Annotated in this window: 52 protein-coding genes (1 of these 52 running past the window's edge); 28 read left to right on the forward strand and 24 right to left on the reverse strand. The window is 61.7% G+C overall.

Annotated features, from left to right (window positions below; genetic code table 11):
• Positions 1-275 precede the first annotated feature (275 nt).
• Genes hemG through pepQ form a run of 4 tightly spaced genes read right to left on the reverse strand, consistent with a single transcriptional unit; the run spans position 276 to position 4,241 of the window.
• The gene (gene hemG, locus AB5Y94_RS08505) at positions 276-800 is read right to left on the reverse strand and encodes a menaquinone-dependent protoporphyrinogen IX dehydrogenase (protein ID WP_005307448.1); all 525 of its coding nucleotides are present in this window, start codon (positions 798-800) and stop codon (positions 276-278) included.
• A gap of 7 nt (positions 801-807) precedes the next feature.
• Entirely contained in the window at positions 808-2,265 is a 1,458-nt protein-coding gene (locus tag AB5Y94_RS08510) for a TrkH family potassium uptake protein (RefSeq protein WP_010635534.1), read from the reverse strand.
• Between the two features lie 36 nt (positions 2,266-2,301).
• A complete protein-coding gene (locus AB5Y94_RS08515; RefSeq protein ID WP_368205340.1) occupies positions 2,302-2,919 on the reverse strand; it encodes an IMPACT family protein in 618 nt (205 codons plus the stop codon).
• Complete coding sequence (gene pepQ / locus AB5Y94_RS08520) at positions 2,919-4,241, reverse strand: Xaa-Pro dipeptidase (RefSeq protein ID WP_019840760.1); 1,323 nt, start codon at positions 4,239-4,241, stop codon at positions 2,919-2,921. Before pepQ ends, AB5Y94_RS08515 begins: the two co-directional genes overlap by 1 nt.
• A 190-nt stretch (positions 4,242-4,431) precedes the next feature.
• Between pepQ and AB5Y94_RS08525 the strand changes: the two genes are divergently transcribed.
• The 6 genes from AB5Y94_RS08525 to AB5Y94_RS08550 all read left to right on the forward strand — a co-directional run bounded on the left by AB5Y94_RS08525 (position 4,432) and on the right by AB5Y94_RS08550 (position 13,710).
• Entirely contained in the window at positions 4,432-6,369 is a 1,938-nt protein-coding gene (locus AB5Y94_RS08525; RefSeq protein ID WP_017783251.1) for an acetoacetate--CoA ligase, read from the forward strand.
• Between the two features lie 202 nt (positions 6,370-6,571).
• The gene (fadB, locus tag AB5Y94_RS08530) at positions 6,572-8,719 is read left to right on the forward strand and encodes a fatty acid oxidation complex subunit alpha FadB (RefSeq protein WP_323992996.1); all 2,148 of its coding nucleotides are present in this window, start codon (positions 6,572-6,574) and stop codon (positions 8,717-8,719) included.
• Entirely contained in the window at positions 8,720-9,904 is a 1,185-nt protein-coding gene (fadA, locus tag AB5Y94_RS08535) for an acetyl-CoA C-acyltransferase FadA (RefSeq protein WP_201877711.1), read from the forward strand. It begins immediately after the preceding gene.
• A 342-nt stretch (positions 9,905-10,246) separates the two neighbouring features.
• The gene (locus tag AB5Y94_RS08540; protein ID WP_010635539.1) at positions 10,247-10,969 is read left to right on the forward strand and encodes a response regulator; all 723 of its coding nucleotides are present in this window, start codon (positions 10,247-10,249) and stop codon (positions 10,967-10,969) included.
• Between the two features lie 52 nt (positions 10,970-11,021).
• Complete coding sequence (locus tag AB5Y94_RS08545; protein ID WP_005307426.1) at positions 11,022-12,467, forward strand: ATP-binding protein; 1,446 nt, start codon at positions 11,022-11,024, stop codon at positions 12,465-12,467.
• 4 nt (positions 12,468-12,471) lie between these two features.
• Entirely contained in the window at positions 12,472-13,710 is a 1,239-nt protein-coding gene (locus tag AB5Y94_RS08550) for an ABC transporter substrate-binding protein (RefSeq protein ID WP_368161842.1), read from the forward strand.
• Positions 13,711-13,782: 72 nt separating this feature from the next.
• Here AB5Y94_RS08550 and AB5Y94_RS08555 read toward each other — a convergent pair whose 3' ends face one another.
• Positions 13,783-13,974 carry a hypothetical protein gene (locus AB5Y94_RS08555; RefSeq protein ID WP_005307420.1) on the reverse strand — a complete coding sequence of 64 codons (192 nt, stop codon included), beginning with the start codon at positions 13,972-13,974 and terminating at the stop codon, positions 13,783-13,785.
• A 171-nt stretch (positions 13,975-14,145) separates the two neighbouring features.
• On the opposite strand from AB5Y94_RS08555, the gene tusA reads away from it, so the two are divergent.
• Complete coding sequence (tusA, locus tag AB5Y94_RS08560) at positions 14,146-14,391, forward strand: sulfurtransferase TusA (protein ID WP_005307416.1); 246 nt, start codon at positions 14,146-14,148, stop codon at positions 14,389-14,391.
• 21 nt (positions 14,392-14,412) lie between these two features.
• Positions 14,413-14,760, forward strand: coding sequence for a RidA family protein (locus tag AB5Y94_RS08565; RefSeq protein WP_005307413.1), 348 nt, complete (start codon positions 14,413-14,415; stop codon positions 14,758-14,760).
• Between the two features lie 144 nt (positions 14,761-14,904).
• Here AB5Y94_RS08565 and AB5Y94_RS08570 read toward each other — a convergent pair whose 3' ends face one another.
• Complete coding sequence (locus tag AB5Y94_RS08570; protein WP_336290193.1) at positions 14,905-15,561, reverse strand: OmpA family lipoprotein; 657 nt, start codon at positions 15,559-15,561, stop codon at positions 14,905-14,907.
• Positions 15,562-15,818: 257 nt separating this feature from the next.
• Between AB5Y94_RS08570 and AB5Y94_RS08575 the strand changes: the two genes are divergently transcribed.
• Entirely contained in the window at positions 15,819-16,379 is a 561-nt protein-coding gene (locus AB5Y94_RS08575; protein ID WP_268037803.1) for a cysteine hydrolase family protein, read from the forward strand.
• A 61-nt stretch (positions 16,380-16,440) separates the two neighbouring features.
• Here the strand turns inward: AB5Y94_RS08575 and AB5Y94_RS08580 are convergent, their stop codons facing one another.
• Positions 16,441-17,013 carry a DNA-3-methyladenine glycosylase I gene (locus AB5Y94_RS08580; RefSeq protein ID WP_368205341.1) on the reverse strand — a complete coding sequence of 191 codons (573 nt, stop codon included), beginning with the start codon at positions 17,011-17,013 and terminating at the stop codon, positions 16,441-16,443.
• 209 nt (positions 17,014-17,222) lie between these two features.
• Between AB5Y94_RS08580 and glyQ the strand changes: the two genes are divergently transcribed.
• The 3 genes from glyQ to AB5Y94_RS08595 all read left to right on the forward strand — a co-directional run bounded on the left by glyQ (position 17,223) and on the right by AB5Y94_RS08595 (position 21,254).
• Positions 17,223-18,146, forward strand: a complete 924-nt coding sequence (glyQ, locus tag AB5Y94_RS08585) for a glycine--tRNA ligase subunit alpha (RefSeq protein ID WP_005339464.1) — start codon at positions 17,223-17,225, stop codon at positions 18,144-18,146.
• A 9-nt stretch (positions 18,147-18,155) separates the two neighbouring features.
• The gene (glyS, locus tag AB5Y94_RS08590) at positions 18,156-20,225 is read left to right on the forward strand and encodes a glycine--tRNA ligase subunit beta (protein ID WP_368205342.1); all 2,070 of its coding nucleotides are present in this window, start codon (positions 18,156-18,158) and stop codon (positions 20,223-20,225) included.
• A 225-nt stretch (positions 20,226-20,450) separates the two neighbouring features.
• Positions 20,451-21,254, forward strand: a complete 804-nt coding sequence (locus AB5Y94_RS08595) for a hypothetical protein (RefSeq protein ID WP_126880866.1) — start codon at positions 20,451-20,453, stop codon at positions 21,252-21,254.
• Between the two features lie 437 nt (positions 21,255-21,691).
• Here AB5Y94_RS08595 and AB5Y94_RS08600 read toward each other — a convergent pair whose 3' ends face one another.
• Together AB5Y94_RS08600 and AB5Y94_RS08605 are read right to left on the reverse strand one after the other, a co-directional pair.
• Positions 21,692-22,111: a DUF5991 domain-containing protein gene (locus AB5Y94_RS08600; RefSeq protein WP_206221186.1), complete on the reverse strand. Its 420-nt coding sequence runs from the start codon at positions 22,109-22,111 to the stop codon at positions 21,692-21,694.
• A 238-nt stretch (positions 22,112-22,349) separates the two neighbouring features.
• Complete coding sequence (locus tag AB5Y94_RS08605) at positions 22,350-22,856, reverse strand: AAA family ATPase (RefSeq protein WP_368205343.1); 507 nt, start codon at positions 22,854-22,856, stop codon at positions 22,350-22,352.
• Between the two features lie 564 nt (positions 22,857-23,420).
• Between AB5Y94_RS08605 and AB5Y94_RS08610 the strand changes: the two genes are divergently transcribed.
• The 3 genes from AB5Y94_RS08610 (at position 23,421) to AB5Y94_RS08620 (ending at position 25,070) form a co-directional block, all read left to right on the forward strand.
• Complete coding sequence (locus AB5Y94_RS08610) at positions 23,421-23,801, forward strand: hypothetical protein (protein WP_368205344.1); 381 nt, start codon at positions 23,421-23,423, stop codon at positions 23,799-23,801.
• A gap of 272 nt (positions 23,802-24,073) precedes the next feature.
• Entirely contained in the window at positions 24,074-24,481 is a 408-nt protein-coding gene (locus AB5Y94_RS08615; RefSeq protein WP_005307387.1) for a hypothetical protein, read from the forward strand.
• Between the two features lie 112 nt (positions 24,482-24,593).
• Positions 24,594-25,070 (forward strand): DM13 domain-containing protein, encoded by a 477-nt coding sequence (locus AB5Y94_RS08620; RefSeq protein ID WP_368205345.1) that lies wholly within the window; start codon positions 24,594-24,596, stop codon positions 25,068-25,070.
• A 97-nt stretch (positions 25,071-25,167) separates the two neighbouring features.
• Here the strand turns inward: AB5Y94_RS08620 and AB5Y94_RS08625 are convergent, their stop codons facing one another.
• Complete coding sequence (locus tag AB5Y94_RS08625; protein ID WP_368205346.1) at positions 25,168-26,706, reverse strand: AexT-like T3SS ADP-ribosyltransferase toxin; 1,539 nt, start codon at positions 26,704-26,706, stop codon at positions 25,168-25,170.
• Positions 26,707-26,904: 198 nt separating this feature from the next.
• Between AB5Y94_RS08625 and AB5Y94_RS08630 the strand changes: the two genes are divergently transcribed.
• A complete protein-coding gene (locus AB5Y94_RS08630) occupies positions 26,905-27,261 on the forward strand; it encodes a CesT family type III secretion system chaperone (protein WP_005307376.1) in 357 nt (118 codons plus the stop codon).
• A gap of 121 nt (positions 27,262-27,382) precedes the next feature.
• Here the strand turns inward: AB5Y94_RS08630 and AB5Y94_RS08635 are convergent, their stop codons facing one another.
• The 6 genes from AB5Y94_RS08635 to norV form a co-directional block, all read right to left on the reverse strand.
• Positions 27,383-27,682 (reverse strand): hypothetical protein, encoded by a 300-nt coding sequence (locus AB5Y94_RS08635; protein WP_005307369.1) that lies wholly within the window; start codon positions 27,680-27,682, stop codon positions 27,383-27,385.
• Between the two features lie 176 nt (positions 27,683-27,858).
• Positions 27,859-29,079, reverse strand: coding sequence for an aromatic amino acid transporter (locus AB5Y94_RS08640; protein ID WP_279462802.1), 1,221 nt, complete (start codon positions 29,077-29,079; stop codon positions 27,859-27,861).
• A gap of 287 nt (positions 29,080-29,366) precedes the next feature.
• Positions 29,367-30,584: a 4Fe-4S binding protein gene (locus AB5Y94_RS08645; protein ID WP_368205347.1), complete on the reverse strand. Its 1,218-nt coding sequence runs from the start codon at positions 30,582-30,584 to the stop codon at positions 29,367-29,369.
• 120 nt (positions 30,585-30,704) lie between these two features.
• Positions 30,705-31,046: a DUF1971 domain-containing protein gene (locus AB5Y94_RS08650; protein WP_368205348.1), complete on the reverse strand. Its 342-nt coding sequence runs from the start codon at positions 31,044-31,046 to the stop codon at positions 30,705-30,707.
• 51 nt (positions 31,047-31,097) lie between these two features.
• Positions 31,098-32,249: an NADH:flavorubredoxin reductase NorW gene (gene norW / locus AB5Y94_RS08655; RefSeq protein ID WP_368205349.1), complete on the reverse strand. Its 1,152-nt coding sequence runs from the start codon at positions 32,247-32,249 to the stop codon at positions 31,098-31,100.
• Complete coding sequence (norV, locus tag AB5Y94_RS08660; RefSeq protein WP_368205350.1) at positions 32,246-33,730, reverse strand: anaerobic nitric oxide reductase flavorubredoxin; 1,485 nt, start codon at positions 33,728-33,730, stop codon at positions 32,246-32,248. Before norV ends, norW begins: the two co-directional genes overlap by 4 nt.
• 170 nt (positions 33,731-33,900) lie before the next feature.
• Between norV and norR the strand changes: the two genes are divergently transcribed.
• Positions 33,901-35,430 (forward strand): nitric oxide reductase transcriptional regulator NorR, encoded by a 1,530-nt coding sequence (norR, locus tag AB5Y94_RS08665; RefSeq protein WP_368205351.1) that lies wholly within the window; start codon positions 33,901-33,903, stop codon positions 35,428-35,430.
• A 78-nt stretch (positions 35,431-35,508) separates the two neighbouring features.
• Here the strand turns inward: norR and AB5Y94_RS08670 are convergent, their stop codons facing one another.
• The gene (locus AB5Y94_RS08670) at positions 35,509-36,216 is read right to left on the reverse strand and encodes a GntR family transcriptional regulator (protein WP_010635556.1); all 708 of its coding nucleotides are present in this window, start codon (positions 36,214-36,216) and stop codon (positions 35,509-35,511) included.
• 284 nt (positions 36,217-36,500) lie between these two features.
• On the opposite strand from AB5Y94_RS08670, the gene AB5Y94_RS08675 reads away from it, so the two are divergent.
• Both AB5Y94_RS08675 and AB5Y94_RS08680 read left to right on the forward strand, forming a co-directional pair.
• The gene (locus AB5Y94_RS08675; protein WP_368205352.1) at positions 36,501-38,087 is read left to right on the forward strand and encodes an alpha-glucoside-specific PTS transporter subunit IIBC; all 1,587 of its coding nucleotides are present in this window, start codon (positions 36,501-36,503) and stop codon (positions 38,085-38,087) included.
• A 2-nt stretch (positions 38,088-38,089) separates the two neighbouring features.
• Entirely contained in the window at positions 38,090-39,409 is a 1,320-nt protein-coding gene (locus AB5Y94_RS08680) for a 6-phospho-alpha-glucosidase (protein WP_368205353.1), read from the forward strand.
• Between the two features lie 69 nt (positions 39,410-39,478).
• On the opposite strand, the gene AB5Y94_RS08685 is transcribed toward AB5Y94_RS08680, so the two are convergent.
• Positions 39,479-40,483, reverse strand: a complete 1,005-nt coding sequence (locus AB5Y94_RS08685; RefSeq protein WP_024942236.1) for a substrate-binding domain-containing protein — start codon at positions 40,481-40,483, stop codon at positions 39,479-39,481.
• A gap of 435 nt (positions 40,484-40,918) precedes the next feature.
• Here AB5Y94_RS08685 and AB5Y94_RS08690 point away from each other — a divergent pair, with 435 nt between their 5' ends.
• The 6 genes from AB5Y94_RS08690 to AB5Y94_RS08715 all read left to right on the forward strand — a co-directional run bounded on the left by AB5Y94_RS08690 (position 40,919) and on the right by AB5Y94_RS08715 (position 46,722).
• A complete protein-coding gene (locus AB5Y94_RS08690; protein ID WP_005307334.1) occupies positions 40,919-42,040 on the forward strand; it encodes a branched-chain amino acid ABC transporter substrate-binding protein in 1,122 nt (373 codons plus the stop codon).
• Between the two features lie 64 nt (positions 42,041-42,104).
• Entirely contained in the window at positions 42,105-43,031 is a 927-nt protein-coding gene (gene livH / locus AB5Y94_RS08695) for a high-affinity branched-chain amino acid ABC transporter permease LivH (protein ID WP_005307331.1), read from the forward strand.
• Positions 43,031-44,299: a high-affinity branched-chain amino acid ABC transporter permease LivM gene (locus AB5Y94_RS08700; protein ID WP_019841062.1), complete on the forward strand. Its 1,269-nt coding sequence runs from the start codon at positions 43,031-43,033 to the stop codon at positions 44,297-44,299. The genes livH and AB5Y94_RS08700 overlap by 1 nt, the downstream gene beginning before the upstream one ends.
• A 100-nt stretch (positions 44,300-44,399) precedes the next feature.
• Positions 44,400-45,173, forward strand: a complete 774-nt coding sequence (livG, locus tag AB5Y94_RS08705; RefSeq protein ID WP_005307326.1) for a high-affinity branched-chain amino acid ABC transporter ATP-binding protein LivG — start codon at positions 44,400-44,402, stop codon at positions 45,171-45,173.
• A gap of 10 nt (positions 45,174-45,183) precedes the next feature.
• Entirely contained in the window at positions 45,184-45,885 is a 702-nt protein-coding gene (locus AB5Y94_RS08710) for an ABC transporter ATP-binding protein (protein WP_005307325.1), read from the forward strand.
• A gap of 3 nt (positions 45,886-45,888) precedes the next feature.
• On the forward strand, positions 45,889-46,722 hold the full coding sequence (locus AB5Y94_RS08715; RefSeq protein ID WP_368205354.1) for a helix-turn-helix domain-containing protein: 834 nt from the start codon (positions 45,889-45,891) through the stop codon (positions 46,720-46,722).
• Here AB5Y94_RS08715 and AB5Y94_RS08720 read toward each other — a convergent pair.
• A complete protein-coding gene (locus tag AB5Y94_RS08720; RefSeq protein WP_024942238.1) occupies positions 46,719-47,306 on the reverse strand; it encodes a LysE family translocator in 588 nt (195 codons plus the stop codon). The two genes, AB5Y94_RS08715 and AB5Y94_RS08720, sit on opposite strands and share 4 nt — an antisense overlap.
• A gap of 169 nt (positions 47,307-47,475) precedes the next feature.
• Here AB5Y94_RS08720 and glpE point away from each other — a divergent pair, with 169 nt between their 5' ends.
• Both glpE and glpG read left to right on the forward strand, forming a co-directional pair.
• A complete protein-coding gene (gene glpE, locus AB5Y94_RS08725; protein WP_005307320.1) occupies positions 47,476-47,799 on the forward strand; it encodes a thiosulfate sulfurtransferase GlpE in 324 nt (107 codons plus the stop codon).
• Positions 47,796-48,629, forward strand: a complete 834-nt coding sequence (gene glpG, locus AB5Y94_RS08730; RefSeq protein WP_005307318.1) for a rhomboid family intramembrane serine protease GlpG — start codon at positions 47,796-47,798, stop codon at positions 48,627-48,629. The genes glpE and glpG overlap by 4 nt, the downstream gene beginning before the upstream one ends.
• 117 nt (positions 48,630-48,746) lie before the next feature.
• Here glpG and AB5Y94_RS08735 read toward each other — a convergent pair whose 3' ends face one another.
• On the reverse strand, positions 48,747-51,164 hold the full coding sequence (locus tag AB5Y94_RS08735; protein WP_368205355.1) for a VolA/Pla-1 family phospholipase: 2,418 nt from the start codon (positions 51,162-51,164) through the stop codon (positions 48,747-48,749).
• Positions 51,165-51,465: 301 nt separating this feature from the next.
• Between AB5Y94_RS08735 and AB5Y94_RS08740 the strand changes: the two genes are divergently transcribed.
• Positions 51,466-51,723 carry an accessory factor UbiK family protein gene (locus tag AB5Y94_RS08740; RefSeq protein ID WP_005307315.1) on the forward strand — a complete coding sequence of 86 codons (258 nt, stop codon included), beginning with the start codon at positions 51,466-51,468 and terminating at the stop codon, positions 51,721-51,723.
• A 124-nt stretch (positions 51,724-51,847) separates the two neighbouring features.
• Here the strand turns inward: AB5Y94_RS08740 and fre are convergent, their stop codons facing one another.
• The 4 genes from fre to rho all read right to left on the reverse strand — a co-directional run.
• Positions 51,848-52,546: an NAD(P)H-flavin reductase gene (gene fre / locus AB5Y94_RS08745; RefSeq protein WP_005307313.1), complete on the reverse strand. Its 699-nt coding sequence runs from the start codon at positions 52,544-52,546 to the stop codon at positions 51,848-51,850.
• A 168-nt stretch (positions 52,547-52,714) separates the two neighbouring features.
• Positions 52,715-54,184: a 4-hydroxy-3-polyprenylbenzoate decarboxylase gene (gene ubiD / locus AB5Y94_RS08750; RefSeq protein ID WP_005307312.1), complete on the reverse strand. Its 1,470-nt coding sequence runs from the start codon at positions 54,182-54,184 to the stop codon at positions 52,715-52,717.
• Between the two features lie 30 nt (positions 54,185-54,214).
• The gene (locus AB5Y94_RS08755; protein WP_042005931.1) at positions 54,215-55,234 is read right to left on the reverse strand and encodes a hypothetical protein; all 1,020 of its coding nucleotides are present in this window, start codon (positions 55,232-55,234) and stop codon (positions 54,215-54,217) included.
• 107 nt (positions 55,235-55,341) lie between these two features.
• Positions 55,342-56,255, reverse strand: partial view of a transcription termination factor Rho gene (rho, locus tag AB5Y94_RS08760; protein WP_005307308.1) — the 3' portion only. It continues 352 nt past the right edge of the window; 914 of the gene's 1,266 nt are visible here — the last part of the coding sequence; its start codon lies off the right edge, out of view; it ends in the stop codon at positions 55,342-55,344.

The raw sequence follows: 56,255 nt of genomic DNA on the forward strand, positions 1-56,255 counted from the left end.
AGCGACGCAGCTTTTGGCTGCTGCGGGAGTGGCATTCTACTCAACCGCCTTCTCGAGTCAAGCCTTATTTTCAAAGGCTTTTCGAGGCTACCGACCCGGCTGTTTGCGTTGCCGCTTGCCGTGTCGATGGAGGCGCATTATAGGGAGCCGCACCGCGATGACAAGGGAAATTTTGCAAAAACTGGCATTTTTCGTGTTTTGGTCGGTCAAGCGTCTATTTATCAAACAAAAAGCCCTGCATCCGCAGGGCTCAAGCCGCGTTCACACTGCCACGGCTATTTTTTTGACCAGAAATCGCGGGCAAAACTGCGCACTTTGTCCCAGTCGGTAAACTCGAGGTCCTTGCTGGTATCCGTGCTACCGCCGGTGATCTTCATGATCAGCTGAATGATGCGGGTCTGCCACCAGTTATAGCGGGAGTACTGCAGCGCACCGGCAAACACCCCCAGGGTTTTTGGCTTCCAGGGGGAGAGACGCAAAAACTTCTTCATGTAAGCATTCGTCTGCGGGGTCTGCTTCTCGGGCTTGCGGGCCGTCAGGTTGACGCAGAAGAAGGCAGCGTTGGCCACTTCCAGCTGTTCGTGATGAGCATGAATGAAACTGAACAGGCTGGGGTGGAAGTTACCATAGCGAATGGAAGCGCCGATAAGCACCTTCTTGAACTTGCTGAGGTTGCACATGGGCAGGCTGTGCAGATCCTGCATCACCACCTCGCATCCCTCGATCTCAGCCAGCATGGCATCGACGATTTTTCGCGTTTGCCCGTCACGGGAAGAATAAAGCACCAGAATCTTGTCCATACCAACCTCAACTACGCCAGAATGCAGGGGTAAACAGTACCAGAAGCGTAAAGATTTCCAATCGACCAAACAACATGGCGACCACCAGTATCCATTGGGCCGTTGCCGAGATATTGCCAAAGTTGGCCGACACCTCCCCCAGCCCCGGCCCCACGTTGGTAAACGCGGCCGCCACGGCAGAGAAGGCGGTCACCTCATTCAAGCCGGTCATCAGCAACAACAGCATAAAGATGAAGAACAGAATGATATAGGTGGCAAAGTAGCCCCACACCGCTTCCACAATCCGCTCTGGTACGGCGCGACGGCCCAGCTTGAGGGTATAGATGGCGCGTGGATGCACCAGTCGCTTCAGCTCGCGCATCCCCTGCAGGAACAGGATCATGAAGCGCATCACCTTGATGCCGCCCCCGGTGCTGCCGGCGCAGCAGCCGATGAAGGCGGAAAACATCAGCAACATAGGTAGAAAAGAGGGCCAATCCGCATAACTGGTGGTGCTGTAACCGGTAGTCGTGCCCAGCGACACCGCCTGGAACAGGCCGTGGTTGAGCGCATCCTGCCAGGTATCGTAGTGGCCGTGGAACAACAGGGAGACGAAGCAGATCAGTACCAGTACACACTGGATGCTCAGGAACACCTTGAGTTCGGAGTCCCGCAGATAACTGCTCAGGCGCACCGGCTTGTGGGCGAACACCATGAAGTGCAGGGCAAAGTTGACGCTCGCCAGCAGCAGAAACAGCACTGTGATCAGGTTGATGGCCGGGCTGTTGAAGAAACCTATGCTGGCATCGTGAGTCGAGAAGCCCCCCACTGACATGGTGGAGAAGGAGTGACAGATGGCATCGAACAGGGTCATGCCCGCCATCCAGTACGCCAGGGCGCAGAGGGAGGTGAGCAGCAGATAGATGAACCAGAGCGCCTTGGCCGTCTCGGCGATACGCGGGGTGACCTTGTTGTCCTTGACCGGCCCCGGAATTTCGGCGCGATAGAGCTGCATGCCCCCGATGCCGAGCAGCGGCAGTATGGCTACCGCCAGCACTATGATCCCCATGCCCCCCAACCACTGCAGCAGCTGGCGATAGAACAGAAACGCCTTGGGCAGGTTGTCCAGCCCGGTGAGCACGGTCGCCCCCGTGGTGGTCAGGCCGGAAAACGACTCGAAGAAGGCCTCGGACACCGTCATGCCGGGCACCTCTCCCAGCAGGAACGGCAAGGCCCCGACGCTGCCCAGTACCACCCAGAACAGCACGACGATGAGGAAGCCCTCCTTGGACCTGAGGTCCTTCTTCTGATGACGGTTGGGAAACCAGAGTGCGGCGCCGAGCAGCAGAGCGATGAAGAAGGAGTTGACGAACTCGGCACCACCACCATCACGATAGCCAAATGCAACCATCGCAGGCAGCAGCATGGTCGAACTGAACAGTGCGACCAGCAGGCCAACGATACGAATGATGCTCAGAATCTGCATTCCGGCTCCCTCTTCAGACCAAAAGAGCGATGGATTCTAGCCATCTAAGGGACGAAGGGATACCCGACCCTGGGTTCGGTCGGTCAATTCCTGTGCGATTCGGGCCCAGAGCGCAGACTCCCACGCCACCTGCAGTGTTACGCTGGCGCCATAGTCGGCCGTCAACAACTGGCCCTGATGAGCCTGGATCAGGGCCTCTACGGCCCCCATGTCGGCATAGTCGCACTGGATGAGAGAGGCCGTCTGCTGGCGCTTGATGCGGGTCTCGAGCTGCTTGAGTGCCGCCCCCACGCCACCGCCGTAGGCCTTGACCAGGCCGCCGGTGCCCAGCAGCACACCACCGTAATAACGCACCACCACGGCGGCGATCTCGCCGAGACCCGACCCCATCAGCTGGGCCAGCATGGGCTTGCCGGCGGTGCCAGAGGGCTCACCATCATCGCTGAAGCCATAGACCTGGCTGTCCTGCGGGGCACCTGCGACAAAGGCCCAGCAGTGATGCCGGGCCCCGGGGTGTTGTTGTTTTATCTCGCCAATCCAGGCCTTGGCGGCCTCGACGGTCGGCGTGTGGGCAAGATAAGTGATGAAACGGCTCTTCTTGATCTCTTCACTCACCTCCAGCGGTGCGGCCGGTATGGAATAGTCCGCCGCCATCAGAGCCCTGCTTGTCTGGTCAGGTTCTCCACCCCGTTGGCATGCAGCACCACGTTGTCTTCGATGCGGATGCCGCCATAGGGGCGCAGCGCCTCGACCTTGTTCCAGTTGACCCGCTTGCCCTGCTCACCCTGGCGCAGCGGCTCCAGCAGGCTGTCGATGAAGTAGAGGCCCGGCTCTATGGTGAACACCTGGCCCACCTCCATCACCCGGGTGCAGCGCAGATAGGGGAACTGTTCGGGAGCCGACAGGTGGGTGCCGCGCTCATCCTGCATGAAGCCGCCGGCATCGTGTACCTGCAGGCCGAGGAAGTGGCCGAGGCCGTGGGGGAAGAAGACGTTGGTCACCCCGGTGTGGATCATCTCGTCCACCGACATGTCCACCAGCTCGGTGGCTTGCAGCAGGCGCGCCAGCCTGTGATGCATCTGCAGATGCAGCTCGCTGTAACGGCGGCCCGGCTTGATCTCCTCGATGATCTCCTGCTGCTGGGCATCCAGCGCCGCGATCAGATCGGCAAACTCGCCGCGCCGCCAGGCCCAGGTCCGGGTGATGTCGGAGGCATAGCCGTGCACGTCCACGCCGGCGTCGATGAGGAAGGAATAGCGCTCCGCATCGGGTACCCGCTGAGTGGAGAGGTGGGTGTAGTGCAGGATGGCCGCATTGCGGTTGATGGCGACGATATTGCCGTAGGGCGCCTCATTGGCCCCCTGCCCGACCGCCTTCATGTAGGCCAGGTTGATCTCGAACTCGCTCGCCCCCGCCATGAAGGAGTCCTTGGCCGCAATGTGGCCGCGTACCCCGATGCGGTTGGCATCGCGCAGACACTCCAGCTCATAGGGGGTCTTGTAGGCACGGTGGTAGTGCAGATAGTTGAGGACCGCCTCCGGGTTGGGCTGGCCCAGCCCCAGCAGCTCGGCCACCTCCAGATGGCCACCCAGATAGGCCCACTCCTGCCTGTTGGCCGGCAGATGATCGGCAACCTGTTCCGGGCGGGTCAGGAAGCGGATATCGAAGAAGTCGACCCAGAAGGCGTTGGGCAGGTCCGCTACCTTGTGCCAGAAATCCACCGGCCGGTAGAACAGCAGCACCGGCTTGTTCACCCCATCCACCAGCAACCAGCAGTGGGGATTGTCCAGCACCGGCAGCCAGGCCTTGAACTGGGGGTTCACCTTGAAGGGGTAATCCTGATCATCGAGGAAGATGCGGTGGGTCTGGCCGGAGTGGATGGCCAGACCGCCCAGTCCCTGCTGTTGCAGTATGTCGCGGGTGCGCTGCTGCAAGGTGTCGAGGTGCTGGGCAAAAAGTTGGCTGTAGCTGCTCATGGCGTCCTGCTCCGGGAGAAATGTGGTTTCAGCATAACATCAAGCGAATCAAGGCTCGAACCGTCAAGCTATCGCTTCGTGAGGTAACGCATACGTTACAAGGCTTTTGTTATGAAACAAAAACCAACCATTAACAAATAAAAAACAATTCAATACACTGCCGGTAGATACATGCAGTCAGGGACTACTCATGCACAACCTTTGCCTGTGGCAACCGGATCAGGAGCGGATGCAGCAATCCAACCTCCAGCACTTCATGGCCGAGGTCAACCGCTTCCACGGCCTGCAGCTGCACAGCTACGCCCAGCTCTACCAGTGGTCGGTGGAGAAGACAACCCGTTTCTGGCCGCTGGTGTGGCAGCACTGCGGCGTCAAGGGCGAGCTCGGCAACATAGTGGCGGAGAACCGCCAGGAGATGCAGCGCACCCGCTGGTTCCCCGACAGCCGGCTCAACTTCGCCGAAAACCTGCTGCGCCGTCAGGATGACACGCCGGCCATCATCTCCCGCATCGAAGGGAGCCCCAGCCAGACCTTGAGCTGGCGCGAACTGGCGGATCAGGTGGCCAGGCTGGCTCAGTGGTTGCGTGGCCAAGGAATCGGCCGGGGCGACGTAGTGGCAGCCTATCTGCCCAATATCCCGGAAACCGTGGTAGCCATGCTGGCGACCACCAGTCTGGGAGCAATCTGGACCTCCACCAGCCCGGATTTTGGCGAAGCCAGCGTGGTGGAGCGCTTCGGCCAGACCCGGCCGCGGGTGCTGTTTGCGGTGGATGGCTATCGCTACAACGGCAAGGCCATCGACATTCAGGACAAGGTGGCGGGGGTCGTCGGCCAGATCGACAGCATAGAGCAGACGGTCATGATCCCCCTGCTCGGCCACTCCCTGCAACTGGGCCACGACTGGCGTCAGATCCTGGCCAGCCAGCCGGATGCCAGCCTGCAGTTCGAGCCCATGGCCTTCAACGACCCGCTCTACATCCTCTATTCGTCCGGCACCACCGGCAAGCCCAAGTGCATCGTACACGGCATCGGCGGCACCCTGCTGCAACACCTGAAAGAACACCAGCTGCACTGCGACATCAAGCCGGGGGAGCGTATCTTCTACTTCACCACCTGCGGCTGGATGATGTGGAACTGGCTGGTGAGCGCGCTCGCCTCCGGCGCCACCCTGGTGCTCTACGACGGCTCCCCCTTCTACCCGGACGGCAACGTGCTGTGGGATCTCGCCCGCGACGAAGAAGTCGCCCTGTTCGGCACCTCGGCCAAATACCTGGATGCGCTGCACAAGCAGGGTTATGCCCCTATCAAGACCCACGACTTGCCACACCTGCGGCTCATCTGCAGCACCGGCTCCGTGCTCTCTCCCGAAGGGTTCGACTACGTCTATCAGCAGATCAAGCAGGATGTGCAGCTCAGCTCCATCTCCGGTGGCACCGACATCTGCTCCTGCTTCGTCATCGGCAACCCGCTCAGCCCCGTCTACCGCGGCGAGAGCCAGGGGCGCGGCCTCGGTCTCGCGGTGCAGGTATTCAACGAAGCGGGCCAACCGGTGCAGGGTGAAAAGGGCGAGCTGGTCTGCACCAAGCCGTTTCCGGCCCAGCCCATCGGCTTCTGGGGAGATGACGGCGGCGACAAGTACCACGCCGCCTATTTCGAGCGGTTCGACAACATCTGGTGCCACGGCGACTGGATAGAGCTGACCCCGACCGGCGGCATCCTGTTCTACGGCCGCTCCGACGCCACCCTCAACCCGGGCGGCGTGCGCATCGGCACCAGCGAGATCTACCGCTACGTCGAACAGCTGGAGGAAGTAGAAGAGAGCATCGTCATCGGCCAGCAGTGGCAGCAAGACGAGCGGGTGGTGCTGTTCGTCAAGCTCAAGCCTGGTCTCAAGCTGGACGAGCCGCTGCGCGAGCGTATCCGCCAGCAGGTGCGCCAGCACTGCACCGCCCGCCACGTGCCGGCCCGCATCCTGCAGGTAGACGCCATTCCGCGCACCAAGTCCGGCAAGATAGTGGAGCTGGCGGTGCGGGAAGTGGTGCACAACCGGCCCGTCAACAACACCCACGCTCTCGCCGATCCCGAGGTGCTGAGCCAGTATCGCGACCGGCCCGAGCTGGCCAGCTGAGGCCACACAAGGTTAATAAAGGCGTCATCAGACGCCTTTATTTTGATTGTTAATCTGAGGCGAGCTTTTACTCGAGATCTGTTAAACGAATGTTTTAAATAGGTGTTGAAATTGTCTTCTTTTGGATCAATAGTGAGCCTCACCCCCTGCTGGGGATAAAGGAGCACCACCCCCCACCATGTGGGAACAAGGAGACACTCTCATGATCTACCAAGGCGAAACCCTGACGGTCAGCTACCTCGAAGACGGCATTGCCGAGCTGAGGTTCGATGCTCCGGGTTCAGTCAACAAGCTGGATCGCGCTACCCTGCTCTCCCTGAGCGAAGCGATCGCCGCATTACAACAAGAACGTGAACTAAAAGGTCTGATCCTCACCTCCGGCAAAGACGCCTTCATCGTCGGCGCCGACATCACCGAATTCCTGGAACTGTTCGATCTGCCGCAGGAAGATCTGCTCGGCTGGCTGAAAAAGGCCAACGACATCTTCAACGCCATCGAAGATCTGCCGGTGCCGACCCTCTCCGCCATCAAGGGCCACGCCCTGGGCGGCGGCTGCGAGACAATTCTCTCCACCGACTTCCGGCTGGCTGATACCACGGCCAAGATTGGCCTGCCCGAGACCAAGCTCGGCATCATGCCCGGCTTTGGCGGCACCGTCCGCCTGCCGCGAGTGATCGGAGCCGACAACGCGCTGGAGTGGATCACCACCGGCAAGGATTACCGTGCCGATGACGCTCTCAAGGTGGGTGCCATCGATGCCGTGGTCTCCCCGGATGCGCTGCAGGGCGCCGCCGTGCAGATGATCAAGGACGCGATCAAGGGCAAGCTGGACTGGCAGAGCCGCCGCGCCGCCAAGAAGGCCCCGCTGCGCCTCTCCAAACTGGAAGCCATGATGAGCTTCACCACCGCCGCCGGCATGGTTGCCGCCGTGGCGGGCAAACACTATCCGGCACCCATGGCCGCCGTGAAGACGGTGGAAGCCGCCGCCGGCATGGGTCGGGACGAAGCGCTGGCCGCCGAAGCCGCCACCTTCATCAAGCTGGCGAAAACCGACGTGGCCAAGGCGCTGGTCGGCATCTTCCTCAACGATCAGCACATCAAGGCGCTGGCCAAGAAGGCCGCCAAGCAGGCAAACAAGGCCACCGGCCATGCCGCCGTGCTGGGTGCCGGCATCATGGGGGGCGGCATCGCCTACCAGTCCGCCAGCAAGGGTATCCCGGCGGTGATGAAGGACATCAACGAGAAGGCGCTGGCACTTGGCATGGGCGAAGCCACCAAGCTGCTCAACGGCCAGCTCGAGCGCGGTCGCATCGACGGCATCAAGATGGGCCAGGTGCTCTCCGCCATCACCCCGACCCTCAGCTATGACAACGTCAAGCATGTGGACGTGGTGGTCGAGGCCGTAGTCGAGAACCCGAAAGTGAAGGCGGCCGTGCTGAGTGAAGTAGAAGGCGTGATCGGCGACGACGCCGTGCTCGCCAGCAACACCTCCACCATCCCCATCTCCCTGCTGGCCAAGAGCCTGAAGCGCCCCGAGAACTTCTGCGGCATGCACTTCTTCAACCCGGTGCATCGCATGCCGCTGGTGGAGATCATCCGCGGCGAGCAAACCTCGGACGACACCATCAACCGCGTGGTGGCCTACGCCGCCGCCATGGGCAAGTCCCCGGTGGTGGTCAACGACTGCCCTGGCTTCTTCGTCAACCGCGTGCTGTTCCCCTACTTCTTCGGCTTCAACAAGCTGGTCGCCGATGGCGCCGACTTCGCCGCCGTCGACAAGGTGATGGAGAAGGAGTTCGGCTGGCCCATGGGCCCCGCCTACCTGCTGGACGTGGTCGGCATCGACACCGGCCACCATGCCGGTGACGTGATGGCGCAGGGCTTCCCGGCGCGCATGAGCAAGGAAGGCCGTACCGCCATCGACGTGATGTACGAGGCGAGCCGCTTCGGTCAGAAGAATGGCAAGGGCTTCTACGCCTACGAGGCCGACAAGAAGGGCAAGCCGAAGAAGGTGGCCGACGCCGCCAGCTACGAGCTGCTGGCCCCCATCGCCAAGCCGAAACAGGATTTCGACAAGGACGCCATCATCGCCCGCATGATGATCCCCATGATCAACGAGGTGGTGCTCTGTCTGGAAGAGGGCATAGTCGCCACCCCAGCCGAAGCCGACATCGCGCTGGTCTACGGTCTGGGTTTCCCTCCCTTCCGCGGCGGCGTGTTCCGCTATCTGGACACTATCGGTCTGGATCGCTATGTGGCCATGGCCGACCAGTATGCCGACCTTGGCCCGCTCTATCGCGTCAGCGACAAGCTGCGTGAGATGGCCGCCCAGGGCAAAACCTTCTACTGATTGCGGAAAGGAGATCCATTCATGAAAGACGTAGTCATTGTCGACTGTATCCGGACCCCGATGGGCCGGTCCAAGGGCGGCGCCTTCCGCAACGTGCGTGCAGAAGACTTGTCCGCGCACCTGATGAAATCCATCCTGCTGCGCAACCCCAACCTAGACCCGAACGAGATCGAGGACATCTACTGGGGCTGCGTGCAGCAGACCCTGGAGCAGGGCTTCAACATCGCCCGCAACGCCGCCCTGCTGGCCGGCATCCCGAAACAGGTGGGGGCGGTCACCGTCAACCGCCTGTGCGGATCCTCCATGCAGGCGCTGCACGATGCCTCCCGCGCCATCCAGGTGGGTGACGGCGACATCTTCATCATCGGCGGCGTCGAGCACATGGGCCACGTGCCCATGAGCCACGGGGTGGACTTCCACCCCGGCATGGCCAAGTCGGTGGCAAAAGCCTCCGGCATGATGGGGCTGACCGCCGAGATGCTCGGCAAGCTGCACGGCATCAGCCGTCAACAGCAGGACGAGTTTGCCGCTCGCTCCCATCGCCGCGCTCACGCCGCCACCGTGGAAGGCCGTTTCGCCAAGGAGATCGTCGGGCTGGAAGGGCACGACGCCAACGGCGCCCGCTTCTTCTACGACTATGACGAGGTGATCCGCCCCGAGACCACGGTCGACACCCTGAGCCAGCTGCGCCCGGTGTTCGACCCGGTCAACGGCACCGTCACCGCCGGCACCTCTTCGGCCCTGTCCGATGGCGCCGCCGCCATGCTGGTGATGAGTGCGGATCGCGCCAAGGCGCTCGGCCTCACCCCGCGCGCCAAGGTACGTGCCATGGCCATCGCCGGTTGCGACGCCGCCATCATGGGTTACGGCCCGGTGCCGGCCACCCAGAAGGCGCTCAAGCGGGCCGGTCTGACCGTCGGTGACATCGATCTGTTCGAGCTGAACGAGGCGTTTGCCGCCCAGTCCCTCCCCTGCGTGAAGGATCTGGGTCTGCAAGACCTGGTGGACGAGAAGGTGAACCTGAACGGCGGCGCCATCGCCCTGGGTCACCCGCTCGGCTGCTCCGGTGCCCGCATCTCCACCACCCTGATCAATCTGATGGAAGAGAAGGACGCGACCCTGGGCGTGGCCACCATGTGCATCGGCCTGGGTCAGGGCATCGCCACCGTGTTCGAGCGAGTGTAACTGTATCCCCCGGACCGGTCCGCCGGTCCGGGCAGTGCCCCGCCTGGGGCTGAATTTTACAATATGGGCCCGCTTCTGCTTTCCGGCGAGGCGGCCCGTATCGCAGGTTTTGGGGCCGGTCAGACTGCCCCGCCATCGAGTCTGTGGAGTGCGCCACACGGGGTGCACTTCTGTCGTCAGCATCTGCGTCTTGGCCGGCCCGTTTGGGTCGGCCTTTTTTATTTGCACGGCAGGATATGGGAGGATATTGCCCATAACCTCACATTAGATGGGGGGCTTGCTTGCTTTTTGCTCCCCCGACAGGTTCAATCTGCACAAAAAAATGGGTGGATGCACATACATATGTCAACGAGCAAACAACTGCTGATCGTCGACGACGACCAAGAGATCCGCGAGCTGCTCAATGAATACCTGACCAGGGCTGGCTTCGAGGTATTGACCGCAGCGGAGGGCAACGAGATGCGTCAGCAGCTCGCCCAGCACAGCCCGGACCTCATCATTCTCGATATCATGATGCCTGGCGACGACGGTTTTACCCTCTGCCAGCAGATCCGTCGCGACTCTCAGGTCCCTATCATCATGCTGACCGCCGCCTCCGACGAGGCTGACCGGGTGATCGGGCTGGAACTCGGTGCCGACGACTACATCGCCAAGCCGTTCAGCCCGCGCGAGCTGCAGGCCCGCATCAAGGCGCTGCTGCGCCGCGCCGAATTTCGCCAGCCGGAGAAAGAGAAGGAGCCGAGCCGCCGGCTGCGCTTCGCCGAGTGGACCCTGGATACCCTGAGCCACCAGCTGACTCACGAGGATGGCAGCCTGCTGGATCTCTCCGGCAGCGACGCCATGTTGCTCGGCATGTTCCTGCAGCAGCCCGGCGTGGTGCTGGACCGGGATACCATCTCAGACGCCACTCGCGGTCGTGAGAGCCTGCCGATGGAGCGCGGCATCGACGTACAGATCAGCCGACTGCGCCAGAAGCTGGGTGACAACGGCAAGAGCCCGCGCATCATCAAGACCATTCGCGGCAGTGGCTACATGCTGATTGCCGAGGTGCACGAGATCCCATGATGGCCCGGCAAGGTAGCGACGGCATGCTGATCGACACAAGGCGAGAGATCCCATGAATAGCAGGTGGTTCTGGCGGGTTCTGGTACCCCGCTCCCTGCTGTCGCGGATGCTGCTGCTGTTGCTGCTGGCGATCCTGCTCTCCCAGACCATCCTCACCGGCATCTGGATGCAGCAGATCCAGAAGCGGGAGCTGGAGGGCATGCTCAGCACCACCCGCAACCTGGCGCTGTCGGCCGCCTCCACCGTCAACTTCTTCAAATCCTTGCCGCTGCAGTATCGCCACATCGCGCTGGACCAGCTGCGCAACATGGGCGGCAGCCGCTTCTTCGTCTCCCTGAACGAGGAGGAGATCCACATCAGCGCCATCCCCGACAGCGAGCGCAAGACGCTGGTGCTCAAGGAGGTGCAGGGGGTGCTGACCCGCAAGCTCTCCGACGCCATGGCGATCAAGGTGGACTTCTCGCGGCCAGAGGATCTGCACGTCTTCAACAACGACACCCTGCTGGCGGATCTGCCCTCCTCCTGGGCCCGCTACACCCTGTCGCTGGAGCCGCTCAACCCGCCGGTACTGGTGACCCAGATCGAGATAGAGCCGGGGGAGTGGCTCTATCTGGCGGCCCTGTTGCCCGCCCCCTACATGACGCTGGATGATACCGTCATGCCCAGCAACCAGGTGCGCTTCATCGCCCTGATGACGGTGTTCCTCTGCTTCTTCACCTTCCTGCTGGTGCGCTGGCAGACCCGGCCGCTGCGCCGGCTGGCCAAGGCGGCAGTCAACCTCGGCAAGGACATCGACCAGCCCTCGCTCAAGGAGGAGGGGGCCTCCGAGATAGTGGCGGCCACCCGCGCCTTCAACATCATGCAGCACCGCATCCGCCGCTATATCGACGATAGAGAGCGGTTGTTCAGCTCCATTTCCCACGACCTCAAGACCCCCATCACCCGGCTGCGGCTGCGGGTCGAGCTGCTCGACGACGAGCAGCAGATCGCCAAGTTCAACAAGGATCTGGACGAGCTGGAGCTGATGGTGAAGGGGGCGCTGCAGACGGTGAAGGATACCGACATCCACGAGAACATCGAGCAGCTCGACATCGACGCCATGCTGGAACAGATGGCGGAGGCCATGAACCTGCACGACGAGCGGCTGACCATCGAAGGCCACTGCAAGCAGCCCTACCGCGGCAAACCGCTGGCCCTCAAGCGCTGCATCGGCAACCTGGTGGACAACGGCATCAAATACGGCCAGAAAGTGCGCATCATCATCATGGACGACGAAGAGATGCTGATCCTGTTCATCATGGACGAGGGCCCCGGCCTGCCGGAAGATCAGTTCGAACGCATCTTCGAGCCCTACTACCGGCTCAGCACGGATCTGGCCGGCACCGGCCTGGGTCTGGGCATTGCCCGCAACATAGCCCACGCCCACGGCGGCGACCTGGTGCTGGAAAATCGTCCGCAGGGCGGCCTGCAGGCCACCCTCTCCCTACCAAGGCAGTAACCTTATGAAGTGGTTGTCTTTTTCTGTCATCACCCTGCTCTCCCTGCCTGTAAGCGCCTCCCAGGTGGAGGTGCTGCACTGGTGGACGTCCGGCGGCGAGGCCAAGGCGGTGGAGGTGCTCAAGTCAGAATGGACCGAGCAGGGCAATCAGTGGAACGACTTCGCGGTGCAAGGGGGCGGCGGCAAGAGCGCCATGACGGTGCTGAAAAGCCGGGCGCTGGCGGCCAACCCGCCGGAGGCAGCCCACCTCAAGGGGTTCGAGTTGCGGGAGTGGGCCGGACTCGGCTTCCTGCGCGATCTCAGCCCCATGGCCGAACACCTCGGCTGGTACCCCCAGCTGCCGCCCATGGTGCGGGAGACCCTCAGCCAGAACGGCGCCCTGATGGCGGTACCCACCGGTATCCACAGGGTCAACTGGCTGTGGCTCAACCGCAAGATCTTCGAGCGCAACAAGCTGACCCCCCCCACCAGCTGGGCCCAGTTCGTGACCGTGGCCGACCGGCTCAAGGAGAAAGGGATCACCCCGCTCGCTATCGGCAACGAACCCTGGCAGCTGGCAGTGCTGTTCGAAACGGTGGCGCTCGGCGAGGGCGGCAAAGCGTTCTACCGCAAGGCGTTCGTGGAACAGGACAGCGCCACCCTGACCGGTCCCGACATGGTGCGGGTGCTGACCCGCTTCCAGCAGCTGCGCGGCTATGTGCCGGAGAAATACGCCGGCCTGAAGTGGCACCAGGCCACCAACCTGCTGGAGAGCGGCGGCGCAGCCATGCAGGTGATGGGGGACTGGGTGAAGGGCGAGCTGAGCGCCGGCAACTATCGGCCAGGCGAGGATATCGAGTGCCTGCCGAGCCCCGGCAGCCAGGGGCTGTTCAGCTACAACCTCGACTCCATCGCCATGTTCAAGCAGCGGGATCCCGCCCAGCTGCAGGCCCAGGGCGAACTGGCCCAGCTGCTGATGACGCCGCGCTTCCAGCAGGAGTTCAACCGGGTGAAGGGTTCTATCCCGGCGCTGGTCAAACCGGACATGAGCAAGTTCGACCGCTGCGCCGTGCGCTCCTACCAGGATTTCCTGCAGGCGGAGCGAGAGGGCAACCTGCTGCCCAGCATGGCGGAGGGGATGGCGACGCCGACCAACATGCGCCAGGCGATCATGGATGTGTTGAGCAACTTCTTCAACGACCCCAGAGCCAACCCGCAACAGACCGCCCTGCATCTGGAGCGGGCCATGCGCTCGACCCGCTGACGCTTTTCGCTGCGGCCAGAAACGACAAAGGCGGATGAGATATCCGCCTTTGTCATCGTGAGAGTCTTGGGGTCAGGATTGATCGTTTTCGTCCTCATCCTCGTCGTAGTAATCGCTGAGCTCGATCCAGAGCCCCAGTCCGATCATCACCATGGAACCGAACCAGGTGCCGGTATTACCGATCGGGCTGCCCATCACTATCATGGCGAAAGACAAGAACCCCATGCCTGCGTAGGCTTGTAATCTGCCGTAGGAGACCTGCATATTCACACCTCCTTGTTGAATATGGTTCAATTTTTATATTACTCATACGGCGGGGTGTGGGTAGGGCCGGATAACACTTTGGTTACATATGCTGTTGACAGCCCAGGTCGTTTGATTATTTTTTCGCCGTGAGTATCATTGGCAGCTGATTTGGTTGAAGGTTGATTATTGATGAGTGCTTTATTCTGCGACGCGACTCACGAGTTGGACGCAATCGGGCTTCGTTGTCCCGAACCTGTCATGATGGTGCGTAAAAAAGTGCGGCTGATGGCCGATGGGGAGACCCTGCTGGTCAGTGCCGACGATCCCTCAACCACCCGCGACATTCCCAGTTTCTGCCGCTTCATGGATCACACCCTGGTCGCCAGCGAGACAGAGCAGGCCCCTTACCGCTATCTGATCCGCAAGGGCCAATGAGCCACACTACCGGAGCAATCCATGCCAGCTATTACCCGAATCGGCACCACCCAGCGTTGGTCTGACGTGGTCATTCACAACGGTACCCTCTACGTGGTGGAAGTGCCCGCCACCGACACCGCCGATATTCACCAGCAGACCCGCGAAGTGTTGACCAGCCTGCAGCGCCTGCTGGAAGCCAATGGCTCCGGCGTCGACAAGATCCTGATGGCCAACATCTATCTCAAGGACATTGCAGACATCGCCGCCTTCAACGAGCAGTGGGATGCCTGGATTCCGGCGGGCACCGCACCGGTGAGAGCCTGCGTTCAGGCCCGTCTGGCCCACGAAGGCTACAAGGTAGAAGTGCAGCTGACTGCGGCAGTCTAAGAGGCAGTTATCCCCTCATCCCCGCCCCTTCTCCCGCAAGGGGAGAAGGGGGCAAAAAACAAGGCGCCATTGCTCGCAACGGCCCCAATAAAAAGGCCCCGCCATCGCTGGCGGGGCCTTTTTCATGGCTGCGAACCGGGCCGCTTAGGCGGTCGGGGTCAGGGTGATGGTCACCCGACGGTTCTGGGCCTTGCCTTCGGCTGTGCTGTTGGTGGCGACCGGCTGATCCGGGCCCACGCCGCTGGTGGAGATACGGCTGCCGGTCACACCCTGGCCGATCAGCTGGGCGGCGACGGCATCGGCGCGCTGGGCGGAGAGCTTCATGTTCAGCTCGCGGGAGCCGGTGCTGTCGGTGTGACCAACCACGTTCAGGCGGGTCTTGTCGAACTCGGCAACCACCATGGCCACGCCGGACAGGGTGTTGGCACCGGCGGCCTTCAACTGGGCGCTGGAGCTGTCGAAGGTGACATTGTTCGGCATGTTGAGGATCAGCTGATCACCGTTGCGGGTCACGCTGACGCCGGTGCCTTGCAGCTTCTCGCGCAGCTTGGCTTCCTGCACATCCATGTAGTAGCCGATACCGCCACCCAACGCGGCGCCGGCGGCCACGCCGGTCAGGATCCCCTTCTTGCGGTCACCCTTGCTGGAGGAGAGCGCACCCACGGCGGCACCCGCAGCGGCGCCCGCCAGTGCGCCCCAGGCGCCCTTGGAAGTTTGGGACTCGCCGGTATAGGGGTTGGTGGTACAGCCGCTCAGGGCGACGGCCAGAGCAACGGCGGGAACGATTGTCTTGAAATGCATGAAAAACCTCTAAAAAAACCGACTCAAATCCAAAGAGGGCGCATTCTACCCCAGAGGAGTGCCAAGGTGTGACGCTGTCGATGCAGATCCCCCATCTGCCACGCATGGCTGCCGCTCGGGCAGAGGAATGCGCCCCGAACCTCGCTGACGTTTCACGCTCAGCGCGAACAACACATAGGCCCACGCCCCCCAGATGCGGGTTGCCGACCCGGTGACATTACCGCCAGAGTGGGGCTCCCCCACAACGGAGCCAGCCCATGTCTTCACTCGCCCATTCCGCCCTGCTCATCATCGACATGCAGGTCGGCCTGCTGCATGGCCCGGAGGCGCCCCATGCCGGCCCACAGCTACTGGCCAACATCAACCAGCTTGCCGATGCCGCCCATAGTGCCGGCATCCCAGTACTGGCGGTACGTCACACAGGCCCGGCCGGTAGCCCCATCGCTGCAGGCAGCCCCCTCTGGCAACTGGTGCCCGAGCTGGCCGTGACCGCAGCCGACCTCGTGTTCGACAAACAGCGACCAAGTGCCTTTCACGGCACCGCCCTCGATAGTTGGCTGCAGCAGCGCGGGGTACAAACCCTGCTCGTCACCGGCATGAAGACCCAGTACTGCATCGATACCACCTGCCGGGCGGCGGCGGATCTCGGCTACGCCGTGGTGCTGGTGAGCGATGCCCACACCTGCATGGATACCCCGCAGCTGGCCGCCCCCCAGATCATCGCCCATCACAACGCCACCCTGGCCGGCCCCTTCGTGCGGCTGATGAGCAGCGACGAGGTGTGCGAGGCACTGAGCCACACCCGTCAGCCTGGTTGAGGCGACCCCACAACGAAGAAGGGAGGCCCAGGCCTCCCTTCTTCGTTGACGTGCGCCAGATCTACCCCGGCTGCTGGCACTCGGCGTGGCAGGGGCAGGTCACCAGATGATCGTTCACCATCCCCACCGCCTGCATGAAGGCGTAGCAGATGGTGCTGCCGACGAAGGTGAAGCCACGTTTCTTGAGCGCCTTGGACATGGCATCCGACTCCGCTGAGGTCGCCGGAATGTCGCCGTTGCCCTGGCGCTGGTTGACGATGGGGGCGCCGCCCACGAAGCCCCACAGATAATCGACAAAGTCGACGCCTTCAGCCTCCAGCGCCAGATAGGCGCGAGCATTTTTGATGATCGACTGCACCTTGAGCCGGTTGCGGATGATGCCGCTGTCTTGCATCAGCCGCTCCACATCCTGCTCGTCGAACTGCGCGATGCGCACCGGATCGAAGTCGGCATAGGCGCGATGGTAGCTCTCGGTACGCTTCAGGATGGTGATCCACGACAGCCCCGCCTGCTGGCCGTCGAGGCAAAGCTTGGCAAACAGCTCGCGCGAGTCATGGACCGGCCTCCCCCACTGTTTGTCATGGTATTCGATGTATTCCGGGTCTTTGGTCACCCAGGCGCAACGCAACTCCATTCCCTCTCTCCTGTCATTTCATCCAATCCCCGGGGTCGATGCCAACCCGGGCATGGGAGTGCCGACAACCCCTCCCGCCCAGGCCCGGCGCAGCGCCATCACATTAATCCGCTGTAATTTCGCCTATTATCCGACCATGCCAGACGGTATACTCCTTCGGTTCACATTCAGCAAATCTTGCTCTGATTTCATTTCGCGCGAAAAAAATTATGCAAAAATTCGATGTCAAAACCTTTCAGGGCCTGATCCTGCAGCTGCAGGACTATTGGTCCCGCCAGGGCTGTACCATCATTCAGCCGCTGGATATGGAAGTGGGTGCCGGTACTTCTCACCCCATGACCTGCCTGCGCGCCCTGGGCCCCGAGCCCATCGCCTGCGCCTACGTGCAACCGTCCCGCCGTCCGACTGACGGCCGCTACGGTGAAAACCCGAACCGCCTGCAGCACTACTACCAGTTCCAGGTGATCATCAAGCCTTCCCCCGACAACATTCAGGAACTCTATCTGGGCTCCCTGAAGGAGCTGGGCATGGATCCCGAGATCCACGACATCCGCTTCGTGGAAGACAACTGGGAAAACCCGACGCTGGGTGCCTGGGGCCTGGGTTGGGAAGTGTGGCTGAACGGCATGGAAGTGACCCAGTTCACCTACTTCCAGCAGGTTGGCGGCCTCGAGTGCAAGCCGGTGACCGGCGAGATCACCTACGGTCTCGAACGTCTGGCCATGTACATTCAGGGCGTCGACAGCGTCTACGATCTGGTCTGGTCTGACGGCCCCCTGGGCAAGACCACCTACGGCGACGTGTTCCACCAGAACGAGGTGGAGCAATCCACCTACAACTTCGAACACGCCGATGTGGAGTTCCTGTTCCACTGCTTCGAGCAGTACGAGAAGGAAGCCCAGAATCTGCTGGCACTGGAAAAACCGCTGCCGCTGCCTGCCTACGAGCGCATCCTCAAAGCCGCTCACTCCTTCAACCTGCTGGATGCCCGCAAGGCCATCTCGGTCACCGAGCGTCAGCGCTACATCCTGCGCATTCGCACCCTGACCAAGGCCGTGGCAGAGGCATACTACGCCTCCCGCGAAGCGCTGGGCTTCCCTATGTGTCAGCGCAGTGAGAACAAGCAAGGTTAAGGAACGGACATGGCACAACATACATTTCTGGTAGAGATCGGTACTGCTGAGCTGCCGCCCAAAGCCCTGCGCTCCCTGGCCGAAGCCTTTGCCGACAACTTCAAAGCCGAGCTGACCAAGGCCGATCTGGCCTTCGGCGACGTCGAGTGGTTTGCCTCCCCGCGCCGTCTGGCGCTGAAGGTACACGCGCTGGCCGGCGAGCAGCCGAGCAAGAGCGTCGAGAAGCGCGGCCCGGCCGTGGCCCAGGCGTTCGATGCCGAAGGCAAGCCGACCAAGGCCGCCGAAGGCTGGGCCCGTGGCAACGGCATCACCGTCGAGCAGGCCGAGCGTCTGGTCACCGACAAGGGCGAGTGGCTGGTTCACACCGCCAAGGTCGAAGGCCGTCCGGCCGTCGATCTGCTGGGCGAACTGGTCGCCTCCGCGCTGGCCAAGCTGCCCATTCCGAAAATGATGCGCTGGGGCGACAAGACCATCCAGTTCGTGCGTCCGGTGTTCACCGTGACCCTGCTGCTGGATGGGGATCTCGTTCCCGCCCACATTCTGGGTATCGACTCTGCCCGCACCCTTCGCGGTCACCGCTTCATGGGCGAGAGCGAATTCACCATCGACAATGCCAGCCAGTACCCGCAGATCCTGCAGGAGCGCGGCATGGTGATTGCCGACTTCATGGCGCGCAAGGCCAAGATCAAGGCTGACGCCGAAGCGGCCGCTGCCGCCTTCGGTGGCGTGGCCGATCTGGACGATGCCCTGCTGGAAGAAGTGACCGCACTGGTCGAATGGCCTGTGGTGCTGACCGCCAACTTTGAAGAGAAGTTCCTGGCCGTGCCGGCTGAAGCGCTGGTGCACACCATGAAGGGTGACCAGAAGTACTTCCCGGTCTACGACAAGCACGGCAAGCTGCTGCCGAAGTTCATCTTCGTCACCAACATCGAGTCCAAAGACCCGAGCCAGATCATCAGCGGCAACGAGAAGGTGGTTCGCCCCCGTCTGTCTGACGCCGAGTTCTTCTTCAAGACCGACCTCAAGCAGACCCTGGCCTCCCGCCTGCCGCGCCTTGAAACCGTGCTGTTCCAGCAACAGCTGGGTACCGTCAAGGCCAAGGTCGAGCGCATCGAGACCGTCGCCGGCTTTATCGCCGAACGTATCGGCGCCGACGTGGCTCAGGCCAAGCGTGCCGGTCTGCTCTCCAAGTGTGATCTGATGACCAACATGGTCGGCGAGTTCACCGACACCCAGGGTGTCATGGGGATGCACTACGCCCGTCACGATGGCGAAGACGAAGCGGTCGCCGTGGCCCTCAACGAACAGTACATGCCGCGCTTTGCCGGCGATGCCCTGCCGTCCGGTCTGGTAGCCTGCGCCGTCGCGCTGGCCGACAAGTTCGACACCCTGGCCGGTATCTTCGGCATCGGCATGCTGCCAAAAGGTGACAAGGACCCGTTCGCCCTGCGTCGCGCCGCCATCGGTGCCCTGCGCATCATGACCGAGAAGCAGCTGGATCTGGATCTGGTTGAACTGGTTGAAGAGGCGGTACGCGTCTACGGCAACAAGCTGACCAACCAAACCGTCGTCACCGACGTGGTCGACTTCATGCTGGGTCGCTTCCGTGCCGCCTATCAGGACGAAGGCATCGGTGCCGACGTGGTGCTGGCCGTACTGGCCCGCCGCCCGACCCGTCCGCTGGACTTCGATCGTCGCGTCAAGGCCGTCAGCCACTTCCGCACTCTGGATGCCGCACTGGCACTGGCTGCCGCCAACAAGCGCGTGAGCAACATTCTGGCCAAGGTCGAAGGCGAACTGCCGACTGCCGTCAAACCGGAACTGCTGGTCGATGCCGCCGAGAAGGCGCTGGCCACCCAGGTTGCCGAACTGCAAGCCGAACTGGCCCCGCTGTTCGCCGCCGGTGACTATCAGGCAGCCCTCACCCGTCTGGCCGCCCTGCGCGAGCCGGTCGACACCTTCTTCAACGAGGTGATGGTGATGGCCGACGACGAAGCCCTCAAGGCTAACCGTCTGGCACTGCTGAACAACCTGCGCAACCTGTTCCTGCAAGTCGCGGATATCTCCCTGCTGCAGTGATTCCGGTTGGGTAAGTGATATAAAAACGGCGCCTTAACGGCGCCGTTTTTTATTGCGAGTTAATACATACCGCGGGATGTTTTTTAGTCAGATGTCGATACAACACCTAGTTTTTTGTTCCAGTCCAACGATCTGAAGCGACAAAAAATCTTTAGTTCAGATACGGCACTTCTATCTGGATTCAGTACTATATAGAAAGTCATTAGATAACACCTGTGAGGTTCCATGGCCCTGAACACTACAAATCCGACTCTTTTTTGCAAATCCTTTATTGAAAGAGAGCTGTCTGACGTCAAAGAAAAGAAAATCTGGATGACTAGATGGGAATTGATGGAGAGGATTATTTCTAGGGCAGAAGAAATGAGCATCGTTTTCCAAGAGTTAGTAGATGCTTTTGGATACTCTGATACTTATGAATATCAGAGTACAAAAGGGGTTTATCTATGGCTAACGCTAGAGCATATTTGGATGAGTGGTGATTTTTGTAAAGAGGAAATAGTTCAAGCTAGGGATTACAGAAAAAAGCTAATAGCAATTCAAGAAAAAATCATTGATTATTCTTCACTACTTGCTAATTTAATCAGGGAGCAGGATGACATTTATCAACACTCTGGATTTATAAGGGGTCAACATCAGTCTGCCTTGGATATGATGGTTGATGCGGGAAGTAGCAACTATTTATTTACAAGTCATATTGCTGAACAGTTAGAATTACTTAGCTTTAGATATGATCTAAAATACTGGCCATCAAGAGCTGAATTAATTGAAAGCCTCAGTGTTTTCGAAACCAATCAACACGACCCAGAACACATTGAACTTCCTAAAAAAGTATTAGATGGCAGAGCATCCGATATAAAAGACTTTGTTATTTCATTTGATAATGCTTTCGATGATGACAATGACCTACCAAATAATTTTCGGTTTAGTAATAATGCCATGGCTGACATTATCAACGTAGTTCTTGACTTACCATCAGATAATTTAATTACTGGTGATGCCATAAGAATTGTACGGAATCGCCACTGTTAGCCTGTAGAGGCGTAATCGGACATTTGCGTAAATGGTTTCTCCCGCTATCACGGCCAGCCGAATTCCCCCCCTCCGGCTGGCACGTTTTCTCAACGGAACACTGTAAATTAATTCTCACCACATCAAAGCGTTATTAACCAAGGTTTCTTTATTTTTAGAGTCTGGGTGTTTAATCAAGCGTACAGTATACTAAAGACAATTAAAGCAAACCCAATAACAGACTGTATGATAATAATCGTCCAGAATAATTTAGGTTCAGCATACCTGTAAACATTAATTCGCATTCTAAAGAGAAGCCTTGCTTGGGTTTCTCCATTGTAATACTCCCAAAACGTAAACCATAAATATATCACACCAACAGCAGTCAAAAAGTTCATCAAAGCCAACCTTTTATATTACAACAGCAGCTATGCATATTAGCATGCAGATTAGGCAACCTACATTCCATCTTTTATTATGAAATAAAAGCCACTGTTTTCATTACTTTGCAAAACAGGCTGCAACATTTTCCAATGAGTAAGCAAAACATTCCCTTTCCGCTCTAATACAAATAACTTATCACCAGAATGGAGATCTCTGGATAAATTAGCACCGGTATATCTCAGAAAGGTAAAAGTGGCTTGATTCCCATCGGTCGTAACCTTTCCATCCAATGAAATCGCCGTCATATGACCATTGACCTCCAGATGGGAAATTAAGTTATCACCACCACCTTTATTTACTGTCAGGCTGTAATCCCATGCCTGTATATGTTCTGGATCTGCACTTTCATAAAATGAATAATGACCTATCCAATCTTGATTAGCATGAACTGAGAATACACTCAAACAACTTAACAACCATATGAATACGTTCATATTCCCCCCCCCAAAAGAGAGTGGTCAAGTTACTATCTACCCCCCCCTATAACAAGAGTCATATGACAATTATTTTTGCCTTGTAATAGCAATCAGCTAGTCATCGGACGTTCGCGTAAATCGATTCCCCCACCATAACAGCCAGCCGAATTTTCCCCTCAGGCTGGCCGCCGTAGACTCGTGGCAACAACCGCAATCAAAGCCTCTCGTTCGTCCGATTACGCTGCGCCAATCGAACCTACGATTCCTGTGCCAACGCGGCAATGATCCGCTCCACGCTCTGGGTGACCGACAGGGTGGCGCTATCCAGTACCAGACGCTCACTGTCCCAGAGTTCATAATCACGAGTGATCACCGCCTGCCAATCCGGCAATGCCAGCCCCTCGATATCCACCGTCCGGTTTTCGACCCGCTCGCGGTGCAGCGTCGGATTGGAGCAGACCACTTCGACATCGAGACAGGGCACCCCGACCGAGCGGGCGATGTCGTGGTAAGCATCCCGGGTGAGCTGGATGGGGTTAACGGAATCCGTGATGACGATCGAGCCAAGTGCCAGGTTCTCTCTGGCCAGCCCATAGGCGACGAAATAGCCGGCCGGCCCCATCTCGGTATCCGCCTGTTCCGCAGCACGAATGGCCTGCTCTATGGTATCGATGCGCAGGTAGACGACGCCCAGTCGCCGGGCCAGGGCCCGTGCGATGGTGCTTTTTCCGCTGCCCGGCAAACCACTGAAGATGATCAGCATGTTCCATTCCCGTGATAAAAGAAGACCTGAGCCATAGGGTATCGGATTGTCATCGCTCTCACAGCGTCTTGTTCAAGGCTGCACGGGATATGCCCGTCAGCGGACTACCTTGAGCGATAGCCGTTATCGAATACGCGCGCATATAACCAGCCTCTCTACCGATCATTCAAATGCATATGCAGGCTGGCTGATGGATAGCAATAACCACCAAAGATATTTTGTACGCCCCATTTTTTCTTGTTGTGCTTCATTAATGAAGCTGTTATTTATGCCAAGACATACCTAAAAATAAACAACGCAGCATTAAAAATGCTTTGTTTTATATATCCAACCATCTTTCATATCACCGCGATGATGAAAAATGGTGACATCCACATCCAAAAACAAACCGTTTAAAATCAATGCTTTATTTTCAAGTAAAAATAGGAAGTACAAACAATGCACTTGCAAAGCAATATATAAAATCAATATCAGACTTATCGGAATTAAATAACCATGGCCTTTTCCACCTATCCATTTTAATTTCCGCCATTCACCTGAAACACACAGATGGAGATGTGTAGAATGATCATAAAAAAGAAGTTCGTTATGTTGGCAGCCTTGTCCGCCCTGATGTGCTCTACCAGTGCCTTGGCCACTTACCGTGTCGATGTGCAGTGTCTTGATCGGGTCATCTTGACCGATGTGCATGCCGGTTATATCAAATCGGCCAGTGGCGGCCCCGACGCAGGCAATGCGGTGGTCATTTCATGGGAAAAGAATTATGAGCAGGGCAGCACGAGCTTCCATGTCTTCAAGAACCTGAATGATTACCCCGGCAGGGGCATGTTCGAGATGGCCTTGCTGGCGCTGGAGCGCGGCCTGCCGGTCAGCGCCTGGGGCAATGATGCCCAGTGCTCCGGCGGGATTCATCAGTTGAAGATCACCCGCAGCTTCAACCCTTAATCCTGCCGACGTACAGCCTGGTGCGATAAATTGAGTGAACACCAAGCCGGGCCAATCAGCTGTGCCCGGCTTTAACAACCCGCGCGACCATCGCTTGCCTTGCGCTGCAACATGCGAAGATAGGGTCGCCAGGTATCTCCCCCGTTCGCGCCACATCTGCCCCATCGACACATCTGACCCGGCCGCCACCCGGATAGCCAGTCCGCCGATTTAGTCATATCTTGTCAGGGCGGCTCTGCCAGGGTGACAGGGCCCCTTCACGAGGTGCAACGATGAAACGAGCAATCCAGGCCGCCCTGCTGGCCGTCACCATGGCCGCCGCCGGTGCACAGGCTGCCGACAAGATCACCACGGTCCCGGTGCAGTTTGCCAAGGGGGCCCACAGCGCCCAGCTCAAGGGCAGCTTCGCTGGCTACGACACCATCCACTACACGCTGGTGGCCAAGGCGGGCCAGACCATGACGGTCAAGATTGGCGGCAGCAGCAACGCCAACTTCAACGTCTTCGCCCCCGGCGCCCAACCCGGTCAGGCCGAGGCGCTGGGCCGCAACGATGGCGATGGCCAGTGGCAAGGCGCCCTGCCCGCCTCCGGCAAGTACCTGATCCAGGTCTATCAGATGCGCGCCTCCGCCCGTCGCGGCGAGCAGGTCCCCCACACCCTCTCGGTCAGCATCCAGTAAGCCCCGCCAACGCGATGCTCGTGCAACCACCGTCATGCCCCCCTCCCGGGCTGGGCATGACGACGTCCTGCTGGTAGGGTGGAGCCATCAATTAATCAACGACTGAGGCTTTATGCAACGCAAGACCCTGGCCCTGCTGCTGGCCAGCCATCTGCTGGTGGGCGCCGCCGGCTTTGCGGCCGGCATCTATGCCCTGCCGATCCTGATCGCCCCGCCAGCCCCCGCCAACGAAAAGGTTGCCGCCCGGCAGGCCCAGGCCAGTTTTCACGGCACCTTTCGCCGGGATCTGCAAGACAGCGACCGGCTGCACTGGGGTGAGGGGCAGGTCAGCATAGGGCCCGATGCCATCAGCCTGATGGGCAGGCTGGCGCCTGGCCCCGACTACCAGCTCTACCTGTCGCCCACCTTCGTCGAGACCGAGGCCGACTTTGCCCGCCAGAAGGAGAAGATGGTGAAGATCGGGCCGGTGAAGACTTTCGACAACTTTATCGTCCCCCTCCCTGCCGACGTAAACCCGGCCGACTACGACAGCGTGATCATCTGGTGCGAGACCTTCGGCCAGTTCATCACTGCCGCCCGCTACCGCTAGCCATGCGGTCGGTTGCCGACACCCATAAAAAAACGGACACCAGAAGGTGTCCGTTTTAACGCCATGAATCTTGCCTTATGGGTAACGAGCAAGCTTGTTACAGATAGTCGGCCCCGACACCGATATGGGCCAGAGCCGCCAGCTCCAGCGGAGTCAGCTGGCTGACGGAGTCGATCATGGTCGGCTCACCGCGTGCTGACTCGGGCAGCTGAAGACGTGTCTTGAGTTCGTCGGTCAGGCTGCCCACCAGATTGCCCATACGGGTCAAGCGGGAGACCAATACGGCTTCCGGGCTGCTCTCGCTGTCGGCAAAGGTAGAGACCTGTGCCACCGCGAAATCACAGACAGCCTTGGCTCGATCACCAAAATCCCCCTCCAGCTGTTGCAGCACCTGCCGCGCCGCACTGTCATCAAGGCGGGCCAGTTCAGCCTTCATGTGGCCGGTGTCAAAGCGCAGTCTTGCCCCCGCATCGAGTCGATCTTCCGGCTTGCCGGCGGTCTGGTCTGCCCATGCCTGGTCGGTCTGACCTGCAAACTGCATCAGACCGCCCAGCACCAACCGCTGGTTGGGACGCGCCGAGGCGAGACTGTCGAGTGCATTGCCCAGAGAAGCGCCATTGGCATCGCTGCCGCTCGCAAGAGAGAGCGCCAATGTACGCAGGATCTGCAGATCACCTCGGGTTTGCAGCTTGGCCATATGGGAGCCATTGATGGAGCCATCGGCAATATGTTGGTGCAAGGCATTGAGGTCATCACTGCTCAGGGTAACCTCGGTCGAAGCCTGATCCCGCAGCAGATAGCTGGCCTGGTAGCTGATGAGCTCCAGCGCCTGCTTGTAACCGGTGACCTCGGTCTGGCGCGCCATGGCGACGGTTTCACGGGCGGCAGGCTTGGCCTCACCATGTGGGGCCGCCACAACCTCGGCACTGGAGGCAGCTGGCAATGGTTCACCGGCAACCTCGGCCTTGACCGCGCGTTGCAGATCGGCCACTTCCGCCATCACTGCGTGCAGCTGGCTCATTGCCTCTTGTAACTGCTCCGGAGTCGCGTTGGCGATCAACTTCGTCACCTTGCCACCCACAGTCCCCCATTGCTGGAGCGGGATGCCGGCGATGGGACGTTCAAGCAACCCGGCCGCCAAGGTTTGGCTCTCCTGCCGCATGGAGCCATCCTTGATCCCGTTCAGTGAGGTTGCCAGCGAGCGCAGAGCGCCATTGCCGGTCGCCAGCCGGGCATGTTCCTGCCCCAACTGCTGTGCATCTATGTTATTGAGCTCGTTCGCCTTATCGAGGCCGCCCAGGGTAAAGGGCAATGCCTTTTGCAGCAGCAGACGCTTTTGATCGGCCAGGGAGAGGCTGTCTGCAGGTGGGGCAGAGTGGGCGGGTGCCTCGGTACGGGCCCCCAGCAGATTGCCGATCCACTCTTTCAGCGCCACAAACGGACGGGCCAACTGGGCCCCCAAACGGGACAGCAGCCCCTGTCCTTTTTGCGGTTCACTGCGGTTGCCCAGCTGAAGGGCATCCTGACTGGTAGCAACCTGACGAGCCTCCAGCTGGCCCAGTCGGCCAACCTCCGCTGTAGCGTCATTGTGCTGGGCGACGGCCTGCAAGCCGCTGGTATGTGTTTGAATCTGCATGGCGTTTATCTTCTCGTGATGTGTCGTGGCCAGTCTAGGAGAGGCAGTGGGTGCGGACTATCGCGAGTGGTCGGGATTTTTGCACTGAACGCGGCACACCGCCCCGCCAGCCGGAAAGCTAAAAAAACAGAGCCACCATTAACAGTGTCGTCACCGGTGAGCTGCTCTAATTGCCCCATCACCAACTTGGAGCCCTCGATGAACCCTCTTTATCACGCAGCCCTCCATCAGCTGTTTCTTTCCCTCTCTCTCCCCATGCCAGCACAGGAAGAGAGCGTCACCAGCCTGCAGATCGGCGAGCATACCTACCACCTGACCGAACACCCGGCCAACTACCTGCTGATGTTTACCCGCCTGGAAGCCGCCACCAGCGCACAAGCCGCAGCCCAGAACCTGTTTAGCCAGGACCCCTGCAAACCGGTTCTGGCATTCGATCCGGATAGCCTGACCCCGGTACTCTGGAGTCGTCAGCCACTACAACAACTCGATCGCGGCCAGATCCATCATCAGCTGGAGCAGTTGGTACATGCCGCCCGCGAGATTGGCCAGATCTGACTCGCCCATAGCAATGCCGCATGACCCACTGCTGACCACGCCACCCACAGCCCGGCTGTGCGGCGGCTGAAAGCCAATAAAAACGGCGCCGCAAGGCGCCATTTCGTCTCTGTCTGCTGCATCAGCCCGGCGGAAAATGGCCACCAATGCTGATTACGCTGACCTGCTGCAGGGTGCTGTTGATGGTAAAGGCGACCCTGTGCTCCTGACTGAGGCGGATCGTGTAGATCCCCTTGTGCTTGCCGCCCAGCTGTTCGTAGTGCATGTCGCCCACCTTGTCGGCGGCATTCTTAGGGTCCGTGCCTCGCACTATCTCCCGTCGCCACTCGTGGTACTTGCTCATGGCCGACGCCGTCACGGCTACGTGCTTGTCCTTGTTGTAGAGGATGCGGGGTTGGGAATCATCGATAGTCCATGCCATAGCCAGCTCCTGTTTTGGCTCCAAAAAGAACCAAACTATAGTGCACACCCGCCAGCCGGCCAGCCCGCCCAACCCCAACCTGTCTGTCTAAGTCACAATCTGGCATGCAAAACGGCGCCATCAGGCGCCGTTTTTTGTCGCAGCCTGCCGCGGCAGACCGGGGGAATTCAGCCCCTTCAGCCGGTATAGACCGGCAGCAGGCCCGCCATGTTGAGCAGGTGGAAGGCGGCGGTCAGCACCCCGAACAGGAAGACGCCGACGATCATCAGCATGCCGCCCGGTGCGCGGAAACCCTCGTCCTTGCCCTCCTGCTTGCCGGCGCGCACCTTCCAGGCCAGCAGCGCCGGGATGATACAGGTCCACAGGGTGGCCACGGCGCCCGCGTAGCCGATGGCCATCAGGAAGCCGAACGGGAACAGCAGGGAGAGCAGCAGCGGCGGCAGGAAGGTGGCGGCCCACGACTTGGCGCGGCCCTGGCGGCTGTTGTCGAACTTGAACAGATCCGCCAGATAGTCGAACACCCCCAGCCCAACCCCGATGAAGGAGGAGAGGATCGCCGCCATGGAGAAGGCGTTGAGGGCGCTGGCGACCGCCTCAGATTCAATCACCGAAGCCAGCGCCTTGAGCAGCACGTCGACGTTGCCGCCCTGCGCCACCACGGGCCCGAACTCGCTGCGCGGCAGGTTGCCGAACACGCTCACCAGCCAGATGAGATAGAACAGCAGCGCGATGGCGGTGCCGCCGAGGATGGCGTAGCGGGCACGGCGCTCTTCACCGTAGTAGGCGCGCATGGACGACACCGAGTGGTGATAGCCGAACGAGGTGAGCGCCACCGGCAGCATGGCCAGCGCATAGGGGGCATAGCTGGCGTGCTGGCTCAGAGTGTCGAACAGCAGGGTCGGCTTGATGTTGATGGAAAGCCCCGAGATGCCAAACACGAAGCTCAGCCCCATAGCGATGACCAGCACCACTGAGATGCGATCCACCGCCCGGGTGGAGTGCCACACCAGGCCGGAGAAGCCCAGGGTAAACAGGATGGAAGCCCACTGGCTGCCGATGCCGGTCATGCCGTCTATGATGAGGCCGGCCGAGGTGATGTAGGCGTAGAGCAGGATGCCGCCGACGAAATAGACGGTGAGGTTGTTGAAGGCGTTGACTTTCTCCCCCAGCAGCTCACGGGTGACGGTATCGAACGACACGCGCAGCGGATAACCCTGATAGGACTCCAGCAGCATCCAGCCGGAGACTGTCATCACTATCATGGTCAGGGTGATGGCCAGTACCGACCAGAGGGTCCAGGCACCCGCCCCCGCACTCGGCAAACCCAGCATGCCAGCCCCGACACAGACGCCGGCAATGATGCATGCCCCGCCTACCAACGATGGTTTCTGTCCCATTTACTTCTCCAAAGACGATTGTGGATCTGATCGCGACCGCGGACCGTTGCATTTGCTACGCCGGTTGTCATGGTAGATCGCGCTCATCTAGGTGCCGGCGCCCGGCGCTGGCTGCTTCGAAGGGGAAGCGAGGTGCGCTCAGGGCTGACTGCCGGTCCGGCACGGCTGCAAAGCCGCCATGTCGGGGAAGGGACTTTACCCTGCTCCCCCTCAGGTATCAAATTTGGGTGCATTTTTCAGGCAACCCGACCCCCTGGGCAGACCGCCTTTGACCGGTGTGTCGGTATTCAATGGGTCAACTGCGGCAGCAGTTGCAGCAGCTGAGCCCGCACCTCGAGCGGTGTCTGGCTGGCCCAGATCCCCAGCAGGCCATAACAAAGCAGTGGCAACACCAGCAGCAACAGGCAGAGCAGCCCCAGCAAGCGTGGAGGACTGAGCCTGCGCCGTGGTGTGCCAAGATGCAGCGCATCGGCCCGCTTGGGGCAGGCGGCCACGCAGCTCAGGCAGCTGGTGCACTCGAGGCTGCGCACCGCAATGAGCTGGTGTACCTGGATGCGCGACGGGCAGGCCCGGCTGCACTTGTCGCAGTCGTGGCCCGCACTGCGCAGGCAGCGGGCCGGGTCGCGGCGGATGCGCAGCGGTGTCAGCAACCCCAGCAGAGCGAGCCAGGCGCCATAGGGGCAGAGATAGCGGCAGAACCCTTGCCGGAAGGTGGCGGTGAGCAGCAGCACCCAGCCAAGGCAGAGGCCCGAGATCAAGGTCAGGTTGAAGAAGAAGGCCCCCATCTTCATGTCCGCCGCCTGATGGTAGGGGCTGGTGAAGTAGCCGGGCAGGGCGGCGTCTGGCACCGCGATCAGCACGATAAACAGCAGGAATGCGAGCACCAGAAACTTCTGGCCGCGCAATACGACATCGAGCCAGCGCGGCGGCGTCCACTCCCCCGGCAACAGGCGACTGCGCAGGCCGTGCAGCCACTCCCCCACCAGCCCGAGCGGGCAGAACCAGGCACAGAACGCCCGCCCCAGCAGCAAGGCCGACAGCGAGAGCACCAGCACGGTGACGGTGGCCGCCGGATGGTGCGGATCCACCAACCCCTGCCCGAGCCAGGCCCGCAGCCCGAGTCCGCCGGCGATGGGCAGGAAGCCGTCCACCACGTCTGGGCGCACCAGCCAGGGGCTCATCCCCTGCCCCAGCTGCCAGACATGCAGGCCGTACTGCAGCGTCACCAACCCCCAGCAGAGCAACAGCAGCTGGCGCGTGCGTGCCCGCAGCCATTGGCTGTCGAGCGCCTCGAGGGCGGGCAGCGGTCGCCGCTGGTGCCAGAGGGCAAGCGCACCGGCCACCAGTCCCACGCCGAGCCAGAGCAGGCTGTCCGCCGCCAGCAACCAGAGCATGAGCAGCAGGCCGAGGGCAAGACACCACTGCCAGCCCGCTCGCGCCTGCCACGCCAGCAGCACCAGATAGGCCAGGCCGGCGGCCATGGTCACGGCTTCGATCACGCTCATGTTTCCCTCACTGCCTCATCCACCACTGGCGGCAAGGATAACGGACATCTGAATTGATTATTTTGATCTGCATGGGCAGAGGGGACATTCGCGCCCGATGACCCTCCCCATGTTTGGCCCTTATGCCTTGCGGCTGTTGAACAGCGGCTGGTCGGATTCTGCCTGCTCGGCCCAGAAGTGGATGTTGAAGCGGGCATCCTCCGACAGCTCGACCCTGTGCCAGTACCGGGGCGGGCTGGTGGCAAACTCCCCGGCCCGGATCACCATGGTGAGCTCAGGCTGCTCGGCCTGCTCGTCGGCGAAGCCATGGTAGGTGACGGTACCCGCCATCACGCAGAGCTGGCCGAACACCCAGGCCGCGGTGTTGTAGTGGGTGAGCAGGGCCTGGGGCACATTCTGGCGGGTGAAGAAGGGGGGGGAGCGGCGTACTATCCAGTGAGACGGAATCAGTTGCATGGCCATATCAGTTCTCCTCGAGTGACCGGGTCGACCCGGCCGGTGCAATGAAAGGGGTTAACGGGGCAGCTGACGCAGCAGCGGGAAGGCGGCGCTCATCTGGTCGCCCCCCACCACGAAGCCGCACAGCTCGTCGGCTTGGTCGCGCGCCTCGGCCACCATGCCGTGGCTGTTCCAGCGGCACTGCCAGGCGAGATCCTCGCCCTTGGTGCGGCCGGCCAACTGCAAGGGATAACGCGGCGTCTTCACCTTCACCAGCATGGGCGGCAGGGCCAGCGGGGTCGGCGTGCCGAGCAGGGTGCGCGCCAGCGCATTGGCCCCCAGCACTATGGGTTGCAGGAAGGGAAGCAGCTGACCTTGCCACTGCACGCAATCCCCCAGCGCGAAGATATGGGGGTCGCTGGTCTGCAGCCGATCGTCGACCCGGATGCCGCGCTCCACTGCCAGCCCGGCTTGCCGGGCCAGGGTCAGATTCGGCCGAAGGCCGATCGCGGCGATCACCAGATCCTGCTCGCAGTTTCGCCCGTCGGTCAGGGTGGCGCGCCAGCCATCGCCGGGCTGGGCGTCTATCCTGGCGAGACCCGTCCCGAATTGCAGGTTGACCCCCTGGCTGCGCAGCGCCTGCTGCAGCGGCTGGGTCAGGGCGGCGGGCAGCAGGGCGCTGAGCGGGCTGTCGGCCAGATCCACCAGCGTCACCTCCTTGCCCGCACTCGCCATGTCCATCGCCAGCTCGCAGCCAATCAACCCCGCCCCCAGCACCAGGATGCGGCGGGCCTGCTGGATTGCCCCCTCGGCGGCGGCATACTCCTGCTGGCTGTTGAGGGTGACGAGGGATTCGCTGCCCGGCAGATCGGGCCGCGCCGCACTGGCCCCGGTGGCCAGCACCAGCTTGCCGTAGGGGAATTCCCCTCGTTCGGTCAGCACCAACCGCCGGGCAGGGTCGATGCCATGCACCGGGCAGTGGGGCAGCAGTGCGATGCGCTGCTGCTCGGCAAAGTCGCTGCCGCTCTGGCGGGTCATGGCCGCGGCAGGGCAGCCCCGGCTCACCACGTGGCTCAAGTCCGGCTTGTTGTACTCGTCGCCGCTGTCGGCGGTGATGAGGCGGATGGGCTGCTCGGCGTCCAGCTTGCGCAGGCTCTTGACCAGCTGCTGGGCGGCGAAGCCGCTGCCGATCACCACTATCTCGTCACTGCTGGGGACGGCGCTCATACGCAGGCCTCCACGGCGCAGGGTTCGAACACCTCCTTGCCGATGCCGCAGCCCGGGCAGAGGAAGCTGTCCGGCACCCGGGCCCAGGGGGTGCCCGGTGCCACCAGCTGATCCGGCTCGCCCTGGGCCGGGTCGTAGACCCACTGGCAGACGGTGCAGAGCATGGCCTGATCGTCGTCCCATTCAGCCGCCGGGGCAGCTTTCGGCTCTGCAACCACAGCAGCGGGTCCCACGGGGGCAGGCGTCGCCTGGGTTGTGGTGATCGGACGGGGCGCGTCCAGCGGGTGCAGCGCCCACTGACGGGCGAGCTGGCGGCCGTGCTCGCGGCATTCGGCCAGCGCCGAGCCATCCGGGCGCCACTTGGCCTTGAGGGAGAGGCTGATGTCGAAGCCAGCGTCCATCAGCCGGGTCTGGATCCGGTCCACCGCGCCACCGGTCCAGCCATAGCTGCCGAAGGCCGAGGCGCGCTTGTTGCGAAAACGCAGGCCGGTGATCTCTTCGAGCATGCCCGCCACCTTGGGCATCATGACGTTGTTCATGGTGGAGGAGCCCACCAGTATCCCCTTGGAGCGGAACACCTGGGTCAGGATCTCGTTCTTGTCGTGGCGGGCCACGTTGTAGATCTTCACCGCGACGCCGGGGTCCACCTCGTGGATGCCCTGGGCGATGGCGTCGGCCATCATGCGGGTGTTGTTGGACATGGAGTCGTAGAAGAGGGTGATGCGATCTTCCTGATAGTTGTCGGCCCACTCCAGGTATTTCAGGATGATCTGGGTGGGGTCCTCACGCCAGACGATGCCGTGGGAGGTGGCCACCATGCTCACCGGCAGGTTGAAGCCCAGCACTTCCTTGATCTTGGCGGTCACCAGGGGGCTGAAGGGGGTGAGGATGTTGGCGTAGTAGCGCTGGCACTGCTCCATCAGCTCGGTCTGATCCACCTCGTCGTTGAACAGGTGCTCGTCGCAGTAGTGCTGGCCGAAGGCGTCGTTGGAGAAGAGCACCGCATCCTCGGTCATATAGGTCATCATGCTGTCGGGCCAGTGCAGCATGGGGGTCTCGATAAATACCAGCTGCTTGCCGTTGCCGATGTCCAGGCTGTCACCGGTCTTGACCGGGTGGAAGTTCCACTCCGGGTGGTGATGATGGCCTGTGATGGAGTCGATGGCGTTGTGGGTGCAGTAGATGGGGGTGCCGGGGATGCGGGCCATCAGCTCGGTCAGGGCGCCGGCATGATCCTCCTCGGCGTGGTTGATCACCACATAGTCGATGGCGGCGAGATCGATCTGTGCCGCCAGGTTCTGCACGAACTCGCGACTGAACTTGTGATCGACGGTGTCGATCAGCACGTTTTTCCCTTCGCGGATGAGGTAGCTGTTGTAGCTGGTGCCCTTGTGGGTCTTGTACTCGGTGCCGTGGAAGTCGCGCACCTCCCAGTCCCGTTGGCCGACCCAGTGGATGTTGTTCTTGACGTGAATGCTCATCAGGCAGTTCCTCGAATGCAATAGTGGATGTTCGACTGAACTGGCTATTGCAGCGGGCGTGCCAACCTATAACTTGTTGTTTTTATTGGTAACAAAAACCAGAAATTGTCATTTAGACAATCACCGCATATAGTCAAAATCACAAATACACTGTCATTTGGACAATCATCGTGATCTCGACCGACAGCCTGGCGCGCATCGCCCTCGACCTGCAACTCGGCATCTCCCATCAGGACCGCTTCCACCGCCTGATCCAGAGCGTGCGCAGCCTGCTGAACTCGGATGCCTCGGCCCTGCTGCGCTACGAGGGGGGCCAGTTCATCCCGCTCGCCATCGACGGCCTGATGCAGGACGTGCTGGGGCGCCGCTTCGCCCTCAAGGATCACCCGCGCATGGAGGCCATCGCCCGCGCCGGCGACGTGGTGCGCTTCCCTGCCGACAGCAGCCTGCCCGACCCCTATGACGGCCTGCTGCCGGATCACGACGACTTCAAGGTGCACGCCTGCGTCGGCCTGCCGCTGTTCTCGGATCAGGCGCTGATCGGCGCGCTGACCATAGACGGCATGAACCCGACCCAGTTCGACGCCATCAGCGACGAGGAGCTGCGGCTGGTGGGCGCCCTGGCCGCCGCCGCCCTCAACAACGCCCTGCTGCTGGAGCGGCTCGCCCGCCAGAGCAGCGAGCCGCTGGTCCCCGGCACCCGGCCCGGCCCTGAGCAACCGGAGATGATCGGCCAGTCCCCCGCCATGGCCCGGCTGCGCCACGAGATCGAGGTGGTGGCCAGCTCGGAGCTGAACGTGCTGATCCTGGGGGAGACCGGGGTCGGCAAGGAGCTGATCGCCAAGGCGGTGCATCGCGGTTCCCAGCGTGCCAAGGCCCCGCTGGTCTACCTCAACTGCGCCGCCCTGCCGGAATCCGTGGCGGAGAGCGAGCTGTTCGGCCACGTGAAGGGGGCCTTCACCGGCGCCATCCACAACCGGGCGGGCAAGTTCGAGCTGGCGGATCAGGGCACCCTGTTCCTCGACGAGATCGGCGAGCTCTCTCTGCCGCTGCAGGCCAAGCTGCTGCGGGTGCTGCAATACGGCGATCTGCAGCGGATCGGTGACGATACCCCGCTCAAGGTGAACGTGCGCATCCTGGCGGCCACCAACCGGGATCTGAAACAAGCGGTGGTCGAGGAGCAGTTCCGGGCCGACCTCTACCACCGGCTGAGCGTGTTCCCGATCCACGCCCCGGCGCTGCGCGAGCGCCCCGGCGACATTCCCCTGCTGGCCGGTTATTTTTGCGAACGCTGCCGGCTCAGCCTGGGGCTGGAGCAGCTGCGTATCCAGCCACAAGCGCTGCAACTGCTCGAGGGGCACGACTGGCCCGGCAACGTGCGCGAGCTGGAGCACGCCATCCACCGCGCCGCCGTGCTGGCACGGGCCGAACAGGGCAGCCAGGCCCCGACCCTCGCCAGCCACCACTTCAATCTGGGCACTGGTGCCCTGCCCATGTCCACCAGCCCAAGTGTGGCGCTTGCCGAGCTCCCCATGCCCGCCGGCCTGGGGCTGAGGGCCGCCACCGACGCCTTCCAGCTCGCCCTGATCGAGCAGACCCTGGCGACTCAGGATGGCAACTGGGCCGCCACCGCCCGCGCCTTGGAACTCGATAGCGGCAACCTGCACCGGCTCGCCAAGCGGCTCGGCCTCAAAGCCTGAGGCGTCCATCCAGGGCCCATCAAACAAAAACCCCCTCGCTGGCGAGGGGGTTGGCATACGCAACAAGGTGGGGGCAGGCTAGCCGCGGGCGCGGCGCAGGTGGTAGTCGACGTGATAGTCGTTGGCATTGCGGAACATGATGGAGTAGTTGAGAAACTCGCCGTTCTCACCGTATGAGAGCGAGGTGAGCCGCAGGATGGGCGCCCCCTGCTCGATGTGCAGCAGCTCCGCCATGCGCCGGTCGGCCAGCACGGCGCTGAAGCTCTCGTAGTTGCCCGCGATGGGGAGCTGGCACTCGTTCTCGATGTAGGCGAACTTGGATCCCTCCAGATGGGCCACCGAGAGGGTGCGAAACAGCCGCACCGGCATGTAGCTCTCCTCCACCAGCAGGGCCCGGCCGTCCACCGAGCGCACCCGGTTGGAGAAGTAGACCGGCTCGTTCACCTTGATCCTGAGCTGGCTGGCGATGGCGGGCGGGGCCGGCATGGTGCGAAACTCCAGCACCTCGCTGGTCAGGCTGCGGCCCTGTTCACGCATCAGCTCGGTGAAACCGCTCAGCCCCTTGGTCTCGTGCTGTACGTCCTTCTTGGTCACGTAGGTGCCGCTGCCGTGGCGTCGCTCCACCAGCCCCCACTCGATCAGCATGTCCACCGCCTTGCGCACCGTCATCCGCGATACCCCGAACTGACTCGCCAGGGTTTTCTCGCTCGGCAGGACATCCCCCACCCGGCAATCCGCCCCGTTGACCCGGATACGCAACCGATCCGCCACCGATTTGTAGATCACTGCTAGACCTCTCTTTACCCAGCCGGGGTGGCGACCCATTCGCTCGCCTTTATTTCAACCAGCTGAAAATAAACAACTTTAAATTCAAACAACCCGATAAAAACGTCACAAAAACAAGACGTACAACAATATCGCAAAAATTAGATCTCTTTGTCTAAATAAGTGCATGCGCCGGATCACATAACCACCACATATTTCATGAGGGGGTTATCGCTTGTTGTTAGGTTCAATTCAGCAATACGACAACAGCAGTCAGACAATTCTCTAATAAAAAGGGACGCTATATGCTCAGTCAAATTCAACGTTTTGGCGGGGCAATGTTTACGCCTGTATTACTGTTTCCATTCGCAGGTATGGTGGTAGGCATTGCAATCATGCTGAAAAATCCCATGTTCGTGGGAGAGACACTGGCCAATCCTCAGGGACTGTTTTTTCAAATAGTTCATATTATTGAAGAGGGTGGCTGGACAGTATTTCGAAATATGCCGCTGATATTTGCCATCGGCCTGCCGATCGGTCTGGCAAACAAGGCTCAGGCCCGTGCCTGCCTCTCCGTGCTGGTCAGCTTCATGACCTGGAACTACTTCATCAATGCCATGGGGATGACCTGGGGCGACTATTTCGGGGTCAACTTCAACCAGGCGGTGGGTGGCGAGAGCGGGCTGGCCATGGTGGCCGGCATCAAGACCCTGGACACCAGCATCATAGGTGCCATCGCCATCTCCGGCATCGTTACCGCCCTGCACAACCGGCTGTTCGATCGGCAGTTGCCGGTCTTTCTCGGCATCTTCCAGGGCAGCTCGTTCGTCACCATCGTCGCCTTCTTCGTGATGATCCCCTGCGCCTGGCTGACCCTGCTGGGCTGGCCCAAGGTGCAGATGGGCATCGCCTCCCTGCAGGAGTTCATGCTGGTCTCCGGCCCGCTCGGCGTCTGGGTTTACACCTTCCTTGAGCGGATCCTGATCCCGACCGGCCTGCACCACTTCATCTACGGCCCCTTCATCTTCGGCCCGGCTGCGGTGGAAGGCGGCATCCAGCTCTACTGGGCCCAGCACATGCTGGAGTTCAGCCAGAGCACCCGGCCGCTGATCGAGCTGTTCCCCCAGGGCGGCTTCGCCCTGCACGGCAACTCCAAGATCTTCGGGGCCATGGGGATTGCGCTCGCCATCTACGCCACCGCCGCCAAAGAGAACAAGGCTAAGGTGGCCGGCCTGCTGATCCCGGCCACCCTGACCGCCATGCTGGTGGGGATCACCGAGCCGCTCGAGTTCACCTTCCTCTTCATCTCGCCGCTGCTGTTCGCCATCCATGCCCTGCTGGCGGCCACCATGGCGACCGTGATGTACCTGTTCGGGGTCGTCGGCAACATGGGCGGGGGTCTGCTCGACCAGTTCCTGCCGCAGAACTGGATCCCCATGTTCCACAATCACGCCGGCATGATGTTTACCCAGATTGCCATCGGGCTGACCTTTACCGGGATCTGGTTCCTGATATTCCGCACGCTCATTCTGAAATTCAATTTGAAAACCCCGGGACGGGATGAAAGCGAAATAAAACTGTATTCCAAGGCCGATTATCAGGCCGCCAAAAAACAGCGCGGCCATGATATTGCCGGCCATATTCTGGCGGCGCTCGGTGGCGCTGAAAATATCAACAGCCTGAACAACTGCGCTACCCGGCTGCGCATATCGCTACGCGATGCGGGTCTGGCGGCAGCGGATGATGCTTTCAAACAATTGGGTGCCCACGGCGTGGTTCGCCACGGTGACAGCATCCAGATCATTATCGGTCTGCATGTGCCCCAGCTGAGGGAAAACATGGAGAGCCTGATGAACACCCCCTCCTCCTCTTCTTTCGTAACGGAGTCATGATCATGAAAAAATTCTCTGTCGTCATTGCCGGCGGTGGCAGCACCTTTACCCCGGGCATCGTTCTCATGCTGCTGGAGAACCAGCACCGCTTCCCGCTGCGGGAGATCAAGTTCTACGACAACGATGGTGCCCGCCAGGAGGTGATCGCCGAGGCCTGCCGCGTCCTGCTCCAAGAGAGAGCCCCGGACATTGCCTTCAGCTACGGCACCGACCCCAAGGCGGCCTTCAGCGGGGTGGACTTCGTCATGGCCCACATTCGGGTCGGCAAATACCCCATGCGCGAGCTGGACGAGAAGATCCCGCTGCGCCATGGCGTGGTCGGCCAGGAGACCTGCGGCCCGGGCGGCATCGCCTACGGCATGCGCTCCATCGGCGGCGTGCTGGAGCTGGTCGACTACATGGAGCAGTACTCGCCGGATGCCTGGATGCTGAACTACTCCAACCCGGCCGCCATCGTGGCCGAGGCGACCCGTCGCCTGCGTCCCCACGCCAGGATCCTCAACATCTGCGACATGCCCATCGGCATCGAGGGACGGATGGCCCAGATCGCCGGCCTGCCGTCACGCAAGGAGATGCGGGTGCGCTACTACGGCCTCAACCACTTCGGCTGGTGGACCCGCATCGAGGATCTGGCGGGCAACGACCTGATGCCGGCCATCAAGGCCCACGTGGCCAAACACGGCTATGTGCCCAAGCAGGCCGGCCACGCCGAGGCCAGCTGGAACGACACCTTCGCCAAGGCCAGGGACGTGTGGGCCCTTGATCCGGACACCCTGCCCAACACCTATCTGAAGTACTACCTCTACCCGGACTATGTGGTGGCCCACTCCAATCCTGAGCACACCCGCGCCAACGAGGTGATGGAGCACCGCGAGAAGCAGGTGTTCAGCGCCTGCCGCGCCATCGTGGCAGCCGGCAATGCCGCAGCCGGCGAGCTGGAGATCGACGAGCACGCCTCCTACATAGTGGATCTGGCCACCGCCATCGCCTTCAACACCCAGGAGCGGATGCTGCTGATCGTGCCGAACCGGGGGGCCATCCCCAACTTCGACCCGGAGGCCATGGTCGAGATCCCCTGCCTGGTGGGCAGCAGCGGCCCCGAACCGCTGCAGGTGGGCAACATCCCGCTGTTCCAGCAGGGCATGATGGGTCAGCAGGTGGCCGTCGAGAAGCTGGTGGTGGAGGCGTGGATCGAGCGCTCCTATCAGAAGCTGTGGCAGGCGATCACCCTCTCCAAGACGGTGCCGAGCGCCTCGGTGGCCAAAGCCATCCTGGACGACCTGATCGCCGCCAACCAGGAGTACTGGCCGCCGCTGCAATAAACGCGGGCCAAACAAAAACCCCCTCGCTGGCGAGGGGGTTTTCTTGTTGCTGGCTCTGCCGTGGCGCGATCAGCGCAGGGACTTGACCGAGCGGCGGACGATGAGCTCGGGCTGCACCGTCATCGACTCGACCTCCAGCTCCTTGTTGCGGATCCGGCTCACCAGCTGCTGCACCGCCAGCAGGCCGAGCTCGGCCTTGGGGTGGCGGATGGTGGTGAGCGGCGGGCTGGAGAAGCGCGCCATCTCCACGTCGTCATAACCGATCATGGAGATATCGTCCGGCACCTTGACCCCGGCTTCCCAGGCGGCGCAGATGGCGCCGATCGCCATGGGATCGTCGAAGGCGAACACCGCGGTCGGCCGCGGCTTGAGCGCCAGGATCCGCTGCATGGCATCGAATCCGCTCTGGCTCTCGTAATCCCCTTCGAAGATCTGCTCGTCTTTCAGGGTCAGCCCCTGTTCGGCCAGGGCATCGCGCACCCCGTCCAGCCGCTGCTGGGTGGTCGGCTTGGCCAGCTGACCGGTGATGCAGACGATGTCGCGGTGACCCTGCTCCAGCAAATGACGCACGGCCAGGCGTGCCCCGATGCGGGCGTTGTCATTGATGACGTTGGCAAAGTCGCACTCGGTACCCCAGTCCAGCACCACTTGCGGCACATTTTTGTGGATGCGCAGCATGTCGCGCAGCGGGGTATCGATGTCGGTTCCCAACACCAGCAGACCGTCGACCCGCTTCTCCATCAGCATGCGCAGGTAGTGCTGCTGACGGGGCGGCTGGTTCTCGGTGTTGCAGAGGATCAGGCTGTAGCCCTGCTCGAAGCAGTACGCCTCCACCCCCTGCACCACTTCCGCAAAGAAGGGGTTGGCACTGGTGGTCACCAGCATGCCGATGGTCTTGGTCGAGTTTATCTTGAGGCTGCGCGCTACCGAGTTGGGCGCGTAGTTGAGTTCTGCCACCGCCTCAAGCACTTTTTGGGTTGCGTCTTCGCTGACCCGACGGGTGTGATTGAGTACATGTGAGACGGTGGAGATGGATACGCCTGCGCGGGAGGCGACATCCTTGATAGTGGCCATCTCTGTCTCCTGAAGATCAAAGGCGGAACATTAGCAGATTTCCCGAATAAAGGCTTGGTTTTAACGAGTGCTGCCAATGAATTGTCAATGCTGGCTAATCTAGGCGGTCATTTCTATTTGCGCAAACGGATTTTGGTCAAAATGGGAGCAGCGTCAGAGTAAAATATCGTCAGTTTTTTCATCTATCATTTATCGAAAGTGCGCCTTGTTGAGAAGATGTTAATTGCCATCACCAGCATCAACTTCTAAATAGATAACTGTAATTAGATATTTATTTCAAAAAAGCACTATTACCCCCTCTCTGGTTAGTATCTTTAACAGCTTGTTATTGCCCAGCGAGGAATGATAGAACCATACCTATTGCCGGACTGGCGGGATCACGGTTCGGAATGGCACACGGAAAATGAAACAATCCACTGATTAAGGGACGAATCGATGAATAAGTTGAGCAAAATGGCAGTCAGGGCAGCGGTTTCTATGGCCCTGTTCGGATCGGTCTCACTGGTCCACGCGGCGGATACCATCAAGATCGGCATCGCCGGTCCGGTCACTGGCCCGGTCGCCCAGTACGGCGACATGCAGTTCACCGGCGGCAAGATGGCGGTCGAGCAGATCAACAAGGCCGGCGGCATCAAGGGCAAGCAGATCGAAGCCGTCATCTATGACGATGCCTGTGACCCGAAACAGGCCGTGGCGGTCGCCAACAAGGTGATCAACGACGGCGTCAAGTTCGTGGTCGGCCATCTCTGCTCCGACAACACCCTGCCCGCCTCCGACATCTATGAAGATGAAGGCGTGCTGATGGTCACCCCCGCCTCCACCAACCCCAAGATCACCGAGCGCGGCTATCAGCTGGTGCTGCGTACCATCGGCCTGGACAGCGACCAGGGCCCGACTGCCGCCAAATACATCATCGAACAGGTCAAACCCCAGCGCGTGGCCGTCATCCACGACAAGAAACAGTACGGTGAAGGCATCGCCTCCAGCGTGAAAGCAGCGCTGGACAAGGCCGGCGTCAAGGTGGTGGCGTTTGAAGGCATCACCGCCGGCGACAAGGACTTCTCCGCCCTGATCGCCAAGCTGCAGAAAGAGAACGTCGACTTCGTCTACTACGGCGGCTACCACCCGGAGCTGGGTCTGATCCTGCGTCAGGCCGGCGAGAAGGGGCTGAAGGCCAAGTTCATGGGGCCGGAAGGGGTGGGTAACAAGGACATCTCCGCCATCGGCGGCCCGGCTTCCGAAGGCCTGCTGGTCACCCTGCCGAACAAGTACGACCTGGTGCCGGCCAACGCCCCGCTGGTTGCCGCGTTCAAGGCCAAGGGTCAGGACTCCTCCGGTCCGTTCGTGTGGACCACCTATGCCGCGGTGCAAACCCTGGCTGCCGGTATCGCCAAGGCGGGTGAGGATGACCCGGCTGCCGTTGCCGCCGCCATCAAGGCCGCACCGGTCGATACCGTGATGGGCCCCCTCAGCTGGGCTCCCAACGGCGACCTGAAAGGGTTTGAATTCGGTGTGTTCCAGTGGCACGCCGACGGCACCTCTACCCAACTCAAGTAATCTGCCGGTCGGGGTGACGTGAGTCACCCCTCCTTTCTTTGCGGGCAAGTACAGGGAACGCAGTATGTCCGAACACTTCCTTTACCTGGTTCAGCAGTTGCTGAACGGGTTAACCATAGGCAGCACCTATGCGTTGATCGCCATCGGCTACACCATGGTCTATGGCATCATCGGCATGATCAACTTCGCCCACGGCGAGGTCTACATGATCGGCTCCTATGTCGCTTTCATGGTGATGGCGGGGCTCATGATGATGGGCATCGACAGCACCTTTCTGCTGCTGGGGGGCGCCTTCCTGGTCAGCATCATCATCACCGGCAGCTATGGCTGGACCATAGAGCGGGTCGCCTATCGCCCGCTGCGGGGCGGCAACCGGCTGATCCCCCTCATCTCCGCCATCGGCATGTCGATCTTCCTGCAGAACATGATGCGGATGGCCCAGGGCTCGCGCGACATCGCCATGCCCACCCTGATCTCCGGCGGCTGGACCCTGGGTGAGGCCGACGGCTTCCAGGCCAGCCTCTCCTGGATGCAGCTCATCATCTTCGTGGTGACCTTCATCACCATGCTGGCGCTGACCCAGTTCATCGGCCGCTCCCGTATGGGCCGCGCCTGCCGCGCCTGTTCGGAAGACATCAAGATGGCCAACCTGTTGGGGATAGACACCCACGTGGTCATCTCCATCACCTTCGTGCTGGGGGCCACCCTGGCCGCCGTCGCCGGTGTGCTGCTCGGCATGTATTACGGTGTCATCAACCCCTATCTCGGCTTTATGGCCGGCTTGAAGGCCTTTACGGCGGCGGTGCTTGGCGGCATCGGCAGCATTCCCGGCGCCGTGCTGGGCGGCCTGCTGCTCGGCGTGGTGGAGGCGCTGACCGCCGGCTACCTCAGCACCGAGTACAAGGATGTGATGGCGTTCGCCCTGCTCATCTTCGTACTGCTCTTTATGCCCACTGGCATCCTGGGCCGCCCAGAAGTGGAGAAAGTATGATGAAACGCCAATTCATTCATGCCTGCATCGCCAGCCTGGTACTGCTGGTGCTCTCCTTCTGGCTGCTCGGCTTCAAGCTGGAGACCGACGGCACCCGCCTGCTGGTGGTGAGCCGGCTCGACGTGTCGCTGGCCTGGTTGCTGGGCGGCGCCACCCTGGTGTTCTGGTTCCAGATGCTGCGCGGCCAGATAAGCCGGCTGTTCCAGGCCTCCATCAGCGGCTTCTCGGTCGGCTTCACCAAGCTGGTGCTGCCAAGCCCCGAAGAGGCGCCCAAGCTCTATAACCTGACCGCCGTGCTGGTGCTGCTGTTTGCGGTGAGCTGGCCCTTCATGGCCTCCCGCGGCGCCATCGATCTGGCCACCCTCACCCTGATCTACATCATGCTGGGGCTGGGTCTGAACGTGGTGGTGGGCCTCGCCGGCCTGCTCGATCTCGGCTACGTCGGCTTCTACGCGGTCGGCGCCTACAGCTATGCCCTGCTCAACAGCTACTTCGGCCTCAGCTTCTGGGAGTGCCTGCCCATCGCCGGCTTGATGGCGGCCACCTTCGGCTTCCTGCTCGGCTTCCCTGTGCTGCGGCTGCGGGGGGATTACCTGGCCATCGTCACCCTGGGCTTTGGCGAGATCATCCGCATCCTGCTCAACAACATGACCAGCCTGACCGGCGGCCCGAACGGCATCTCCGGCATTCCCAAACCGACCCTGGGGGGGCTGGAGTTCAACCGCACCGTCAAGGATGGCGGCTTCGAGACCTTCCACGAATTCTTCGGCATCGCCTACAACGCCAACCACAAGGTGATCTTCCTCTACCTGATGGCGCTGGTGCTGGTGGTGGCGACCCTGTTCGTCATCAACCGCCTGCTGCGCATGCCGCTCGGCCGCGCCTGGGAGGCGCTGCGGGAAGACGAGATCGCCTGCAAGTCGCTGGGGCTCAACCCCACCATCATCAAGCTGACCGCCTTCACCATAGGCGCCTGCTTCGCGGGCTTTGCCGGCAGCTTCTTCGCCTCGCGCCAGGGCTTCATCAGCCCGGAGTCCTTCGTCTTCATCGAGTCGGCCATCGTGCTGGCGATTGTGGTGCTGGGCGGCATGGGCTCCCAGATCGGGGTGGTGCTGGCCGCCATCGTGATGACGGTGCTGCCGGAGCTGGCGCGCGAGTTCAACGAGTACCGCATGCTGATGTTCGGCCTCTTGATGGTGTTCATGATGATCTGGCGGCCACAAGGATTGCTGCCGATGACCCGCCCGCATCTGGAGTTGAAGAAATGAGTACGCATCAGAAGTTGTTGGACGTCTATGAGCTGTCGATGCGCTATCTGGCCGGATTGCTGGCGGTGACTTGCTCCACCCTGGACTGGGAGCTGAAAAAATGAGTACTCATCAGAAGTTAATGGAAGTCTCTGATCTGTCGATGCGTTTTGGCGGCCTGCTGGCCGTCAACGGGGTCAAGCTGGACGTGGAAAAGGGGGAGGTGATCTCCATCATAGGTCCCAACGGGGCCGGCAAAACCACCATCTTCAACTGCCTGACCGGCTTCTACCGCCCGAGCGGCGGCATCATTCGCTACAAGGGCGAGGAGATCCAGGGGCTGCCCGGCCACCTCATCGCCCGCAAGGGAATCGTGCGCACCTTTCAGCACGTGCGGCTGTTCAAGGACATGACGGCGGTGGAAAACCTGCTGGTGGCCCAGCACAGGCACCTCAACACAGGTTTTCTGGCCGGGCTGTTCAAGACCCCGGCCTTTCGCCGCGCCGAGCGGGAGGGGCTGGAGCAGTCCGCCTTCTGGCTGGAGAAGGTGGGGCTCAAGGATCTCGCCAACCGCGCCGCCGGCAACCTGGCCTATGGTCAGCAACGCCGGCTCGAGATAGCCCGCTGCATGGCGACCCGGCCCGAGCTGCTGATGCTGGACGAGCCGGCCGCCGGCCTCAACCCCCACGAGACCGACGAGCTGAACGAGCTCATCTCCAACCTGCGGGACGAGTTCGGGGTCTCGGTGCTGCTGATCGAGCACGACATGAAGCTGGTGATGGAGATCTCCAACCGCATCTTCGTGGTCAACCAGGGCACCCCGCTGGCCCACGGCAAGCCGGATGAAATCCGCAGCAATCCGGCAGTGATCAAGGCCTATCTGGGCGAGTCGTAAGGAAAACAAGATGTTAGAACTTCGCAACGTATCGACCCACTACGGCAAAATTCAGGCGCTGCACGACGTCAGCGTCGAGGTGAAAGAGGGGGAAATCGTCACCCTGATCGGCGCCAACGGCGCCGGCAAGACCACCCTGCTGATGACCCTGTGCGGCGAGCCCAAGCCGAGCAGCGGCTCCATCTGGTTCGAGGGGGAGCAGATAGACTCGCTCTCCACCGCCCGCATCATGCGCAAGGACATCGCCGTGGTGCCGGAGGGGCGCCGCATCTTCGCCCGCCTGACGGTGGAGGAGAACCTGCTGATGGGGGCCTTCTTCGTCGACAAGGCCGAGCAGCGCGGCCTGCTGGATCAGATTTTCACCCTGTTCCCGCGGCTGCACGAGCGACTGGAGCAGCGGGCCGGCACCATGTCTGGCGGCGAGCAGCAGATGCTGGCCATCGGCCGGGCCCTGATGAGCAAGCCGCGCCTGCTGCTGCTGGATGAACCCTCGCTGGGGCTGGCCCCCATCGTCATCCAGCAGATCTTCGACACCATAGAGCAGCTGCGCCGCGACGGCATGACCATCTTCCTGGTGGAGCAGAACGCCAACCAGGCGCTCAAGCTGGCCGATCGCGGCTATGTACTGGAGAACGGCCACGTGGTGCTGCAGGACACGGGGGCTGCCCTCTTGGCCAACCCGGCCGTCCGCCAGGCCTATCTCGGCGGCTGACCCATGAGCAGGGCCGACACGGCGCCGGATCACCACAGTTTCTGGCACGATCCGGCCCTGCCCTTCATCGAGGCGCGGGCGGTGCAGGATGGCCGCCGCGTCTGCTATGACAAACACAGCCACCCCCATTTCTCCATCGGCGCCATCACCGGCGGCCACAGCCACTATCTCAACCAGCGCAGCCGGCAGGAGGTCGGCCGCGGCCACCTGGTACTGATGAACCCGGAAGAGGTGCACGCCTGCAACCCGGTAGCCGATGAACCCTGGTCCTATCTGATGTTCTACCTCGACACCGGCTGGCTGCAGCGCCAGCAGGAGGAGGCAGGGCTGGGCCACGAATTTCGCCCCTTCGACATGACCGCCAGCCGGGATCCCCTGCTCTATCAGGGGCTGTGCCGGCTCCATCGGCAGCTGTGGCAGGAGTCGGAGCCGCTCGCGCGCGAGGTGGCCTGCCACCAGTTCAGCCGTCAGCTGCTGACCAGACTCACTCAGGCCAGCTGGGACGATCGGCCGCCGCAGCACCTGCAACGGGCCGCCGAACTGATGCAGGACGACTGCAGCAGCGCCCTCACCCTCGCGCAATTGAGCGCGGTGGCCGGGCTCACCCCCTCCCACTTCGTGCGCAGCTTCAGCCGCCACTACGGCATGACGCCCCACGCCTACCTGCTCGATCAGCGCATCCGCCACGCCCGCACCCTGCTCAGGCGGGGAGAGCCGCTGGCAGAGGTGGCGCTGGCCAGCGGTTTTGCCGATCAGGCCCACTTCCAGCGCCAGTTCAAACGGCGGGTGGCCGCCACCCCTGGCCACTACCGCAACCAGCTGACCCGGCCGGGCTAGCGCACCAGATAGGCGGCGCAGAGCAGCAACAACAGCGCCATCGCCCGGTTGAACCAGCGCAGCCGCTGCGGTACCAGCAGCAACCCCTGCAGGCGACTGCCGGCATAGGCCCAGCAGGCGATGGAGCACAGACAAATGACCAGGTAGATGCCGCTGAACAGGGCCACCTGCCCCACCCCGCCCACACTGCCATAGGCCCCCATCCCCATGCTGGCGGCGAGCCAGGCCTTGGGGTTGAGCCACTGCATCAGCGCCCCGTACCAGAAGGAGGGCGCTACCCCGTCGACCCCTTCGACCCGGCCGCTGTCCACCAGCAATTGCCAGGCCATCCAGCCGAGAAAGACCACCCCGCCCCAGCGCAGCAGCTCGGCCGCCGCCGGCCATTGCAGCAGGGTGGCGCCCAGCCCCAATCCCATCAGCAACAACAGCAGGATAAACCCCAGGGTGGCCCCGACCACGTGGCGCAGGCTGGCCGCAAAGCCGTGCCTGGCGCCGCTGCCGAGGGCGACCAGGTTGACCGGCCCCGGGGTGATGGACATGGCCAGGGCAAACCCGGCCATGGATAACAGCAGACTCGTCTCCATGAATAACGCTCGTATCGGTAAAAGGAGCCCCCAGCCTAGCTATCACCCCGCCCCGGGTATTGAAGGAAATTGCGATCGGCCCCGGCAATAACCGGACACATTGCGGGCTTAGCGCCGGCCCCCGCTTGCGGTAAACTGACCCTCAATCACCTATTCGCAGGACATGTTAATGGACCAGTTTGCCCATATCAGTGCCCATGATGCCCACCAGAAGCTCAGCGCCGGTGAAGCCCGCCTGGTGGATATTCGCGACCCCCAGTCGTTCGAGACAGCCCACGCGGTCGGCGCCTTCCACCTCACCAACGGCACCCTGGTGCGTTTCATGAACGAGGTGGACTTCGACACCCCGGTGATCGTGATGTGCTACCACGGCAACAGCAGCCAGGGCGCCGCCCAGTACCTGCTGCAACAGGGGTACGATGAGGTCTACAGCCTGGACGGCGGCTTCGAGGCGTGGCGCAGGGAGTTCCCGATCCAGGCGGGCGACGCATGATCCAGCTGCTGGTGCTCGACAACGCCCGCATGGCCCAGGCGCTGGTGGACTACCTCTCCACCCTCGGCATCTCGTGCGAGCTGACCCAGTCGGAGTTGGGGGTCACCATCTGGCTGGCGGACGAGCAGCGCCTCGCCCAGGCCCAGCAGGAGGTGAAGCGCTTCCTGGCCGAGCCGAGCCACCCCCGCTACATGGAGGCCTCCTGGCAGTCCGGCCGGGCCGATGCCCGCATCGACTACAGCAAGGGGATGAGCGACCCGGTCACCGACTTCCTCCATCAGGCGGGGCCGCTGACCCTGGTGGTGATCATCGCCTGTCTGGCCATCTACGGGCTCGACGCCATCGGCCTGCCGATCTTCGACGAGCTGGCCTTTCACCCGACCCTGGCCCAGTTCACCGACTGGCAGGCGTGGCGCTACTTCACCCCGGCCTTCATCCACTTCTCGGTGTTGCACCTGGTGTTCAACCTGCTGTGGTGGTGGTATCTGGGGGGCCAGATCGAACAGCGGCTCGGCAGCGGCAAGCTGCTGATCCTGCTGCTGGTAGGCGCCGCCCTGCCCAACCTGGCCGAGTTTTTCGCCAGCGGCCCGCTGTTTGGCGGTCTCTCCGGGGTGGTCTATGCCCTGCTCGGCTACTGCTGGCTGCGCAGCAAGTTGCAGCCGGCCTGCGGCCTCACCCTGCCACCGGCGCTGATGGGCTTCATGCTGTTCTGGCTGGCACTCGGTTTCTTCGATCTGCTCGGCACCCGTACCGCCAACATGGCCCACCTGGCCGGCCTGCTGGTCGGCCTGCTGCAGGGCTGGCTAGACAGACACCACCAGCCAGCCTGAGTTGCTGCGATCGGCTCGGCAGCCAACACGTCTGCTGATCTGGCCCACCCGGCGACGAGTGCTATACACGAAAAAAAACGCCGCCCCGAGGGGCGGCGTTTTTATTGGCCGACTGGCTTACTGCTTGAGCAGGGTGGGATCGGTCACCTTGACCGCAGTGCCGCCGCTCATGAAGAAGCTGGCGAACTCGGACTGCATTTCGGTGGTCACGTCGCCGCTCGGATCGAAGTTCTCGTCCGGTGCCAGCAGCGAGCTGTGGCCACCAGCCACGAAGCGGGCTGCGTTGTGGCTGGCCGCACCGGTGGCGGTCAGCGGTTGCAGCGCCAGCACCTTGAACAACGGCTCGGTGCCGCCCAGCGGGGCGGAGGCGATGCTGTTCGGGATCACCTGATCCGACAGGCTCAACGCGCCATCGCCAACGATCTCGGTGGCGAACAGCGGGAAGTCGCTCTTGATGCCGCTGCCGAGGTTGATCGGGTCAGCCGAATCCAGTACCGACTGGGCCGCGAAGCTGTAGCTCTGCAGCGTGCTGGCCGCAGCGGCCTGCTGGGTGGCGCTCAGGCTCGGCAGGAACTCGTTGACGAAGCAGGTCGGCACCTCGGTCTTGCAGCTGGGGGCGTAGGCGGTGAAGCCCGCTTTCAGCTCGGCACTGCCGCTGGTCAGCACGCCCATCTTGATGGTCGGACCGAAGGTCGGCGAGTTCAGCAACAGCGGCGCTATGCCGCCACCCGGCATGGCCAGGCCACCGGTATCGAACTTGAACAGGGCATCCGCCTGGGCATTGCCGATGGACTGGTTGGCGACCGCCAGCAGGTTGGTGCCCGAGATGGCGCCCAGGGAGTGGCCCAGGAAGTGCACCTTGAGGCTGCCGGCGCTGCCGATGACGCCCTTGCCATTGGCCAGACCGACCGCCAGACGCAGACCCAGCAGATCCGCCACGCTCTGTTTCAGGTTGTCGCGGGCCACGGTCAGGTAGCTCAGGTTCAGGTAGGGGGTCGGATTGTCGGAGGTGGTGACTGTGTCCATGCTGCCGCTCAGGGCGAAGCCGCGCTCACCGTGCAGCGGGTGATCGATCACCACCAGCGCCACCTTCTTGCCTGCCTGCATGCCGGCATAGATCTGGCCCAGCGCCAGCGCATAGGCGTTCTCTTTCACCGAGGTGACGCCGTGCTGGTAGATGATCACGTCGGTGATGGTGTTGAGGGCATCCTTGGCGAAGACCCGCATCGGCACCGACTGCACCTCTTCCAGCTTGGGCAGCGGGTTGAAGCGGCCGATGTTCTGCTCGGCATCCAGCGGCTTGCCGCCTGAAGTGAGGGTCACCCCGATCAGCTTGCTCGCCTCGGCCAGCAACTCGGCCTGACGGGTCGGATCGGCAATCAGCGTCGCCAGCAGGGCCGGGTCCACGCCCGCGCCCACCAGCCCGGCGATCACTTCGCTGTCAGAGGCTTTCAGGGCATTGGCGATGGCGTACAAGCTGGGGATGGCACCGTGCCAGGACTGGGTCTTGGCCTTGTCCCAGGAGCCGGCGGTGGCCGGCGAGGAGAGGAAGTAGGGCAGCTTGACGGTACCGGTATAGACAGTGGTCAGCTGGGCCAGCCCGTTGAGCGGGGCGCCAGGGCCGAAGGCGGTGGCCAGCGCATCTTTCTGCTCCTGCGGCAGGAACGCCTCGGCGTCCAGCTGGGTCAGGAAGGGGTTGCTGCCTGTCACGGCCAGGGTGTAGGTGCCGGGCAGGCTGGTGTTGCCCTTGGCATCCTGCTTCCACAGGGCGGCAGCGTCCAGGGTCGGGCTCTTCAGCACGGATGCCGCCGCCCCTTTCACCGCCACCAGCACATCGGCACCAGACTGGGTACCGAACCAGTCGGAGAAGATGACGTGATCGGTGGAGACGCCGGTGGCGGCCTTGAACAGGCCCTCCTGCAGGGCGATCAGACCGTTGATGGTTTGCTCCTGGGCATTGCTGCCGACGTTGTTCTTGTAGTTGCCGTAGTCGCTGCCGGCCTTGACCGCGTTGCCGCTGCTGTCCTTGAGGGAGTCGGTGGCCACGATCATGTAGTAGGAGGAGGGATTCAGCGGTTTCATCGGCACCAGGTTCAGCTTGCCAGCCGAGGCGGCCACCACGAAGTCCACCCCGTAGGTCAGCACCTTCTTCACGCCGCTCGGGCGCAGGGCTGTGCTGTCAAAGCTCAGCTCCAGCAGGTAGAGCGGGGCCACCGAGGCGGCAAACTCGGCGGCAGCCGGTGCCTGGACAGTGATGCCGGACGAGGTGACGGGCACGATCTGGATGGCCTGGGTCGTGGACCAGCCATCCAGGGTCGACATGGCCGACACCGGGTTGGAGAGATCCGCCGTTTCGGTGGAGAATTTCAGGGTGCCATCGCTGGCGCGGGCCGCCAGGGCACTGGGGCGCACTGCGTTGGAACCGGTCAACAGATAGTCGAGATAGCTGGAGGTGTCGCCTTTGTTATCGTCACTGCCACCACAGCCGGCCAGCATAGCACTGACGACTGCGGCATAAATTAGCTTCTTTTTCATATCCTTATCTCTTTTTAGTTGTTATCCATGAAATGCTGACGGCGTTGGGTATAAACCCGACCGGTACATCTTAACAGCAACGCAACAATTATTAAGTAGCTGGTCGGTCATCTGATCTGCTTTTTTTGTGTACAGCATCAAGGAATTGGAATAGAAACGGGACTCGATAGGTTAACAGCTTCATCACGGATACCAGACCCGACCAGCGGTCACTTGTACGCCAGATGGCAAAAAGCGACCCCCGATCTCGGCAAAGCGGATCAATTGCCGGTAGAATGGCGCATTGCTTAAGGAGAACCACATGATCGACCCGAAGAAACTGGAAGAGATCGCCAAACAGGTGCACAACTCCCTGCCGCCCGGCATTCGCAGCATGGGCGAAGAGGTGGAGAAGAAGATCCGTCAGGTGCTGCAGTCCCAGCTCGGCAAGCTGGATCTGGTCAGTCGCGAAGAGTTTGACGTGCAGACCAAGGTGCTGCTGCGCACCCGCGAGAAGCTGACCGCCCTCGAGGCCAAGCTGGCCCAGCTCGAGCAGCAGCTCGGCGCCAAGGGCGAATAACACCGCCCCCATAAAGCAAACCCCAGCCAGGCTGGGGTTTGTTGTTTCTGGCCTGCCGCAAAGCAAGTTGCGGCGGCAAATGCAGCGAGGCATTTCCGGTTACGTGACCGGCCTCATGCCGAACTCAGATGAACTCGTAGGCGTCGCCGAAGATGCGCTCCGGCTCGGCTCCCAGGATCTTGAACTCTTCCCGCGCCGCACCCGCCATCTCGAAGCGGCCAGCCACATAGATGTCGTAGTCATGCAGGCTGACGAAGTCATCCATGATGGCCTTGTGTACCAGCCCGGTCTTGCCGGCCCAGTCGCTCTCCGGCTCCTGCACCACAGGGATGTAGGTAAGCGGGGCGTAGTCGCGCTCCCACTGCTGCATCTGCTCCTGCTCGTAGAGCCAGTGCGCCTGGCGCACGCCCCAGTAGAAGAACACCGGGCGCTTGCTGCCGCTGTCGATCAGGTATTCCAGAATGGCGCGGGCGTAGGAGAAACCTGTGCCGCCTGCCATCAGGATCAGCGGACGGGGTGACTCTTCCCGCAGGAAGGCCTTGCCCGCCGCCAGCTCAATCTCGATCTCCCCCTGCTCGCGCATGCGGGCCAGCACCTGGCCGGCATAGGCGTTCTCCGGGGTAGCGCCGATCTGCAGCTCCAGCACGCCGGGGCGGGTCGGCGAGTTGGCGATAGAGAAGGGACGCTTGTCCGAATCACTCATCACCACCAGCAGATACTGGCCCGGCTTGAAGCTGACCTCTTGCAGCGGCGTCAGGGCCACGTGCCAGATGGTGTCGACATATTCGCGCAGTTCCTCTACGCGGCACTTGATACGTTGCATTCTTATCCTTGTGACGGGCTCGTTCGGCCCGCTTTCGCTCTTGATTCACTGTGGACTGGCGACCAGCAAAGTGGTCAGGTCAGTCGAGCATACCCAATTCAGCTCAAATGGCATCAATCTTTTGCATCCCGGCCAGGCGGCACGGCCCTTCGGGCCGGCCGCCGCTCATCAACCGAGAATGTTCAGCTCGTCCCAGAGGGCATCGATCTTCTGCTTCACCGCCTCGTCCTGGACGATGGGCTGGCCCCACTCGCGGTTGGTCTCTCCCGGCCACTTGTTGGTGGCGTCCAGCCCCATCTTGGAGCCAAGGCCGGAGACCGGCGAGGCGAAGTCCAGGTAGTCGATCGGGGTGTGCTCGATCAGGGTGGTGTCGCGGGCCGGGTCCATCCGGGTGGTGATGGCCCAGATCACGTCCTTCCAGTCGCGGGCGTTGATGTCGTCGTCGCAGACGATCACGAACTTGGTGTACATGAACTGGCGCAGGAAGGACCAGACCCCCAGCATCACCCGCTTGGCGTGGCCCGGATAGCGCTTCTTGATGGTCACCACCGCCATCCGGTAGGAGCACCCCTCCGGCGGCAGGTAGAAGTCCACGATCTCGGGGAACTGCTTCTGCAACAGCGGCACGAATACCTCGTTGAGCGCCACCCCCAGCACCGCCGGCTCATCGGGCGGACGGCCGGTGTAGGTGCTGTGGTAGATGGCATCCTTGCGCATCGTCATGTGGGTGATGGTGAAGACCGGGAACTCGTCCACCTCGTTGTAGTAGCCGGTGTGATCGCCATAGGGCCCCTCGGGGGCCAGCTCGCCCGGCTCCAGATAGCCTTCCAGCACGATCTCGGCGCTGGCTGGCACCTCCAGATCGCAGCTGATGGCCTTCACCACCTCGGTACGGCTGCCACGCAGCAGACCGGCGAAGGCGTATTCGGAGAGGGTATCCGGCACCGGTGTCACCGCGCCGAGGATGGTCGCCGGATCGGCGCCCAGCGCCACCGCCACCGGGAAGCGCTCACCCGGATGGGCCTCCTGCCACTCGCGAAAATCGATGGCACCGCCGCGGTGATCCAGCCAGCGCATGATCAGCTTGTTCTTGCCGATCTTCTGTTGGCGATAGATGCCGAGGTTCTGCCGCTTCTTGTAGGGGCCGCGGGTGATGGTGAGACCCCAGGTGACCAGCGGCGCCACGTCGCCCGGCCAGCAGTGCTGAATGGGGATCTGGTCCAGGTCGACCGCCTCTCCCTCCAGCACCCGCTGCTGGCAGGGGGCGGACGAGAGACGCTTGGTCGGCATGTTGAGTACCTGCTTGAAGATCGGCAGCTTCTCCATCAGCTCCTTGAAGCCACGGGGCGGCTCAGGCTCCTTCAGGTAGGAGAGCCAGGTCCCCACCTGGCGCAAGGCGGCCACGTTGGGCTGGCCCATGCCCATGGCGACCCGGTCCGGCGTGCCGAACAGGTTGGTCAGCACCGGCATGGCGTAACCCTTGGGATTTTCGAACAGCAGGGCCGGCCCACCCGCACGCAGGGTGCGGTCGCTGATCTCGGTCATCTCCAGATAGGGGTCTATCTCGCGCGTGATGCGCTTGAGTTGTCCGCTTTGTTCCAGCTGCGCGATGAAATCACGCAAATCCTTGTATTTCATGCAGGTACCCTGTGTGCAGGCGATGCCGCATTATAACTCCGGGGAGCCGGCGGGTGTACCCGGTTCGGGTTGCACCATCGGACTTGCATGACGCTTTTCCTGCCGGGTCAGCCGATCGGCAAGCTGGGCCAGCAGCCTCGGCTCGTCCACCTGCAACAGCAGGCTGGCCACCTGACCGCTGTACTGGCGGTTGCCCAGCTCTGCCAGCAGGAACTGCTGGGCCGTGTCGGGCAGCGGCGAAAGCTGACTGAGCTGGTGCAGGGCGGTCTGTTTGAGGGAGGCGTTGCGGCTGGCGGCGATCAGCAGATCGCTCGCCGTCTGACCCTGATGAAAACGCCCCACGCTGGCCAGGGCCGCCACGCTGTCGTGATCCGCCGGTTGGCGCCACAGCTTCTGATAGAGGGCGCTGTCGCCGGTACGCTCGGCCAGCAGCCGCAGCAAGCGGTTGTCGGGCAGGAAGATGTTCAGGCCGGCCAGCTTGTGCGCCTCGCGCTGCAGCACGGCGACAGGCTGCCCGGCGAGCACGTTCAGCAGCGCCTGCTGTTGCTGGGCCAGATCCGGGTTGCGGCTGTTGTAAATCTGCTTGAACTCGAAGCGGTTCGCCTCCAGCAGCTGGCGGTAGTTGTCCTGCCAGGCCTGCAGTTGCCAGCGGCTCAGCACCTGCCGCGCCGCGGCGGCAAAGTCGTAGGCGGGTTGCTGCACCAGAAAGCCGTCCACCTCTTTTTCCACCAGCCAGCTGGGGGCCTTGAACGACTGGGCGCGCACCCAGGCCAGCAGTTGCGGGCTGTCAGCCCTGGGCTGACCATCGAGAGTGGCGAGCAGCTGGCACAGCAGATACTCCCGCTGCCCCACGGCCAGGGAGTCCAGCAGGGAATCGATGGCGGCAAACTGTCCCTGTTGCAAGCGGCCGGTCAGGTAGTCGAGGTGGCCCTGCAGTCCCTCGTCGGCCACCAGCGCGACGCGGGGCGCCGTCCCGGTGGACGGAGTCTGGCCCGCCAAAGCTGGCGGCACCAGCAGCCAGCTCAGCATTATCAGGAGTACATGCTTCATGACGTCCCTATCCTTGTGACATCGAGGTTTCATACTACTCAGGCGACCGCAAAATAGATAAACAAAAACCGCGACCTGGGCCGCGGTTTCATCATTTTTCGAGTCGGTTACTTCTGCTGGCGCCGCATGGCGTCGAAGAACTCGTCGTTGGTCTTGGTCATCGCCAGCTTGTCGATGAGAAACTCAATGCCATCGATCTCGCCCATCGGGTGGACAATCTTGCGCAGGATCCACATCTTCTGCAGCTCGTCGCCGGTGGTCAGCAGCTCTTCCTTGCGGGTACCGGAACGGGTGATGTCGATGGCCGGGTAGACGCGCTTCTCGGCGATCTTGCGCGAGAGGTGCAGTTCCATGTTGCCGGTGCCCTTGAACTCTTCGTAGATGACTTCATCCATCTTGGAGCCGGTATCGATCAGCGCGGTGGCGATGATGGTCAGGCTGCCGCCCTCTTCTACATTGCGCGCGGCACCGAAGAAGCGCTTCGGACGGTGCAGGGCGTTGGCGTCCACACCACCGGTCAGTACCTTGCCGGATGACGGGATGACGGTGTTGTAGGCACGGGCCAGACGGGTGATGGAGTCCAGCAGGATCACCACGTCCTTCTTGTGCTCGACCAGACGCTTGGCCTTCTCGATCACCATTTCGGCGACCTGGACGTGACGGGAAGCCGGCTCGTCGAAGGTGGAGGCGATCACTTCGCCCTTCACCATCCGCTGCATCTCGGTCACTTCTTCCGGACGCTCGTCGATCAGCAGGACGATCAATTCACAATCCGGGTGGTTGTAGGCAATGCTCTGGGCGATGTTCTGCAGCAGCATGGTCTTACCGGCCTTGGGCGGTGCGACGATGAGACCGCGCTGGCCTTTACCGATCGGGGATGCCAGATCCAGTACGCGGGCGGTGATGTCTTCGGTGGAACCGTTGCCACGCTCCATGCGCAGACGCTCGTTGGCGTGCAGCGGAGTGAGGTTTTCAAACAGGATCTTGTTGCGGGAGTTTTCCGGACGGTCGTAGTTGACCT

Source organism: Aeromonas sp. s5 (assembly GCF_040907865.1).
Lineage (GTDB): Bacteria > Pseudomonadota > Gammaproteobacteria > Enterobacterales > Aeromonadaceae > Aeromonas > Aeromonas dhakensis.

Excerpts from the sequence above, each read along its gene's own strand:
- AB5Y94_RS08580 (WP_368205341.1), bottom strand. The coding sequence starts at position 17,013 with ATGGAGTTGCGTTGCGCCTGGGTGACCAAAGACCCGGAATACATCGAA.
- glyQ (WP_005339464.1), top strand. The coding sequence starts at position 17,223 with ATGCAAAAATTCGATGTCAAAACCTTTCAGGGCCTGATCCTGCAGCTG.
- norV (WP_368205350.1), bottom strand. The coding sequence starts at position 33,730 with ATGAGCATTCACGTCAAGAACAACATCCACTGGGTCGGCCAACGGGAC.
- AB5Y94_RS08720 (WP_024942238.1), bottom strand. The coding sequence starts at position 47,306 with ATGGAGACGAGTCTGCTGTTATCCATGGCCGGGTTTGCCCTGGCCATG.
- ubiD (WP_005307312.1), bottom strand. The coding sequence starts at position 54,184 with ATGAAATACAAGGATTTGCGTGATTTCATCGCGCAGCTGGAACAAAGC.
- AB5Y94_RS08685 (WP_024942236.1), bottom strand. The coding sequence starts at position 40,483 with ATGGCCACTATCAAGGATGTCGCCTCCCGCGCAGGCGTATCCATCTCC.
- AB5Y94_RS08715 (WP_368205354.1), top strand. The coding sequence starts at position 45,889 with ATGAGCAGGGCCGACACGGCGCCGGATCACCACAGTTTCTGGCACGAT.
- tusA (WP_005307416.1), top strand. The coding sequence starts at position 14,146 with ATGAGTGCTTTATTCTGCGACGCGACTCACGAGTTGGACGCAATCGGG.
- hemG (WP_005307448.1), bottom strand. The coding sequence starts at position 800 with ATGGACAAGATTCTGGTGCTTTATTCTTCCCGTGACGGGCAAACGCGA.
- glpE (WP_005307320.1), top strand. The coding sequence starts at position 47,476 with ATGGACCAGTTTGCCCATATCAGTGCCCATGATGCCCACCAGAAGCTC.
- AB5Y94_RS08595 (WP_126880866.1), top strand. The coding sequence starts at position 20,451 with ATGGCCCTGAACACTACAAATCCGACTCTTTTTTGCAAATCCTTTATT.
- AB5Y94_RS08645 (WP_368205347.1), bottom strand. The coding sequence starts at position 30,584 with ATGAGCGTGATCGAAGCCGTGACCATGGCCGCCGGCCTGGCCTATCTG.
- glpG (WP_005307318.1), top strand. The coding sequence starts at position 47,796 with ATGATCCAGCTGCTGGTGCTCGACAACGCCCGCATGGCCCAGGCGCTG.
- AB5Y94_RS08635 (WP_005307369.1), bottom strand. The coding sequence starts at position 27,682 with ATGGCATGGACTATCGATGATTCCCAACCCCGCATCCTCTACAACAAG.
- AB5Y94_RS08620 (WP_368205345.1), top strand. The coding sequence starts at position 24,594 with ATGCAACGCAAGACCCTGGCCCTGCTGCTGGCCAGCCATCTGCTGGTG.
- pepQ (WP_019840760.1), bottom strand. The coding sequence starts at position 4,241 with ATGAGCAGCTACAGCCAACTTTTTGCCCAGCACCTCGACACCTTGCAG.
- AB5Y94_RS08690 (WP_005307334.1), top strand. The coding sequence starts at position 40,919 with ATGAATAAGTTGAGCAAAATGGCAGTCAGGGCAGCGGTTTCTATGGCC.
- AB5Y94_RS08565 (WP_005307413.1), top strand. The coding sequence starts at position 14,413 with ATGCCAGCTATTACCCGAATCGGCACCACCCAGCGTTGGTCTGACGTG.
- norW (WP_368205349.1), bottom strand. The coding sequence starts at position 32,249 with ATGAGCGCCGTCCCCAGCAGTGACGAGATAGTGGTGATCGGCAGCGGC.
- AB5Y94_RS08570 (WP_336290193.1), bottom strand. The coding sequence starts at position 15,561 with ATGCATTTCAAGACAATCGTTCCCGCCGTTGCTCTGGCCGTCGCCCTG.
- AB5Y94_RS08515 (WP_368205340.1), bottom strand. The coding sequence starts at position 2,919 with ATGGCGGCGGACTATTCCATACCGGCCGCACCGCTGGAGGTGAGTGAA.
- livH (WP_005307331.1), top strand. The coding sequence starts at position 42,105 with ATGTCCGAACACTTCCTTTACCTGGTTCAGCAGTTGCTGAACGGGTTA.
- AB5Y94_RS08605 (WP_368205343.1), bottom strand. The coding sequence starts at position 22,856 with ATGCTGATCATCTTCAGTGGTTTGCCGGGCAGCGGAAAAAGCACCATC.
- AB5Y94_RS08740 (WP_005307315.1), top strand. The coding sequence starts at position 51,466 with ATGATCGACCCGAAGAAACTGGAAGAGATCGCCAAACAGGTGCACAAC.
- fre (WP_005307313.1), bottom strand. The coding sequence starts at position 52,546 with ATGCAACGTATCAAGTGCCGCGTAGAGGAACTGCGCGAATATGTCGAC.
- glyS (WP_368205342.1), top strand. The coding sequence starts at position 18,156 with ATGGCACAACATACATTTCTGGTAGAGATCGGTACTGCTGAGCTGCCG.
- AB5Y94_RS08615 (WP_005307387.1), top strand. The coding sequence starts at position 24,074 with ATGAAACGAGCAATCCAGGCCGCCCTGCTGGCCGTCACCATGGCCGCC.
- AB5Y94_RS08630 (WP_005307376.1), top strand. The coding sequence starts at position 26,905 with ATGAACCCTCTTTATCACGCAGCCCTCCATCAGCTGTTTCTTTCCCTC.
- AB5Y94_RS08525 (WP_017783251.1), top strand. The coding sequence starts at position 4,432 with ATGCACAACCTTTGCCTGTGGCAACCGGATCAGGAGCGGATGCAGCAA.
- livG (WP_005307326.1), top strand. The coding sequence starts at position 44,400 with ATGAGTACTCATCAGAAGTTAATGGAAGTCTCTGATCTGTCGATGCGT.
- AB5Y94_RS08650 (WP_368205348.1), bottom strand. The coding sequence starts at position 31,046 with ATGGCCATGCAACTGATTCCGTCTCACTGGATAGTACGCCGCTCCCCC.
- AB5Y94_RS08600 (WP_206221186.1), bottom strand. The coding sequence starts at position 22,111 with ATGAACGTATTCATATGGTTGTTAAGTTGTTTGAGTGTATTCTCAGTT.
- AB5Y94_RS08510 (WP_010635534.1), bottom strand. The coding sequence starts at position 2,265 with ATGCAGATTCTGAGCATCATTCGTATCGTTGGCCTGCTGGTCGCACTG.
- AB5Y94_RS08680 (WP_368205353.1), top strand. The coding sequence starts at position 38,090 with ATGAAAAAATTCTCTGTCGTCATTGCCGGCGGTGGCAGCACCTTTACC.
- AB5Y94_RS08540 (WP_010635539.1), top strand. The coding sequence starts at position 10,247 with ATGTCAACGAGCAAACAACTGCTGATCGTCGACGACGACCAAGAGATC.
- AB5Y94_RS08710 (WP_005307325.1), top strand. The coding sequence starts at position 45,184 with ATGTTAGAACTTCGCAACGTATCGACCCACTACGGCAAAATTCAGGCG.
- AB5Y94_RS08625 (WP_368205346.1), bottom strand. The coding sequence starts at position 26,706 with ATGCAGATTCAAACACATACCAGCGGCTTGCAGGCCGTCGCCCAGCAC.
- AB5Y94_RS08735 (WP_368205355.1), bottom strand. The coding sequence starts at position 51,164 with ATGAAAAAGAAGCTAATTTATGCCGCAGTCGTCAGTGCTATGCTGGCC.
- AB5Y94_RS08575 (WP_268037803.1), top strand. The coding sequence starts at position 15,819 with ATGTCTTCACTCGCCCATTCCGCCCTGCTCATCATCGACATGCAGGTC.
- AB5Y94_RS08545 (WP_005307426.1), top strand. The coding sequence starts at position 11,022 with ATGAATAGCAGGTGGTTCTGGCGGGTTCTGGTACCCCGCTCCCTGCTG.
- AB5Y94_RS08700 (WP_019841062.1), top strand. The coding sequence starts at position 43,031 with ATGAAACGCCAATTCATTCATGCCTGCATCGCCAGCCTGGTACTGCTG.
- AB5Y94_RS08640 (WP_279462802.1), bottom strand. The coding sequence starts at position 29,079 with ATGGGACAGAAACCATCGTTGGTAGGCGGGGCATGCATCATTGCCGGC.
- AB5Y94_RS08610 (WP_368205344.1), top strand. The coding sequence starts at position 23,421 with ATGATCATAAAAAAGAAGTTCGTTATGTTGGCAGCCTTGTCCGCCCTG.
- AB5Y94_RS08675 (WP_368205352.1), top strand. The coding sequence starts at position 36,501 with ATGCTCAGTCAAATTCAACGTTTTGGCGGGGCAATGTTTACGCCTGTA.
- fadB (WP_323992996.1), top strand. The coding sequence starts at position 6,572 with ATGATCTACCAAGGCGAAACCCTGACGGTCAGCTACCTCGAAGACGGC.
- AB5Y94_RS08555 (WP_005307420.1), bottom strand. The coding sequence starts at position 13,974 with ATGCAGGTCTCCTACGGCAGATTACAAGCCTACGCAGGCATGGGGTTC.
- AB5Y94_RS08550 (WP_368161842.1), top strand. The coding sequence starts at position 12,472 with ATGAAGTGGTTGTCTTTTTCTGTCATCACCCTGCTCTCCCTGCCTGTA.
- AB5Y94_RS08755 (WP_042005931.1), bottom strand. The coding sequence starts at position 55,234 with ATGAAGCATGTACTCCTGATAATGCTGAGCTGGCTGCTGGTGCCGCCA.